Annotated in this window: 49 protein-coding genes and 4 tRNA genes (2 of these 53 only partly in view); 27 read left to right on the forward strand and 26 right to left on the reverse strand. The window is 56.6% G+C overall.

Going from position 1 to position 57,014, the window contains the following annotated elements:
• Positions 1-481, forward strand: partial view of a carboxypeptidase M32 gene (locus tag AC2FH0_RS02235; RefSeq protein ID WP_496788439.1) — the final stretch only. It extends 989 nt beyond the left edge of the window; the window shows 481 of its 1,470 coding nt (coding positions 990-1,470); its start codon lies beyond the left edge, outside the window; the stop codon is at positions 479-481.
• Complete coding sequence (locus tag AC2FH0_RS02240; RefSeq protein ID WP_496788441.1) at positions 478-1,395, forward strand: CE1 family esterase; 918 nt, start codon at positions 478-480, stop codon at positions 1,393-1,395. The genes AC2FH0_RS02235 and AC2FH0_RS02240 overlap by 4 nt, the downstream gene beginning before the upstream one ends.
• Positions 1,396-1,456: 61 nt before the next feature.
• On the opposite strand, the gene gyrA is transcribed toward AC2FH0_RS02240, so the two are convergent.
• On the reverse strand, positions 1,457-4,150 hold the full coding sequence (gyrA, locus tag AC2FH0_RS02245) for a DNA gyrase subunit A (RefSeq protein WP_496701510.1): 2,694 nt from the start codon (positions 4,148-4,150) through the stop codon (positions 1,457-1,459).
• Positions 4,151-4,374: 224 nt separating this feature from the next.
• Between gyrA and AC2FH0_RS02250 the strand changes: the two genes are divergently transcribed.
• Complete coding sequence (locus tag AC2FH0_RS02250; protein ID WP_142633572.1) at positions 4,375-4,644, forward strand: usg protein; 270 nt, start codon at positions 4,375-4,377, stop codon at positions 4,642-4,644.
• A gap of 103 nt (positions 4,645-4,747) precedes the next feature.
• Positions 4,748-5,443, forward strand: coding sequence for a lipid-binding SYLF domain-containing protein (locus tag AC2FH0_RS02255; protein ID WP_496788443.1), 696 nt, complete (start codon positions 4,748-4,750; stop codon positions 5,441-5,443).
• Here the strand turns inward: AC2FH0_RS02255 and AC2FH0_RS02260 are convergent, their stop codons facing one another.
• Positions 5,444-6,397 (reverse strand): radical SAM protein, encoded by a 954-nt coding sequence (locus AC2FH0_RS02260; protein WP_496788444.1) that lies wholly within the window; start codon positions 6,395-6,397, stop codon positions 5,444-5,446.
• A 163-nt stretch (positions 6,398-6,560) separates the two neighbouring features.
• Between AC2FH0_RS02260 and zwf the strand changes: the two genes are divergently transcribed.
• The 4 genes from zwf (at position 6,561) to AC2FH0_RS02280 (ending at position 12,066) form a co-directional block, all read left to right on the forward strand.
• Positions 6,561-8,009, forward strand: a complete 1,449-nt coding sequence (gene zwf, locus AC2FH0_RS02265; RefSeq protein WP_142633574.1) for a glucose-6-phosphate dehydrogenase — start codon at positions 6,561-6,563, stop codon at positions 8,007-8,009.
• Positions 8,006-8,677, forward strand: a complete 672-nt coding sequence (pgl, locus tag AC2FH0_RS02270) for a 6-phosphogluconolactonase (RefSeq protein ID WP_496788445.1) — start codon at positions 8,006-8,008, stop codon at positions 8,675-8,677. The genes zwf and pgl overlap by 4 nt, the downstream gene beginning before the upstream one ends.
• Positions 8,678-8,681: 4 nt before the next feature.
• Positions 8,682-10,295 (forward strand): glucose-6-phosphate isomerase, encoded by a 1,614-nt coding sequence (gene pgi, locus AC2FH0_RS02275; protein WP_496788447.1) that lies wholly within the window; start codon positions 8,682-8,684, stop codon positions 10,293-10,295.
• 151 nt (positions 10,296-10,446) lie between these two features.
• The gene (locus AC2FH0_RS02280; RefSeq protein WP_496708497.1) at positions 10,447-12,066 is read left to right on the forward strand and encodes a long-chain-fatty-acid--CoA ligase; all 1,620 of its coding nucleotides are present in this window, start codon (positions 10,447-10,449) and stop codon (positions 12,064-12,066) included.
• A gap of 83 nt (positions 12,067-12,149) precedes the next feature.
• Here AC2FH0_RS02280 and AC2FH0_RS02285 read toward each other — a convergent pair whose 3' ends face one another.
• From AC2FH0_RS02285 to AC2FH0_RS02300, 4 genes are all read right to left on the reverse strand, one after another.
• Positions 12,150-13,613 carry a flavin-containing monooxygenase gene (locus tag AC2FH0_RS02285; protein ID WP_496788449.1) on the reverse strand — a complete coding sequence of 488 codons (1,464 nt, stop codon included), beginning with the start codon at positions 13,611-13,613 and terminating at the stop codon, positions 12,150-12,152.
• Positions 13,614-13,930: 317 nt separating this feature from the next.
• A tRNA-Asn gene (locus tag AC2FH0_RS02290) sits at positions 13,931-14,005 on the reverse strand.
• Positions 14,006-14,132: 127 nt separating this feature from the next.
• Positions 14,133-14,207 (reverse strand) — tRNA-Asn (locus AC2FH0_RS02295).
• 80 nt (positions 14,208-14,287) lie between these two features.
• Complete coding sequence (locus AC2FH0_RS02300) at positions 14,288-15,202, reverse strand: MBL fold metallo-hydrolase (protein WP_496788452.1); 915 nt, start codon at positions 15,200-15,202, stop codon at positions 14,288-14,290.
• A gap of 44 nt (positions 15,203-15,246) precedes the next feature.
• Between AC2FH0_RS02300 and AC2FH0_RS02305 the strand changes: the two genes are divergently transcribed.
• On the forward strand, positions 15,247-16,566 hold the full coding sequence (locus AC2FH0_RS02305) for an ATP-binding protein (protein ID WP_142633580.1): 1,320 nt from the start codon (positions 15,247-15,249) through the stop codon (positions 16,564-16,566).
• Positions 16,567-16,811: 245 nt separating this feature from the next.
• Here the strand turns inward: AC2FH0_RS02305 and AC2FH0_RS02310 are convergent.
• Positions 16,812-16,888, reverse strand: a tRNA-Ile gene (locus tag AC2FH0_RS02310).
• A gap of 107 nt (positions 16,889-16,995) precedes the next feature.
• Between AC2FH0_RS02310 and purM the strand changes: the two genes are divergently transcribed.
• From purM to rnd, 3 genes are all read left to right on the forward strand, one after another.
• Positions 16,996-18,042 carry a phosphoribosylformylglycinamidine cyclo-ligase gene (purM, locus tag AC2FH0_RS02315; RefSeq protein WP_496788454.1) on the forward strand — a complete coding sequence of 349 codons (1,047 nt, stop codon included), beginning with the start codon at positions 16,996-16,998 and terminating at the stop codon, positions 18,040-18,042.
• Entirely contained in the window at positions 18,039-18,635 is a 597-nt protein-coding gene (purN, locus tag AC2FH0_RS02320; protein ID WP_496695576.1) for a phosphoribosylglycinamide formyltransferase, read from the forward strand. The genes purM and purN overlap by 4 nt, the downstream gene beginning before the upstream one ends.
• A gap of 113 nt (positions 18,636-18,748) precedes the next feature.
• The gene (gene rnd / locus AC2FH0_RS02325; protein ID WP_496688199.1) at positions 18,749-19,906 is read left to right on the forward strand and encodes a ribonuclease D; all 1,158 of its coding nucleotides are present in this window, start codon (positions 18,749-18,751) and stop codon (positions 19,904-19,906) included.
• A 6-nt stretch (positions 19,907-19,912) separates the two neighbouring features.
• Here rnd and AC2FH0_RS02330 read toward each other — a convergent pair whose 3' ends face one another.
• A complete protein-coding gene (locus AC2FH0_RS02330; RefSeq protein WP_271947285.1) occupies positions 19,913-20,437 on the reverse strand; it encodes a hypothetical protein in 525 nt (174 codons plus the stop codon).
• 139 nt (positions 20,438-20,576) lie between these two features.
• Here AC2FH0_RS02330 and AC2FH0_RS02335 point away from each other — a divergent pair, with 139 nt between their 5' ends.
• Positions 20,577-20,987 carry a SufE family protein gene (locus AC2FH0_RS02335; protein ID WP_142633588.1) on the forward strand — a complete coding sequence of 137 codons (411 nt, stop codon included), beginning with the start codon at positions 20,577-20,579 and terminating at the stop codon, positions 20,985-20,987.
• Here AC2FH0_RS02335 and AC2FH0_RS02340 read toward each other — a convergent pair.
• Together AC2FH0_RS02340 and AC2FH0_RS02345 are read right to left on the reverse strand one after the other, a co-directional pair.
• Positions 20,984-21,646 (reverse strand): DUF1638 domain-containing protein, encoded by a 663-nt coding sequence (locus tag AC2FH0_RS02340; protein ID WP_496788456.1) that lies wholly within the window; start codon positions 21,644-21,646, stop codon positions 20,984-20,986. The two genes, AC2FH0_RS02335 and AC2FH0_RS02340, sit on opposite strands and share 4 nt — an antisense overlap.
• 154 nt (positions 21,647-21,800) lie before the next feature.
• Positions 21,801-22,499, reverse strand: a complete 699-nt coding sequence (locus tag AC2FH0_RS02345; RefSeq protein WP_271947279.1) for a corrinoid protein — start codon at positions 22,497-22,499, stop codon at positions 21,801-21,803.
• Between the two features lie 280 nt (positions 22,500-22,779).
• Here AC2FH0_RS02345 and AC2FH0_RS02350 point away from each other — a divergent pair, with 280 nt between their 5' ends.
• A complete protein-coding gene (locus AC2FH0_RS02350; protein ID WP_496691186.1) occupies positions 22,780-23,865 on the forward strand; it encodes a PA0069 family radical SAM protein in 1,086 nt (361 codons plus the stop codon).
• A 53-nt stretch (positions 23,866-23,918) separates the two neighbouring features.
• Here the strand turns inward: AC2FH0_RS02350 and gltA are convergent, their stop codons facing one another.
• Together gltA and gltX are read right to left on the reverse strand one after the other, a co-directional pair.
• Positions 23,919-25,214: a citrate synthase gene (gene gltA / locus AC2FH0_RS02355; protein WP_142633596.1), complete on the reverse strand. Its 1,296-nt coding sequence runs from the start codon at positions 25,212-25,214 to the stop codon at positions 23,919-23,921.
• Positions 25,215-25,335: 121 nt separating this feature from the next.
• Entirely contained in the window at positions 25,336-26,736 is a 1,401-nt protein-coding gene (gene gltX / locus AC2FH0_RS02360) for a glutamate--tRNA ligase (RefSeq protein WP_496688195.1), read from the reverse strand.
• Between the two features lie 78 nt (positions 26,737-26,814).
• On the opposite strand from gltX, the gene AC2FH0_RS02365 reads away from it, so the two are divergent.
• Positions 26,815-28,830 carry a ComEC/Rec2 family competence protein gene (locus tag AC2FH0_RS02365; RefSeq protein ID WP_496788458.1) on the forward strand — a complete coding sequence of 672 codons (2,016 nt, stop codon included), beginning with the start codon at positions 26,815-26,817 and terminating at the stop codon, positions 28,828-28,830.
• A gap of 3 nt (positions 28,831-28,833) precedes the next feature.
• Here the strand turns inward: AC2FH0_RS02365 and lexA are convergent, their stop codons facing one another.
• The 6 genes from lexA to AC2FH0_RS02395 all read right to left on the reverse strand — a co-directional run bounded on the left by lexA (position 28,834) and on the right by AC2FH0_RS02395 (position 33,658).
• Complete coding sequence (lexA, locus tag AC2FH0_RS02370) at positions 28,834-29,532, reverse strand: transcriptional repressor LexA (protein ID WP_282021212.1); 699 nt, start codon at positions 29,530-29,532, stop codon at positions 28,834-28,836.
• 77 nt (positions 29,533-29,609) lie between these two features.
• Positions 29,610-30,782 carry a molybdopterin molybdotransferase MoeA gene (locus AC2FH0_RS02375; RefSeq protein WP_496788460.1) on the reverse strand — a complete coding sequence of 391 codons (1,173 nt, stop codon included), beginning with the start codon at positions 30,780-30,782 and terminating at the stop codon, positions 29,610-29,612.
• Positions 30,779-31,252, reverse strand: a complete 474-nt coding sequence (gene moaC / locus AC2FH0_RS02380) for a cyclic pyranopterin monophosphate synthase MoaC (protein ID WP_496708489.1) — start codon at positions 31,250-31,252, stop codon at positions 30,779-30,781. The genes AC2FH0_RS02375 and moaC overlap by 4 nt, the downstream gene beginning before the upstream one ends.
• Positions 31,252-32,064: an indole-3-glycerol phosphate synthase TrpC gene (gene trpC, locus AC2FH0_RS02385; RefSeq protein WP_282021215.1), complete on the reverse strand. Its 813-nt coding sequence runs from the start codon at positions 32,062-32,064 to the stop codon at positions 31,252-31,254. The genes moaC and trpC overlap by 1 nt, the downstream gene beginning before the upstream one ends.
• On the reverse strand, positions 32,061-33,080 hold the full coding sequence (gene trpD / locus AC2FH0_RS02390; RefSeq protein WP_496708488.1) for an anthranilate phosphoribosyltransferase: 1,020 nt from the start codon (positions 33,078-33,080) through the stop codon (positions 32,061-32,063). The genes trpC and trpD overlap by 4 nt, the downstream gene beginning before the upstream one ends.
• Positions 33,077-33,658 carry an anthranilate synthase component II gene (locus AC2FH0_RS02395; protein ID WP_142633613.1) on the reverse strand — a complete coding sequence of 194 codons (582 nt, stop codon included), beginning with the start codon at positions 33,656-33,658 and terminating at the stop codon, positions 33,077-33,079. Before AC2FH0_RS02395 ends, trpD begins: the two co-directional genes overlap by 4 nt.
• A gap of 193 nt (positions 33,659-33,851) precedes the next feature.
• Between AC2FH0_RS02395 and AC2FH0_RS02400 the strand changes: the two genes are divergently transcribed.
• Positions 33,852-35,243 carry a divergent polysaccharide deacetylase family protein gene (locus tag AC2FH0_RS02400; protein ID WP_496788462.1) on the forward strand — a complete coding sequence of 464 codons (1,392 nt, stop codon included), beginning with the start codon at positions 33,852-33,854 and terminating at the stop codon, positions 35,241-35,243.
• 50 nt (positions 35,244-35,293) lie between these two features.
• On the opposite strand, the gene trpE is transcribed toward AC2FH0_RS02400, so the two are convergent.
• The 5 genes from trpE to fabI all read right to left on the reverse strand — a co-directional run bounded on the left by trpE (position 35,294) and on the right by fabI (position 41,274).
• Positions 35,294-36,805: an anthranilate synthase component I gene (gene trpE / locus AC2FH0_RS02405; protein WP_142633617.1), complete on the reverse strand. Its 1,512-nt coding sequence runs from the start codon at positions 36,803-36,805 to the stop codon at positions 35,294-35,296.
• 14 nt (positions 36,806-36,819) lie between these two features.
• Positions 36,820-38,661 carry a peptidylprolyl isomerase gene (locus AC2FH0_RS02410; protein WP_496788464.1) on the reverse strand — a complete coding sequence of 614 codons (1,842 nt, stop codon included), beginning with the start codon at positions 38,659-38,661 and terminating at the stop codon, positions 36,820-36,822.
• A gap of 81 nt (positions 38,662-38,742) precedes the next feature.
• Positions 38,743-39,918, reverse strand: coding sequence for an aminotransferase (locus tag AC2FH0_RS02415; RefSeq protein WP_496788465.1), 1,176 nt, complete (start codon positions 39,916-39,918; stop codon positions 38,743-38,745).
• Between the two features lie 36 nt (positions 39,919-39,954).
• Complete coding sequence (gpt, locus tag AC2FH0_RS02420; protein ID WP_496688181.1) at positions 39,955-40,464, reverse strand: xanthine phosphoribosyltransferase; 510 nt, start codon at positions 40,462-40,464, stop codon at positions 39,955-39,957.
• A gap of 3 nt (positions 40,465-40,467) precedes the next feature.
• Entirely contained in the window at positions 40,468-41,274 is an 807-nt protein-coding gene (gene fabI, locus AC2FH0_RS02425) for an enoyl-ACP reductase FabI (RefSeq protein WP_142633624.1), read from the reverse strand.
• A gap of 135 nt (positions 41,275-41,409) precedes the next feature.
• Between fabI and pdxH the strand changes: the two genes are divergently transcribed.
• The 4 genes from pdxH to AC2FH0_RS02445 all read left to right on the forward strand — a co-directional run bounded on the left by pdxH (position 41,410) and on the right by AC2FH0_RS02445 (position 43,258).
• Positions 41,410-42,015 carry a pyridoxamine 5'-phosphate oxidase gene (pdxH, locus tag AC2FH0_RS02430; RefSeq protein WP_496691194.1) on the forward strand — a complete coding sequence of 202 codons (606 nt, stop codon included), beginning with the start codon at positions 41,410-41,412 and terminating at the stop codon, positions 42,013-42,015.
• Between the two features lie 142 nt (positions 42,016-42,157).
• Complete coding sequence (locus AC2FH0_RS02435) at positions 42,158-42,664, forward strand: cold-shock protein (RefSeq protein ID WP_282021219.1); 507 nt, start codon at positions 42,158-42,160, stop codon at positions 42,662-42,664.
• Between the two features lie 6 nt (positions 42,665-42,670).
• Positions 42,671-43,138, forward strand: coding sequence for a DUF192 domain-containing protein (locus AC2FH0_RS02440; protein ID WP_281972048.1), 468 nt, complete (start codon positions 42,671-42,673; stop codon positions 43,136-43,138).
• A 43-nt stretch (positions 43,139-43,181) separates the two neighbouring features.
• Positions 43,182-43,258 (forward strand) — tRNA-Pro (locus tag AC2FH0_RS02445).
• 12 nt (positions 43,259-43,270) lie between these two features.
• On the opposite strand, the gene AC2FH0_RS02450 is transcribed toward AC2FH0_RS02445, so the two are convergent.
• The gene (locus AC2FH0_RS02450; RefSeq protein ID WP_496675753.1) at positions 43,271-43,705 is read right to left on the reverse strand and encodes a hypothetical protein; all 435 of its coding nucleotides are present in this window, start codon (positions 43,703-43,705) and stop codon (positions 43,271-43,273) included.
• 533 nt (positions 43,706-44,238) lie between these two features.
• On the opposite strand from AC2FH0_RS02450, the gene AC2FH0_RS02455 reads away from it, so the two are divergent.
• A complete protein-coding gene (locus AC2FH0_RS02455; RefSeq protein ID WP_496691195.1) occupies positions 44,239-47,859 on the forward strand; it encodes a vitamin B12-dependent ribonucleotide reductase in 3,621 nt (1,206 codons plus the stop codon).
• A 539-nt stretch (positions 47,860-48,398) separates the two neighbouring features.
• Entirely contained in the window at positions 48,399-48,644 is a 246-nt protein-coding gene (locus AC2FH0_RS02460; RefSeq protein WP_271947247.1) for an EF-hand domain-containing protein, read from the forward strand.
• 53 nt (positions 48,645-48,697) lie between these two features.
• Here AC2FH0_RS02460 and AC2FH0_RS02465 read toward each other — a convergent pair whose 3' ends face one another.
• Positions 48,698-50,242, reverse strand: a complete 1,545-nt coding sequence (locus AC2FH0_RS02465; RefSeq protein ID WP_142633641.1) for a trimethylamine methyltransferase family protein — start codon at positions 50,240-50,242, stop codon at positions 48,698-48,700.
• A gap of 394 nt (positions 50,243-50,636) precedes the next feature.
• Here AC2FH0_RS02465 and AC2FH0_RS02470 point away from each other — a divergent pair, with 394 nt between their 5' ends.
• From AC2FH0_RS02470 to AC2FH0_RS02485, 4 genes are all read left to right on the forward strand, one after another.
• Entirely contained in the window at positions 50,637-51,164 is a 528-nt protein-coding gene (locus AC2FH0_RS02470) for an outer membrane protein (protein ID WP_496788467.1), read from the forward strand.
• A 318-nt stretch (positions 51,165-51,482) separates the two neighbouring features.
• Positions 51,483-52,880, forward strand: coding sequence for a cysteine--tRNA ligase (gene cysS / locus AC2FH0_RS02475; RefSeq protein ID WP_496788468.1), 1,398 nt, complete (start codon positions 51,483-51,485; stop codon positions 52,878-52,880).
• Positions 52,880-54,514 carry a citramalate synthase gene (cimA, locus tag AC2FH0_RS02480; RefSeq protein ID WP_496788469.1) on the forward strand — a complete coding sequence of 545 codons (1,635 nt, stop codon included), beginning with the start codon at positions 52,880-52,882 and terminating at the stop codon, positions 54,512-54,514. Before cysS ends, cimA begins: the two co-directional genes overlap by 1 nt.
• A gap of 2 nt (positions 54,515-54,516) precedes the next feature.
• Positions 54,517-55,293: a squalene/phytoene synthase family protein gene (locus AC2FH0_RS02485; RefSeq protein WP_496700439.1), complete on the forward strand. Its 777-nt coding sequence runs from the start codon at positions 54,517-54,519 to the stop codon at positions 55,291-55,293.
• Between the two features lie 3 nt (positions 55,294-55,296).
• Here the strand turns inward: AC2FH0_RS02485 and AC2FH0_RS02490 are convergent, their stop codons facing one another.
• Positions 55,297-56,523 (reverse strand): MFS transporter, encoded by a 1,227-nt coding sequence (locus AC2FH0_RS02490; protein ID WP_142633649.1) that lies wholly within the window; start codon positions 56,521-56,523, stop codon positions 55,297-55,299.
• A 96-nt stretch (positions 56,524-56,619) separates the two neighbouring features.
• Here AC2FH0_RS02490 and AC2FH0_RS02495 point away from each other — a divergent pair, with 96 nt between their 5' ends.
• On the forward strand, positions 56,620-57,014 hold the 5' portion of the coding sequence (locus AC2FH0_RS02495) for a DNA-3-methyladenine glycosylase family protein (RefSeq protein WP_496788471.1). 238 nt of this gene lie beyond the right edge of the window; the window shows 395 of its 633 coding nt (coding positions 1-395); its start codon is at positions 56,620-56,622; the stop codon falls past the right edge of the window.

A 57,014-nucleotide genomic window follows, 5' to 3' on the forward strand; every position in this document is an offset into this window, starting at 1 on the left:
CCATAATGGATATATCCGCACCGAGGCGGATGAGGTGCAGTACAACCTGCACATCATGCTGCGCTTTGACCTTGAGCGCGAGTTGATGAGCGGTGATCTGCAGGTCAGCGACCTTGAGGGCGCATGGAATGACCGGTTCAAGGCGGATTTCGGCTATGCGGTTGATAAGCCCTCGAACGGGTGTCTGCAGGATGTCCATTGGTCCGTCGGTCTGTTCGGGTATTTCCCGACCTACTCGCTGGGCAATGTCTATGCCGGATGCCTGAACCAGGCTCTGCGATCCGCGCTGCCCGATCTGGATACTCAACTGGCCGAGGGTGACACGTCGGGCGCCACCGGTTGGCTGCGCGAAAACCTCCAACGCCATGGCGGCCTTTACGCCCCCCGCGACATCATCCAACGCGCCAGTGGCATGGAACCTGGGCCGGAGCCTCTGCTGGACTATCTCGAGGCGAAGTTCCGGGCCTTGTACAAATTTTGATCGCAAAGAAACCTGCATTGGTCGTCAGGCTGGTTACGATCTGCATCGCAGCACTCGCTGGTTATTTGGCGTTGCGTGGCAATAGGCCAAACGCGTCCTTTTCCGAGTTGTATCAGGTGACCGATTGCGGCGGTGCCGACATGCCTTGTCAGGTTTCAGACCGGCACTATAACGCCCTGATCCCAATCGGGGATGGACCTTTTCCAGCCATCGTGTTCTTGCATGGCTCAAACGGAAGTGGTCAAAAAACGGTAGAAAACATTGATTTGGTTCAACCTTTTCTGAATCGTGGTTATGCGGTGATCGCACCAACAGCATTGGAGATCGAATATCGAAACGGCCCCGGTACTGGGTGGGTGTGGGATTCTACCCGATACAGCCGGGATGATTTCCGGTTTGTCGCGGATGTCGTCGAAGATGCAATTCAAAGGTTTTCCATCCAACCGGATGGCATTCTAGTCGCGGGACATTCTCGTGGCGGTTCATTCGCCTGGTATTTGGCTTGCTCCGAGGTTGATCCGCGCCTTAAGACCTTCGCGCCAATAGGCGGGACGCCGATGCGCCGTCAGCCTGGCCCCTGTGCCACGGCCAGTTTCGACTTTGATTTGCTTTATATGCATGGCTACGCAGACTCTGTCATTCCATTTGCCGGGACAGACTCATCCCTTCGGGCACATGACTATATGGGTGCTGTCGAAGCTGTAGACGGAATGGCCTATAAATTGGGGTGCGATACGGTCGATCTAACCCAAGGAAACGGCTTTGATCAAAGAACTTATCACGGATGCCGTTCGGTTGTAGAAAAAGAAAGGTCCTTGTCAGTGATTGGTTTTCAAGGCGGACACAGTGTTCCAACCGGGTGGGCGGATCTGATCCTGAACTGGTTTGAGAGCCTGGCTGACCACGGCCAATAGCCCCAAACATAAAACGGATCGCGGAAACAGGTTCCACGATCCGCAATTCTAGACGGCCGCGTTACTCTTCGGTTTCCTCGTCACCCTGATCGGCGATCCAGGCGACGCTGACAACCTCTTCGCCTTTGCCGGTGTTGAACACCTTCACGCCACCTGCTGACCGCGAGCGGAACGAGATGCCTTCGATCGGGACCCGGATCGACTGACCCTTGGACGTGGCCAGCATGATCTGATCTTCGATATCGACCGGGAACGACGCCACAAGTGCCCCGCCGCGCATCGCCTTATCCATCGCCGCGACACCCATGCCGCCGCGTCCGCGGACCGGGTAGTCGTGGCTGGAGCTCAGCTTGCCTGCACCGCCAGTGGTAATCGTCAGGATCATGTTTTCGGCCGCAGACATCTCGGCATAGCGTTCTTGCGTGATGGTGCCGGGGGTTGCTTCATCCTCATCCGTCTCACCGTCATCGGCGATGCCTGCCACTGCGCGGCGCATCTTGAGATAGGCGGCGCGTTCATCCGGATCAGCTTCAAAGTGGCGGATCACCGACATCGAGACGACACGGTCGCCACTGCTCAGCCTTATGCCCCGAACACCGGTGGATTCGCGTGAGTTGAACACGCGCACATCAGTGGTGCGGAATCGGATTGCGCGGCCCGAATTGGTGACCAGCATCACATCTTCGTCTTCTGAGCAGATGCGTGCATTCACCAGTTCGATGCCCTCGGGCAATTTCATCGCAATCTTGCCGTTGCGGCGGACATTGGTGAAATCCGACAGTCGGTTCCGGCGGACATCGCCTGCGCTGGTGGCAAAGATGATCTGCAGGTTTTCCCATTCTTCGTCCGGCACATCCACGGGCATGATCGCCGCGATGGACACCCCGGTCGGAATCGGCAGGATGTTGACAATGGCCTTGCCCTTGCCAGTGCGCCCCGACTGCGGCAGACGCCAGGTCTTGAGCTTGTAGACCATCCCGTCAGTGGTGAAGAACAACAACTGTGTATGCGTGTTCGCCACGAAAAGGTTGGTAACGACGTCCTCTTCCTTGGTCTGCATTCCCGACAGGCCCTTGCCACCACGTTTTTGCGCCCGGAAATCGGCCAGCGGAGTACGCTTGATGTAGCCGCCCGACGTGACGGTCACGACCATATCCTCACGCTCGATCAAGTCCTCGTCTTCCATGTCGCCGGACCAATCGACGATCTCGGTGCGACGGGGCACGGCAAACTGTTCACGAACGCTGCGCAGCTCATCCCCGATGATCGACATGATGCGCTCTCGCGAGGACAGAATATCCAGGTATTCCTGGATCTTACCCGCCAGTTCCTCCAGTTCGTCCGTAACCTCTTTGACACCGATCTGGGTCAATCGCTGCAGGCGCAGGTCGAGGATCGCGCGGGCCTGAACTTCGGTCAGGTTATAGGTGCCGTCGTCGTTCATCATGGACAGAGGGTCGTCGATCAGGCGCAGATAGCTTTCGATCTCAGCCGCGGGCCAGCGGCGGGTCATCAGCTTTTCACGCGCTTGCGCGGCGTCAGCGGATGAGCGGATGGTTGCAACCACCTCATCCACATTCGAAACTGCCACGGCCAAACCGCACAAGATGTGACTGCGTTCGCGGGCTTTGCGCAGGTCGTACGCAGTGCGACGGGCGACGACGTCCTCGCGGAAGTCAATGAAGGAGGTCAGGAACCGGCGCAGAGTCAGTTGCTCGGGTCGCCCGCCATTCAGCGCCAGCATGTTGCAGCCAAACGAGGTTTGCATCGGCGAAAAACGGAAAAGCTGGTTCAATACAACTTCGGGCGTGGCATCACGTTTCAGTTCGACCACCACGCGTACGCCGTTACGGTCGGATTCGTCCTGAACGTGGCTGACGCCTTCAATCCTCTTCTCACGCACGGCCTCGGCGATCTTTTCGATCATCGAAGCCTTGTTCACCTGATATGGAATCTCATCAACCACGATGGCATAGCGGTCTTTGCGGATTTCCTCGACGCGGGTCTTGGAGCGAATTATGACGCTGCCGCGCCCTTCCAAATAGGCTTTGCGCGCGCCGGACCGGCCCAGCATTACTCCGCCGGTCGGGAAGTCGGGGCCTGGAACATACTCGATCAGCTGCTCGGACGTCAGATCGGGATCGTCGATCAGGGCGAGGGTGGCGTCGACCACCTCACCAAGATTGTGCGGCGGGATATTGGTCGCCATGCCCACGGCAATGCCGCCAGCGCCGTTGACCAGCATGTTCGGGAACCGTGCGGGCAGGACTGTCGGCTCTCTGTCTTTGCCGTCATAGTTGTCCTGAAAATCGACGGTGTCTTTCTCGATATCCGCCAGCAGAGAGGCGGCGGGCTTGTCCATCCGCACTTCGGTATAGCGCATGGCCGCCGGGTTATCGCCGTCCATCGAGCCAAAGTTGCCCTGACCATCCAGCAGCGGCAGCGACATCGAGAAATCCTGAGCCATACGCACCAACGCGTCATAGATCGCGCTGTCGCCATGTGGGTGGTATTTACCCATTACGTCGCCGACCGGACGGGCCGATTTGCGATAGGATTTGTCATGGGTGTTTCCGGTCTCGTGCATCGCGTAAAGGATGCGCCGATGTACCGGTTTCAACCCATCGCGCAGATCAGGAATCGCACGGCTAACAATGACCGACATCGCATAGTCCAGATAGGACGTGCGCATTTCGGATTCGATGGAGACCGTCGGGCCACCGTAAACGGGGCGTTCTGGTGGGTTTTCATCCATATTTTCAGGAACTTCTGGCGTATCGTTCACGTAAACTGCCCGTTCTGTATGCAGACTCTATATCTTGTGGATACACCTTATCAGACCCGGCACATAAGGTGCAAGCAAGCAACCATTTTGCAAGTGAGAAACTCCGGTAACATCACGGTAACATATTGTTAACTAAGGATTAGGGTGTTTTCGTGATACAATAGGGGGACCTTGCAATTAAAATTGAGGTCGAAATGGAGCGCAGCGAAACGGAATTGATGCTTAAAGGTTATGGGCTGACAACGGCGGAATTATTCTACCACATGCCCGACTATATCCATGTTCTGAACACCTTCATCTGGCAGGAATACGATCTGGCGCCGGATCATCCGAAACTGTTCGAGTTCATTGATTTCTGGCAGCGAGAGATCGAAGGCCCCTTACATTCCGTGAAATTCACCCACCGTAAGATGATCGCGCCCGGAGAGTGGCGCAATCAAGTTGGCGAGTTTCGGGTGAATTAGCCGCACTGACAGATTATTGGCTGTGTAACGAAAGGGCGTGTTCCATTTGATTTTCTTAGGCTAGGGTCGTGCCCAAACCATTGATCAGCTAAGGAAATGTCCCATGCCCAGAATGTTGCTGTTTGTCGCCGCCGTTTTGCTTGGTGGGTCAGTCGCCGCTGAGGGAGTTTTGGACAAGATCAAAAAAGGCGCGTCAAACGCGGCTGACGTTGTAGGGCAAGGGGCCGAAACCGTTGGCGAGACAATCGATAAAGGCGCGAAAGCTGTTGAGGGTACAGTCGACTCGACCACCGAATTGCTAAGCAATGAGGCCACTCCGGAAGAGACGCGCGCCAAGCTGGACACATTGGCCACGCAGATTCTGGATCAGTTGCTGGCCGAAAATCACGAAGCGCATGCGCTGTACGAGGTCTGTGCCGGCTATGCCGTGTTCGACTCGCGCAAGGTTACGGTGTTTCCAGTCTCGGCTGGGTATGGGCGGGGTGTGGCGGTTTCAAAGGATACCGGCCAGCACACATATATGAACATGGGAACAGGCGGCGTGGGTGGCGCGATCGGCATCGGCGGCTTTGAATCCAAGTTTGTGATCATGTTCGAAACAGCTGCTGATCTGGATAAGTTCATCACTCAAGGCTATGACGCGACCGCCGAAACCGGCGCCATGTACGGCGACGAAAACACGACGGAAACCGTGCGATTCACCGACGGTCGTTCCTTTTTTGAACTGTCCAAGACAGGGTGGCGCGTGGCAGCGGGCGCGTCGGGTACAAAATTCTGGAAATCGCCGGAACTGAACTGATCAAGCCGAGCAGCTGGCCCCACCCAGGACGCAGAATTTGGCACAATGTGGATGGTTGAGGTGCACGTCCGCTTCCGCCTCGGCCAGCGTATGCCCCATCTCGAACTCCGGCTCATAAGGCAGCAACGTGCAGGCCAGAACGGCCGGTTTTTCAGCGCCCTTGCGTTTGACCACCATCCGGGCACTGGCGCACATCACAGTCGCGGGTGATTTGTCCAGGATACCCCAGCAGGCGGTGGTAATTTCCGGCACTTCGACGGTTTCGTCCATTTCAGGGAAAAGGACCGTTCGCGCAGGGTCATGCGCGTCGATGCCAAACCCGTGGTGGTTGAATAACGTAGCATATCCCTGACGGCTTTTTTCATCGTCCTCGCCCCATACGGTTCTGCCGGCAACAGCCATCCGGAATCCGCCATCGCGTAGCCACTTCATACCTTCCACGGTTTTGTCAAAACTGCCTTTGCCACGTTCCTTATCGTGCAGGTCGGCACGATAATGGTCGAGCGATATCCGCAGCGTCAGTTTCCCAGCGTAGTCGCGCTGAAGTTCAGTCAATCCCTCGCGCATCTTCTGGCGCATCATTGGCCGCATCGCGTTGGTCAGTATCAACACCTCATAGCCGCGTTCCAGCGCAGCGCGTGCCATCTCGATCATGTCGGGGTTCATGAACGGCTCACCACCGGTAAAGCCAATCTCACGCACGGGCCAGTTTCTGTCTTCGATCTGGTCCAGATAGTCCCGCACTTCACCCGCCGAGATATAGACCAACGCATCATTGGTCGGGCTGCTTTCGATATAGCAGTTCACACATTCGATGTTGCACAGAGTCCCGGTATTGAACCAGAGCGTCTCGGGGTTGGTCAACGCCACCGAGGCACGAGTCTGGCCATCCGCTGTCACCAATTTGTTTTGAAACTTGCCGATATTGACGATCTGAGGGGCGTTGTCTTTCATTCCGGTTTCCGGTTCTTTTCTGTTGTCACCTTGAATTAGAGGTTTCAGACCGTTTCGCAAAGTGAGACATGGGTGAGCTGACAGAGAATTGATGTCGCGGAAATCCGCAAAAATGGTTGCGCTAACATTGGACATTGAGCATAGGGCAAGGTAAGGAAAACACATGGTTTCTCGCGTCATACCTGTAGACCCCTTTGATCTGGTCATTTTTGGCGGAACCGGCGATCTGGCGCAGGGTAAAATCCTGCCCGCTCTGTTTCGCCGGTTTTGTGCTGGCCAGTGGGCTGAAGGCGCGCAAGTAATCGGGGCGGCCCGAACGGATTACGATCGTGACAAGTTCCGCAATTTGGTCCGCAACTCGCTTGAGTCACATGCCGGACGACACAGTCAGGACACCGCTGCACTGAACGCGTTTTTGCAGCGGGTTGATTATGTGACATTGGATGCTGTTGCGGATCATGGCTGGGCCGAGCTTGCGCAGAAACTTCAGCCGGATCGGGTTCGGGCGTTCTATTTTTCGGTGGGGCCGCGGTTGTTTGGCCCTCTGGCGGAACGGATCGAGGCGTATGATCTGACAACGCCGCAGACGAGGATCGTGGTTGAAAAACCCTTTGGCCATGATCTGGAAAGTGCGCGGGCTTTGAATGCCACGCTGGCCGCGCATTTCAGGGAAAGTCAAATCTATCGAATCGACCACTATCTGGGCAAGGAAACCGTCCAAAACCTGATGGCTGTTCGGTTCGGCAACATGTTGTTCGAACCACTTTGGAACAGCCAGTATGTCGACCATATCCAGATCACCGTAGCCGAATCCGTCGGAATTAACGGCCGTGAAGAGTATTACGAGCGCGCAGGCGCGATGCGCGACATGATGCAGAACCACTTGATGCAGCTTTTGTGCCTGATCGCCATGGAACCTCCGGCCAAGTTCGACCCGGATGCGGTGCGTGATGAAAAGCTCAAGGTCATTCGCGCTCTGGACCCGGTAAAGCCGCATCATATCGTGCGGGGGCAGTTTGAGGGCGAAAGTTCAAGTTACCGCAAAGCCGTTGGAAATCCGCGCTCGACCACGGAAAGCTATGTGGCGCTGCGGGCGCATATCAGCAACTGGCGATGGGCGGGAACACCGTTCTACTTGCGCACGGGCAAGCGCCTTGTGGCCCGGTCTTCGGTTATCAATGTGATGTTCAAAGACGCGCCGCATTCGATCTTTGGAGCGGATGCCGGGCGTCATGCGAATGCGCTGTCGATCCGCCTGCAGCCAAATGAGGGCATCACGCTGAAAGTGACGATCAAAGAGCCCGGGCAAGGAGGTATGCGTTTGGTCGACGTGCCCCTGGATATGAGCTTTGCCGAGGCATTGGGCGCCGAGAACCAGGACCCGCCAGACGCCTATGAACGTCTAGTGATGGATGTGATCCGAGGCAATCAGACGCTGTTCATGCGCGGTGATGAGGTCGAGGCCGCCTGGGCCTGGACAGACCCGATCATCGCAGGATGGCAGGCGCGTGGCGATGTGCCGAAACCTTATGAGAGCGGCAGCACTGGGCCAGGCGACGCCGAGCTGCTGATGAAACGGGACGGTCGCCGTTGGCAAGGGATAAACCCATGAAAATTCAGGAATACGCCGACCGGGATATGCTAGCCATCGACGTGGCCAATGCTATCGCCGGAGATCTAGAGGCGGCGCTGCTGCATCACGATCTGGTCTCTTTTGCTGTGCCGGGCGGTACCACACCCGGGCCGGTCTTTGACGGATTGTGTGCCGCTGATTTGGATTGGGACCGGGTCCGAATTCTGCCAACGGATGAACGGTGCGTGCCCAGCGACAGCGATCGCGCAAATGCGCGGCTGATCCAAGAGCGTTTGCTGACCAATCGCGCCTCGGTCGCGCAATATGTGCCGCTGTATCTGGATGGCAAAGATCCGGAATCGGTGCTGCCCGAAATTGAGAGCTTGATTGCGCCTGTGCTGCCTCTTTCGGTTCTCATGCTGGGTATGGGCGAAGATATGCACACCGCCTCGCTGTTTCCGGGGATGGACGGGTTGGCCGCCGCATTGAACGGGCATGCGCCACCTTTGGCCGTGGCCCGACCCGAAGTTCAGCCCGAGGCGCGGATTACATTAACGGCTCCGGTCTTGGACGGCGCATTGTCTAAGCATCTGGTGATTTTTGGGGAAACCAAACGCAAGGCGCTGGACCGGGCCATGTCCCTGCATCCCAAAGAGGCGCCGATTGCTGCTGTGTTGGGCGGCATGACGGTCCATTGGGCGGAGTAGAGTTATGAACCTGGATACTCTCAAGGCATTTGCGTCAGATGGCGGTCGTTCCATTTTGGACTTGTTCGAACAAGACGTGGATCGGGCACAGGTTTTCTCGACCTCAGCGGGCGATATGCTGTTTGACTATTCAAAGACGCAGATTGACGCAGATATTCGCGCAGCCCTGATCCGCCTATGCGACGAGGCGGGGCTTGCCGACAGGCGCGACGCGATGTTTGCGGGTGCCAAGATCAATGAAACCGAAGAACGCTCGGTTCTGCATACGGCATTGCGGAATCTGGATGGCGGTCCGGTCGACGTGGATGGTCTGGATGTCATGCCTGGCGTTCTGGATACGCTGCAGCGGATGCGTGTCTTTGCCGAAGAGGTCCGTGGGGGGGCCGTGTCCGGGGCAGGGGGCAGCTTTACCGATGTGGTGAATATCGGAATTGGTGGGTCTGATCTGGGACCGGTTATGGCCACGCATGCGCTGGCTCCGTATCACGACGGGCCGCGGCTGCACTATGTCTCGAATGTAGACGGGGCACATATTGCCGATGTTCTACGGCAGTTGGATCCGACGCGGACACTTGTGATTGTCGCGTCCAAGACGTTCACGACCATTGAAACCATGACCAATGCCCGCACCGCGCGCGCCTGGATGGTCGATGGCGGTGGGGAGCCGGCCCGACAGTTTGCTGCGGTTTCCAGCGCTTTGGACAAGACTCAAGCCTTTGGCATTCCCGAACAGCGCGTGTTTGGTTTCGCCGATTGGGTCGGGGGGCGTTATTCGGTTTGGGGGCCTGTGGGCCTGCCGGTGATGATTGCCGTAGGCTCGACGGCCTTTGACGCGTTTTTGCGTGGTGGACAGGCAATGGACGTGCATTTTTGCGCCGCCGATTGGTCCGAGAATATGCCGGTGATGTTGGCTTTGACTGGTGTCTGGCATCGGCAGGTTCTGGGATATGCCAGCCGGGCCGTGCTGCCATACGATCAGCGTCTCCTGCGCTTGCCCGCATATTTTCAGCAGCTCGAGATGGAGTCGAATGGCAAATCCGTTGCCATGGACGGCAGTGCGCTGACCATTCCTTCGGGTCCGGTGGTCTGGGGTGAGCCTGGTACCAATGGTCAGCATGCGTTTTATCAGCTGATCCATCAGGGCACAGACGTTATCCCTTGCGAATTCATGGTCGCTGCCGAGGGACATGAACCCGAGCTGACCCACCATCACCGTCTGCTGCTGGCCAACTGTCTGGCCCAGTCCGAGGCGCTGATGCGCGGCCGATCGCTGGACGAGGCGCGGCAGCGCATGGCCGACAAAGGGTTGACGGGTGAAGAATGCGAACGTCAGGCCCGACATCGGGTGTTTGCTGGCAATCGTCCCTCGACCACGCTGATGTACCCCAAGCTAACGCCTTTTGTTCTGGGGCAGATCATCGCCCTGTACGAGCATCGCGTATTCGTCGAAGGGGTCCTGTTGGGGATCAACTCTTTTGACCAGTGGGGCGTTGAACTGGGCAAGGAACTGGCGACTTCACTGGGGCCAATCGTGGACGGTGCAGAAGGTACCGAGACCAAAGACGGGTCAACCGCCGCCCTTGTTGCCTATGCCATGTTGCACCGGGAAACCGAATAAAAGCCAGCTTTGCAGCCCTTGCATGACGCATTCTTCTATTGTCAGACAATTAAATGCTTGGCAGGATTTCTTTTGACCGCGCCAACAGTCAAAGATGCGTGGCAAACAAGAAGGTGCTGCAAAAAGCGGCCCCGACACAGGGAGGATGTCCATGCTGGGACAAATGATGACGCAACCGTTGCTGATCTCGTCACTGATCGAGCATGCCGATCGCTATCATGGCCAAACCGAGATTTATTCTGTCGAAACTGACGGCAGTTTGACTGAAACAAACTGGTCGCAAGTCGCCGAGAACGCGCGAAAATTGGGCTCTGCACTGTTAGGTCTTGGGCTGGAACCGCACGCTCGGCTAGCGACATTGGCATGGAACAACCGCCGCCATCTGGAAATCTACTATGGCACTTCGGGTGCTGGATTCGTCTGCCACACCGTAAACCCCAGGCTGTTTCCAGAGCAGCTGACCTATATCATCAATCATGCGCAGGACCGGGTTCTGTTTTTCGACGCCACATTCATCCCGCTTGTCGCCGCTTTGAAGGACCAACTGACAGAGGTGCAGCATTTCGTGTTAATGGGTCCGCGGAATGATGACGCAATCGCGCAGGTTCCAGGGGTGCAGTTCTATGATGAGCTGATCGAAACCGGTGATTCCGGCTTTCAATGGCCGAGGCTGGACGAAAACACAGCCTCAAGCCTTTGTTACACTTCGGGCACAACCGGCAACCCCAAAGGGGTGCTCTATTCCCATCGCTCGACAGTTTTGCACAGTTTTGGGTCCAACACGCGTGACGTGATCGGATTTTCGGCGATGGATGTGGTACTGCCAGTTGTACCGATGTTCCATGTGAACGCTTGGGGATCGCCGTACGCTTGCGCGATGTCGGGGTCTCGGATGGTATTGCCGGGACCAGATTTGCATGGCGAGGCATTGGTCAATTTGATTGACAGCTATGGCGTGACACTGGCCATGGGTGTGCCGACGATCTGGCAGGGTCTGCTGGCCTCTGCCAAGAAGTCGGGCAGTCAACTGTCCAGTCTTGAGCGCACAGTTATTGGTGGGGCCGCATGTCCGCCGTCGATGATCGAGACGTTCCGCGAAACCTACGGTGTTGATACAGTCCACGCCTGGGGGATGAGCGAGATGAGCCCGCTGGGAACCGCGAACCAGCCCTTGGCGAAACATGGAAAACTGCCCAAAGAAGAGCAGTATGGGCTTCGGGAAAGTCAGGGCCGTCCTTGTTATGGGGTCGAATTGAAAATCGTTGATGATCTGGGCAATGAGCTTCCGCGCGACGGTGAAACACAGGGAGACCTGATGGTGCGCGGATACTGGGTATTGGACAGCTATTTCATGATGCAGGATCAGGGTCTGCTGCAAGACGGTTGGTTTGCCACTGGCGACGTGGCGACACTGGACCCGGACGGGTATATGACGATCCGAGATCGCTCAAAGGACATCATCAAGTCCGGCGGTGAATGGATCAGTTCGGTCGAGCTCGAAAATATCGCGGTGGCACATCCAAAGCTGGCAGGCGCAGCCGTTGTAGGTGTGCCGCATCCGAAATGGGACGAACGGCCCGTTCTTGTGGCGGTGAAAGCCGAGGGGGCAAACCCAAGCGAAGAAGAATTGCTGGCGTTTTTTGGTGGTAAGATAGCCAAGTGGCAGATCCCGGACAGGGTAGTCTTTGTGGACGCGCTGCCACTGAACGCGACTGGCAAGATCCTGAAACGCAACCTGCGGGAAGACTTCAAAGGTCTGCTGAGTACCTAGCGCAAGATCACTGGTCTGGCAGACACAAGCGAGATGGTTTGCCGGGTTTTCTGACTTCGCGGCGAACGTAGATCTATAGCCCCTCAGCCTTCTGAAGTTCCACGCCTGAAATCTGCCAGTTTGGGTTTCCTCGTGCGCCTGAAATACTCGAACGAACTGCCTGGCCAGTTGGTGGTTATCCGCTCGCCATCTTTGTAATAGCTGCGCTTGATCCGCGCCCACTGACTTTTGGCAAGACGCTGTTGCATCTCGTCATCGAAACGCAATGCCGCCTCAGGTTTTACTTCGATCGTGCCGTGATCGGCCGCCTTGATAAGTTGGATGACAAAACCGATTTGCGCTTCGATCATGGCCAGTACCGTCGTGTGGCCAAGGTTTGTGTTTGGTCCGTAAATAATGTGCAGATTGGGGAATTTGGGAACCGAAATACCAAGATAGGCCCGCGCACCACCCTTATCCCAAACATCGCGCAACAAGATACCATCACGTCCCTTGATATCAATAGCTTGCAGGAAGGGGTTGGATTGGAACCCGGTGCCAAGAATGACCACATCATGGTTGCGTTCGGTACCGTCTGTGGTCTTGATCCCATCTTTGGTGAAACAGTCGATTCCCTCCGTCACCAACTCAACCTTGTCCTGGTTCAGGGTCTGATAGTAGCTGTCCGAGACCAAAAGGCGACGCGCGCCGGGCGGGTATTTGGGCCGAAGCGCCTCGCGCAGTTTTGGGTCCGATATCGTCTTTTCCAGATGCCGGTTCAGTATGTTCTGCATCAGCATCTCGTGCAGTTTCGATCCTTTCATGACTGGAAAGATCTTGAATTCATTCTCGGCCCAAAGGCGGAAGCGATAAAGTTTTTGAAGGAAGGGCATCGAACGCATCAGCGACTTGAAGCTCTCGCCATAGGTCTTGTTGCCTTTGGGCATGACCCAATTTGCCGTGCGTTGATAAACTGTCAGAATGTCTGCCTGTTTGGCGATCTCTGGGATGAACTGCAGCGCGCTGGCTGCATTTCCAATCACAGCAACCGATTTGTCCTTCAGGTCGATATCATGGCGCCATTCGGCAGAATGGAATATGGTTCCCCCGAAGAGCTTCATCCCCGGTATCCCAATACGGTTGGGAAAGTGCAACTGACCAACCGAGCAAACCACGTGGCGGCAGAGATAGGTTTCATCTCCATTGCCCTTGGTCGTTACAGTCCACATTTCACTTGTCGGATCGAAGCTTGCTGAAGTGACGGCGCAGCCAAGGCGTAAATGCGCGATCACTCCGAATGTTTCCGCACAATCCCGGATGTAATCCAGAATCTCTTTCTGTCCCGACCATTTTCGGCTCCAGTCCGGCGTTTTGCTGAAAGAGTAAGAATACAAATGCGAGGGCACATCGCATTCCGCACCGGGATAGGTGTTATGCTGCCAAGTGCCCCCAAAATCAGTGGCCTTGTCGAGTATTGCGAAACTGTCGATTCCCGCTTGTCTGAGCTGGTAGCCCATACCAATGCCGCCAAAGCCAGCACCTATGATCAAACAGTTCACCTGCTTCATGATACTTCCTTATGCTCGTATGTCCGTTTCGCGACTTGTCAGTGGCGTTTCTGATCTGCCTGGTTTGGCTTTGGGACAAGCGTGACCGGCATAAAATCTTCTTTCAATTTATCTCAAGTTCACCTGAGCCTGCTAATAACTTGGGCCCAGACTAAGTCCTTCAATGCAAATGTAATTGGGAACTTATCCCTCAACTTTGGGTTGAAGGGAATGGAAAAATTAGAAGATGAACCTTTGAAACCGTTTATCATCTGCCCTGAGTTATGGCGAACGGCCTGAAGCAGGGTGTTTCTATAGTCGTAAAGATTTTGGAAGATTGGCTCCGGCGGTAGGGATCGAACCTACGACCAATTGATTAACAGTCAACTGCTCTACCGCTGAGCTACGCCGGAACGGTTCGCGCCGTATAGCAACCCGACTCTTCGGCGTCCAGTGGGGGGCGTGAGTTTTTTCGTCGAAAAAACGTGCACACAGCGAAGGCGGGCATCCATGATAATTTGCGGTGTGTTTTGGGGGTATTGGCTCCGGCGGTAGGGATCGAACCTACGACCAATTGATTAACAGTCAACTGCTCTACCGCTGAGCTACGCCGGAACGGTTCGCGCCATATAGCAACCCGAAATTTCGCCGTCCAGAGGGGAAGCGCGGTTTTGGAAAAAAAATTACCTCGGCATCTATGGGGTTCTGGCGAAGATCGCGCCGACGGATAATTTTGACTGCGGTGCAATCAGAAATCGGCATGTAAGATCAACGAGATGGGCGAATACATTCCGTTCGGCAGCGGGCAACAGGGCAGCGGGGGTTTCGGTATAGATTCGCTCGGCCAATTCCCGGGCGGTTCCTGGCCTGGTTTCCAATGCGGACAGAATCTGTTTTTCCCGGGCGCGCCGGTGGGTGATCAACCAATCGAGCCTTTTGGCAGGGTCGTTAATCGGTGCGCCATGCCCTGCGTGGAATACTGACCAGTTATGTTGTCCTAGCTTTTCGCAAGCCGCCATGAAATCGGTCAGATCACCATCAGGTGGTGACACCAATGAACTGGCCCAACCCATCACATGATCGGCGGTAAAGCAGACATCCCCCCAACCCAGCGCAATATGGTTACCAAGATGACCAGGCGTATGGATCACATTCAACTGCCACCCTTCGGCGGCGACTACATCTCCATCTTCGACTTCGATATGCGGGCGGAACGCCGTGTCGATCCCTTCACCTCCGCCTGCGAGCCCCTGATTGGCCAATTCGGCCATCACCTCACTGCGGCCTGCTTCGGGGCCTCCAAAAGCAATGATCTTTGCTTGCGTTCGTTCGGCCAGCGGTGCAGCAAGCGGAGAGTGGTCCAGATGAGAATGTGTGACAATGATGTGGCTGATCCGTTGTCCGGGTTTAACCGCGTTCAGGATTGCATCCAGATGGTCCGCATTGGCAGGGCCGGGGTCAATCACCGCAAGATCGGTTTGGCCAAGCAAGTATGTATTGGTGCCGCGATATGTCATCGGAGACGGGTTGGGGGCGAGAATCCGCCTTAGGCCCGGTTGTAACTCGTCATCTCGACCTGGCATTGGATTGAAATCGTCCGGTGCTTGCATTCTGCACTCTTTCTCTCGTCTGAACAGCCCGTTAGGTTTAACCCATGACGACGCAATGGCTCAAACTTTATATGCCGCGCAGCCTGTACGCACGGGCGGCTTTGATTCTCATTTTGCCGGTGGTGGTGATGCTGCTGGTGATTAGTGTCGCCTTTTTGCAAAAGCACCTGGAAGATGTCACCGCGCAAATGACTCGTGCCGCATCGCGTGAGGTTACGCTGGTTACGGATGTGATAGAACATTCTGAAACGCAGCATCAGGCGGTGGCCGAACTTCGGCCCGATCTGGCCGCGCTTGATATGAAACTGCGGTTTCTCGGGATAAACGAAACGCCAGTCATCGGGAATCGCCGCTGGTATGATTTCATTGCACCTCAAGTCGAATCCGAGTTGCGCGCTTTGCTTCCCGATCTTGTAGCGGTCGCCTTGCCAAGCGGGCAGGAGGCTCGATTGTATCTGCAGACGGATTTGGGTGTATTGCAGCTAACTTTCGACCGTCGGCGATTGTCCCCAACCGCGCCGCATCAGTTGATTGTGACCGTCTTGTTCTTTGCGATCATCATGACAACCATTTCGTTTTTGTACATGCGCAACCAGCTACGACCGATCACCCGTCTGGCTGAGGCTGCACAGGCGTTCGGACGCGGGCGGGTTGTTCCTTATTCGCCAGGCGGCGCGATCGAGGTGCGGGCCGCTGGCAGTGCGTTTCTGGATATGCGCGCCCGGATTGAGCGTCAGATGGAGCAGCGCACCATGATGCTGTCCGGTGTCAGCCACGATTTGCGAACGCCTTTGACGCGTCTCAAGCTTGGGCTGTCTTTGTTGCCCGAAGGTGAGGCAGCGCCATTGCAACAGGACGTGGATGAAATGCAGCTATTGCTGGACGCGTTTTTGGACTTTTCCAAAGGAGCGGCAGAGGTGGCGCCGGAATCCGTAGACCCTGAGAGGTTCCTTCGGCAGATCGTCAAGGATGCGTGCAGGGCAGGGCATAAGGTCGAATTGGTAAAGGTTGATGGCGCAGGAACCGCGATGTTGCGCCCGACGGCTATTCGTCGCGCGGTAGAGAACTTGATCGGGAATGCGGTCAGGTACGGAAATCGCGCTGAGATCAGCCTGTCGGTCTCCTCCAAATCGCTGCGTATCCGCGTCGAAGATGATGGTCCGGGTATTCCGCCCGAGCAGCGCACCGAAGCGGTCAAACCTTTCTCGCGATTGGATCCTGCGCGCAACCAGAATCGGGGCAGCGGTGTTGGTCTGGGGTTGGCCATTGTGGCAGATGTCGCCCGAGCCCATGGCGGCGTGCTTCGATTGGGCAAAAGCGAACATCTGGGCGGTCTGTGTGCCGATATTATCATCGGTCGCTAGAGCATCGTGCACCGGACCTCTGCTCTGCCAAATCTGGTGTGAGTTCATCTTGGATTGTCGGATGTTCAGTGACCGATAAACTGATTCAAGCGCCTGAAAAGTTACCGGGATATCCCGGGCGGGAATCGAAGATATGTCCTGAAATCGTGGGGCACTTGCCTCGCAACCTATTGTTAGGTCGTGGAGCATCTCTCTCTATTTTCGGGCCGATCGAGCGTTGTTTTTAAAGGTAAATTTGCGGATTTTGGTAGGCCCGGAGGGACTCGAACCCCCAACCAAAGCGTTATGAGCGCTCTGCTCTAACCAATTGAGCTACAGGCCCGCCTAGGCGCTTTGCCTATCATGGTGAACGCCCGCGTCAAGCCTGACCGTTGCAACATCTCCAACAATCGACTAACCCGCGCGGGAACCATTCAAAAGAGGTTGGCCATGACAGCAGGCAAAAACGGAATCACCTACGCGGATGCGGGCGTTGATATTGATGCGGGGAATGCTCTGGTCGACCGGATAAAACCTGCTGCCAAGCGGACCAATAGATCCGGTGTGATGAGCGGGCTGGGCGGGTTCGGCGCATTGTTCGACCTGAAGGATGCAGGTTATCGGGATCCGATTCTTGTCGGCGCCACCGACGGTGTTGGCACCAAGTTGCGGATCGCGATTGATACAGGCCTGGTCGATGGCGTCGGTATCGATCTTGTGGCCATGTGCGTCAACGATCTGATCTGTCAGGGGGCCGAGCCACTTTTCTTCCTCGACTATTTCGCCACAGGCAAACTGGATACCGAGACCGCCGCACGGATCATTGAGGGCATTGCCGAAGGCTGCGTTCAATCGGATTGCGCATTGATTGGCGGCGAAACTGCCGAGATGCCGGGCATGTATCCCGATGGTGATTTCGATTTGGCCGGGTTTTCAGTCGGTGCGATGGAGCGCGGCGCACACCTTCCTGCAGATGTTCAACAGGGTGACGTGTTGCTTGGGCTGGCCTCAAACGGGGTGCATTCCAATGGCTATTCGCTAGTGCGCAAGCTGGTCGAGATCTCGGGCTTGGGTTGGGATGCGGCATCGCCCTTTGGGGATGGATCGCTGGGCGAGGCACTGCTGACCCCGACGCGCCTTTACGTGAAACCTGCGCTACAGGCGATCCGGACAGGCGGGGTGCATGCGCTCGCCCATATCACCGGCGGTGGCCTGACCGAAAACCTGCCACGGGTGCTGCCCGAAGGGCTGGGTGCCCAGATCGACTTGAACTCCTGGGATTTGCCACCCGTATTCCGCTGGATGGCAGAAACCGGCGGTATTGCTGAATCCGAGATGCTCAAGACTTTCAACTGCGGCATCGGCATGATCGTGGTTTGCGACGCAGAGCAGGCCGACGACCTGTCCGCACTGCTGGCCCAAGCTGGTGAGACGGTTTCGCGGATTGGCACCGTAACCGACACCGCAGGAGTGGCCTATTCGGGCAAATTGCAGTGAGCCATAAGCGCGTCGCCATTCTGCTCTCAGGCGGGGGGTCGAATATGGTCTCTCTGGTCGACAGCATGACCGGTGACCATCCGGCCAGACCTTGTTTGGTCTTGTCGAACGATGCTGAGGCTGGGGGACTGAAAAAGGCAGCTGATCGGGGAATTGCAACGGCAGCCGTAGATCACCGGCCATTCAAGGGCGACCGCGCAGCTTTTGAGGCCGAGCTGCTGAAACCGTTAGAGCAAGCACAACCGGACATCGTGTGTTTGGCTGGGTTCATGCGGGTGCTGACCGGTGATTTCGTCTCGCGCTTTCAGGGTCGGATGCTGAACATCCACCCGTCACTGTTGCCAAAATACAAGGGTCTGAACACCCATGCCCGTGCGATTGCAGCAGGTGATATTGAGCATGGATGCTCGGTTCACGAAGTGACCGCAGCGCTGGACGATGGCCCAATCTTGGGGCAAGCCCGCCTGAATATTGAGGCTGGAGACACTCCTGAGACTTTGGCGGCGCGCGTTCTGACCTACGAACACAGGCTTTATCCGGCCGTATTGCGCCGCTTTGCCGGAAATGACCGCACGCCGGTGCTTTTGCCGTGAATCCCGCGGGGTGATTTACACGCGGTTGCCATTCGGCCTATGGTTCGCCCGACGGCCCGGAAACGTGTAGGACTGACGGGTGATTAAAAACAAAAGCAAGAATAGCACCACGAATGAAAACCCTCACGACGACGCAAGAGCTGGCCGATTTCTGCAAAGCGGCTGCGGCCTTTGATTACGTAACCGTAGATACCGAGTTCCTGCGCGAACGGACCTACTATTCAAAACTTTGCCTGCTTCAACTGGCGGTCCCGTCGCCCGACGAAGACAGCGCCGTTTTGGTCGACCCGTTGGCCGAAGGGATGACTCTGGAGCCTTTGTACGAGCTCTTCGCCGATGAAAGCGTGGTCAAAGTATTTCACGCAGCCCGTCAGGATCTTGAGATTTTCTGGGTTGAGGCGGGTGTGTTCCCCAACCCTCTGTTCGACACGCAGGTCGCTGCTATGGTCTGCGGATTTGGCGAGCAGGTTGGCTATGAAACCCTGGTGCGCAAGATTTGTAAGGAAGGCGTGGACAAGACCTCTCGATTCACCGACTGGTCACGCCGCCCGCTGTCCGAGGCGCAAAAGACCTATGCGCTGGCGGATGTAACGCATCTGCGGAAAATCTATGAATATCTGGCGGCCGAGCTGACGAAAACCAAGCGCAGCCATTGGGTCGCCGAAGAGCTGCGCACGCTGACGCAATCCGGCACCTATGAGATCCAGCCCGAAAACGCGTGGAAGCGTATCAAAACCCGGACGAACTCGGCCAAGTTTCTGGCCGTTGTTCGCGAGTTGGCCGAGTTCCGCGAAGCCTATGCGCAGGAAAACAACGTACCGCGCAGCCGTGTGTTCAAAGATGACGCGCTGATCGAACTGGCATCGACCAAGCCGAAATCTTTCTCAGATTTGGGTGGATCGCGCCTGCTGCTGCGCGAGGCCCGCAAAGGGGTCATTGCGGATGGGATTCTGGCCGCCGTCAAAAAGGGTGTTAATTGCCCACCAGAAAAATTGCCCAAGATTGATACCAGCCGTGACAAGTTGAAGGTAAATCCTGCGCTTGCCGACCTATTGCGGGTGCTGCTGAAATCAAAAACGGAAAGCTCGGGCGTGGCCGCCAAACTGATTGCTACCAGTTCCGAACTGGATCAGATCGCAGCCGGTGAACGGGAATTACCTGCAATGTCCGGTTGGCGGTTCGAGGTATTCGGCGAAGATGCCCTGAAACTGTGCGATGGCAAAATCGCCCTGGCAGCTAAAGGGCAGACCGTCACGGTCGTAGAGCTTTAGCAGGAATTATCTGCGGCGGGATTCCAGGGCATTTTGTTCCCCTTTGACACGGACCAGCCGAATGTTTGCAAGCTCGTCTCGGCTGATATTGATTGCATTGGATACCCTTCGGGACCGTTCGGTCCCCTGGCTTGTCGCATATGACGGGTAGTCGACACGGAACGTGAATTCGAGAATGCCGTTTTTTGCATTCTCTTCGCTTTCAACACGAACAAGCCGCGCATTATATGCACCCTGCCTTGCAGCAATCCCAGTCGTGTAAACGATAGCTCCATTCGGAATTGGATCGATCCGCAATTCTTCGATCTTGGCGATCGGGAAGCTCTTATCCTCGGGTGGCTTCTTGGAAAACAGGCCAACACCATCGTCTGTCTGGGGAACCAGCGCATTTGCATCGTTCACCGAGACTTCAGAGGGTGCCGGAGTACTGGACCCAAACCAGTTTGTCGGGTTGACCCGAGAATCACGCCAAGCGCTGCAAGCCGACAGGGTCAAGGCAGCAGCCAAAAGAACAGACAGTGATTTCTTCATCGTCACAACACCCAGAGCAGTCTATATGGCAATGAGTTATCGCACTTTTCCGGGTTTGAAAAGCCACGTGGGGGGCTGGACAGATGCTGGTCAGGATCATAGTTCAAAAATGTGAACCCAATGAGAGGACAGCCCCGAGATGGCGACACCTGCTTTTGAAGAAATCGTCGAAGATTTCGAATTCCTGGAGGACTGGGAAGACCGGTACCGCCATGTCATCGAGCAGGGGAAAGCGATGGCGCCATTGGATGATGCGTTGAAGGTGCCTGCAACCAAAGTCCATGGTTGCGCCAGCCAGGTCTGGCTGCATCCCAGTGTCGAGGGAGGGACCTTTCATTTTGACGGCGACAGTGATGCTCTGATCGTGAGGGGGCTGATTGCGGTTCTGCGATCCCTATATAACGGCCTGCCGGTTCAAGAAGTCCCGCAGGTTGACGCAGGAGGCGAACTGGCGCGGCTGGGGTTAAACGATCATCTTTCCGCGCAACGATCTAACGGTTTGAGGGCGATGATCGACCGTATCCGCGAGGTCGCGATAGAGGCCGCCTAAAGCGGGCGGCTGGCCCAGTCGCTCAGCGTGGATTGCAGATCACCATAACCGGTGAAACGGCGCTCGAAAGCCAGGCCCATTCGGTCTGCGCACTCCTTGGCCCGTTCGGTCAGAACCGCATCATCAGTCTGTGCCTGATAAACCAGTTTCGTGTAGTTGCCGAAATACATTTCCCTAAGCTCGGGGTGGCGATCCAGCCCCAGCGGCTTCCAGACGAAGGCATCGAATTGACGTGCCAGAAAATCTGTTAGGTAGAACGCTGTAGTTTCATCCTCGCCGCGATTTTCAAAGACCTGGTTCCCCTCGAAGAAAGAATAGCAGTGGGGCCCTTTAATCATCTCCACGCCCATCTCCTCGCAGGCCTTCTGCAACAGGCCACCGGTGCCGCAATCTGCGTAGACGACATAAACTTTATCGTATTGGTCGCGGTGTTTGGCAACGGCCTCTTCCACCGTCTGCGTGATCCGTTCCGGGTGGACGTGCAAGATGGCGGGCAGGCAGGTCAGTTCCATATGATCCCAGCCATTGCGGCGCTTGAGATCCAGGATTTCCCGCGCCAGAGCACCACAGGCCAGCAACAGAATGCGCCCTGCGCCGTGATGGTCTGAATAGCCCTGCGTTGTCAGGCTGGCGTCGTCGGGAAGTTGGTCCTGAGTCATTTCGCGCCTCTTTCTCGTTATCTAGAAAATCGGCTTATTCGGTGGCTGGCAAGCCCGTATTCGACACATAATGTCGGCTTCGGATCAGGGTAGGGTGAATAAATGAAAAAGACCGCCCGAAAACCGGACGGCCTTGTAATGGCTTAGATGTCGATCAACCCGCCAGCTGATTGTGCTTGCGCGAGACAAAATCCTTTGCCGTCTCAACAGCTACGGCCGCGTCACGGCAATAGGCATCAGCGCCGATCGCCTTGCCGAACTCTTCGTTCAAAGGCGCACCGCCAACCAGCACGATATAGTCGTCGCGACGACCCTGTTCGATCAGGGTGTCGATCACGACTTTCATATACGGCATGGTCGTGGTCAGCAGGGCCGACATGCCCAGGATATCGGGCTGTTCAGTATCAAGCGCTTCGAGGTAGTTTTCGACAGGGTTGTTGATGCCGATATCAACAACCTCGAATCCGGCGCCTTCCATCATCATTGACACCAGGTTTTTGCCAATGTCGTGAATGTCGCCTTTAACAGTGCCGATCACCATTTTACCAACGCGCGGTGCGCCGGTTTCGGCCAGCAGCGGCTTGAGGATAAACATGCCGCCCTTCATTGCGTTTGCGGCCAGCAAGACCTCGGGTACGAACAGAATGCCGTCACGGAAGTCGTGGCCCACAACCGTCATGCCGCCGACCAGTGCCTTGGTCAGGATGTCATAAGGTGTCCATCCGCGCTCCAGCAGGATGTTCACACCTTCTTCGATTTCTTCTTTCAGACCGTCGTAAAGGTCATCGAACATCTGTTCGACCAGTTCGTCGTCGTTCAGTTCGGACAGGACGATGTCTTCTTCATCGGACATGGGGCGTTTCCCTGAGCTGTTCGGGCCTTGCGCCCGTGGTGGCATTTTTTCCGTTTTGGCCATTTCGCCGTAATACTACTGTGACGATTGCGACCTTGGCAGTTCCGAGACCGACCTATAGGCCAAATTTGTCGTTATCTCGACGTCATTTTACACATGAACATCCTGCAATTCGTTCAAATGCACCAATTGTTCAGGGCCTGATTGGGGTTCTGATGATGCCTCAGCAAGGTAAATGTGCCGCTTGCCGGACCGGTCGATATTCCATATACCAAATAGCATGAACAAAAGTAGAACAAACCTTCCTTCGGCCATTGCCAAGGGGCGAGCAGCCACGGAAAATACGGCAGGCAGATTCGAACGGTTTGACACAATCCCCTGCGATGACGGCTGGGGGTATGATGACGATCTTCCTCCGTTGCGGACTGAAGTCAGGCACGAGACGGCACGCAGCATAATCACTTATAACCGCTCCCCCGACTTGCCATTTGATCGTTCGATCAACCCCTACCGGGGGTGCGAGCACGGCTGCATCTATTGCTTTGCACGGCCCAGCCACGCCTATCTGGGTCTGTCGCCGGGGCTGGATTTTGAGACGCGCTTGATTGCCCGACCCAATGCGGCCGAGCTTCTTCGCAAAGAGCTTTCTGCGAAAGGTTACAGTGTTGCGCCGATTGCGATTGGAACCAATACCGACCCTTATCAGCCAGTTGAAAAAAACCTGGGAATCACAAGGTCTTGTTTGTCGGTGCTTACAGAGTTTCGCCATCCGGTTGCGATTGTGACCAAGGGGGCACTGATCGAACGTGACCTCGATCTGCTCGCACAGATGGCGGAACAGGGTTTGGTTCGGGTCGGGATATCTCTGACCACGTTGGATGCGGATTTATCGCGCCGAATGGAGCCACGGGCGCCCGCGCCAAATCGGCGCCTGAAAATCATTCGCAGGCTGACCGAAGCGGGGGTTCCGGTGCGGGTCATGACCTCTCCTTCAATTCCCGGTTTGACAGATCATGAGATGGAAAGCCTGTTAGAGGCGGGCAGGGATGCCGGGGCGGATGCAGCAAGCTGGATTATGCTGCGGTTGCCGCGCGAAGTTTCGGAACTTTGGCAAACCTGGCTGCAAGAGCAAGAGCCAACGCGCGCCGAAAAAGTCATGTCCAAGCTTCGGCAAATGCACGGGGGCAGGGACTATGATCCGCGTTGGGGCCACCGAATGCGCGGTGAGGGCGAATATGCCGAGATGGTGGCTAAACGGTTTTCACTGGCTGTAAAGCGACTGGGCCTTGCAACGCGCACCCCGAAGCTGCGGTGCGATTTGTTCGATATCCCGCCCCAAGCCGGGGACCAGTTGACGCTGTTCTAACAAATCAGCCCCGGATTCTGGTCCGGGGCTGTTTGGTTTGTTGGGGATCGAAATCAGCGTTTTTCGATGTCCACGTAATCGCGACTGGTTTCGCCCAGATAGAGCTGGCGCGGGCGGCCGATTTTGTTCTGTGGATCTGCGATCATCTCTTTCCACTGACTGACCCAGCCAACGGTGCGCGACAGTGCGAAAATCGGGGTGAACATCGATGTCGGGAAACCCATCGCCTCGAGGATGATCCCTGAATAGAAGTCCACGTTCGGGAACAGTTTCTTTTCGGAGAAATACGGATCTTCCAGTGCCTGTTTTTCCAGCGCCTTGGCGACTTGCAGCTTGGGATTGTCCTCAATCCCCAGCAGATCCAACACTTCGTCGGCGGATTGCTTCATAACCTTGGCGCGCGGGTCAAAGTTCTTATAGACGCGGTGACCAAAGCCCATCAGGCGGAACGGATCAGCCTTGTCTTTGGCGCGGGCGATAAATTCCGGGATACGGTCAACCGTGCCAATTTCTTCCAGCATTTCAAGGCAGGCCTGGTTTGCGCCGCCATGGGCAGGGCCCCAAAGACACGCGATACCAGCGGCAATACACGCAAACGGGTTCGCCCCCGAGGACGAGGCCAAACGCACAGTCGAAGTCGAGGCATTCTGTTCGTGATCCGCGTGCAGAGTAAAGATGCGGTCCATCGCGCGGCTGAGGATTGGGTTCACCTCATATTCCTCGGCAGGGACGCTGAAGCACATGCGCAGGAAGTTTGACGCATAATCCAGATCGTTGCGCGGGTACACGAAAGGCTGACCGGTGTGATACTTGTAAGCCCAGGCAGCTATGGTCGGCATCTTGGCGATCAGACGATGGGATGCGACCTCACGCTGATGCGGGTCGGAAACATCGGTCGAATCGTGATAGAACGCAGACATCGCGCCCACGACACCAACCATGATCGCCATCGGATGCGCATCACGGCGGAAGCCACGATAGAAATATTGCATCTGTTCGTGCAGCATGGTGTGGCGGGTGATCGTGGTTTCAAACTTTTCCAGTTCCTTGGCCGCCGGCAGCTCTCCATAAAGCAACAGGTAGCACACTTCGAGGAAATGCGATTTCTCGGCCAACTGGTCGATCGGATAGCCACGGTGCAGCAGTTCACCTTTTTCGCCGTCGATATAGGTGATGGTGCTGTCGCAGCTGGCGGTCGATGTGAAGCCGGGGTCATAGGTGAACACATCCGCTTCGCTGTACAGCTTGCGGATGTCGATGACATCAGGTCCCACGGTAGGCGAATGAACCGGCAACTCGTATGTTTTACCATGTACGGTCAAAGTGGCTGATTTATTGCTGTCGGTCATAATGTCCCTTCCTCATTCATACGTGAAACGGATCGTCGTCCGTTTCGGCGGGCAACGGTTGCGCACTGGGGCGCAGCCCGGGTGTTAGCGGAGCAGCGTTACCCAAATGTGAAACCTTTGGTTATGTCGCTGCGTCGGAGAGCCGTGCCAGGGTTTCATCCCGCCCAAGCACAAGCATCATATCAAAAACCGAAGGCGTTACAGCCCGACCAGCCAATGCAGCGCGCAACGGCCCTGCCAGCTTGCCAAACTTTAGCCCTTTCGCTTCTGCAAACGAGTTCAGGGCACTCTCCAGTTCGTTCCGGGTCCAGCTAGCATTTTGCACGTGCGGCGTCAATTCACTCAGTATACCGTCGGATACAGAGGACAGCGCCTTTGCAGCCTTCTCATCAGGTTTAATCGGGCGTGACGTCAGCACAAAATGCGCTTTTTCAAGGAGTTCCGGGAATGTGCGTGCCCGATCCTTGAGGCAATACATCGCACGTTCCAGATCACCTGATTGTGCATTGGTGAGAGCGGGCAGTCCCGCCGCCGCCAAGTATCCCTGAATTTCCTGCCGCAACGCGGCATCGCCAGTGATTGGAATATGCTGACCACATAGATTCTCGAGCTTTTTCAGATCGAACCGTGCAGGGCTTTTACCGATTCCAGCCAGATCGAACCACTCTTTCGCCTGCTCATCTGTAAAGAATTCGTCATCCCCATGGCTCCAGCCGAGACGGGCTAGATAGTTGCGCATACCCGCGGCCGGGTACCCCATCGCCTGATATTCTTGGGCACCCAAAGCTCCGTGACGTTTGGATAGTTTCTTGCCGTCCGGGCCATGAATCAGCGGAATATGTGCCCAGACCGGAACATCCCAACCCATGGCTTCATAGATCATCATCTGGCGTGCGGCATTATTCAGGTGATCGTCGCCCCGGATAACATGGGTCACACCCATGTCGTGATCATCCACAACAACCGCCAGCATATAAACCGGTGTTCCGTCCGAGCGCAGCAGGATCATGTCGTCCAACTGATCGTTGCGGATTGTCACGTCGCCCTGAACCTGATCGCGGATCACGGTGACCCCGTCCCGCGGTGCCTTTATGCGGATCGCATATGGGGCGTCAGGTTGGGTCGAAGGGTCAGCGTCGCGCCAGGGGCTCTGGAACAGTGTCGATTTTCCCTCTGCACGCGCCTGTTCGCGAAAGGCTGTGATCTCGTCCTGGGTCGAAAAACATTTGTAGGCTTTGCCGTCCGCCAGCAGCTGATGTGCCACTTCAGCATGACGCGGGGCGCCTTCGAATTGGCTGATCACATCGCCATCATGGTCCAGGCCCAACCAGGACATCCCCTGAAGAATTGCTGCAGTAGCCTCTGGGGTTGAGCGTTCGCGGTCCGTGTCTTCAATCCGCAATAAGAACTTGCCACCACGTCCCCGAGCAAAGAGCCAGTTGAACAATGCAGTGCGCGCGCCGCCGATGTGAAGAAAACCAGTGGGTGAAGGTGCAAAACGGGTGACGACCTGATCGGACATAGTGTGGATTAACCTTTTGGTAACCGTGTCGGGCTTAACTTGGCGCCTGTCTAACGAGCCCGAAGGACGGGGGCAACCATGCGTGTTCTGGCACGGGTCGAGACCGCATTGCTGAGCCAGACAGGCTATTTGTTTCAGTGGTCACCAGTGTGCTTGGCCATTGGCATCGGCCTGTATTTCGCGCTCCGGTTCGAGCCGGGGTGGCAGATTTACATTTGTTTCAGCGCGGTGATTGTTGCGGCTATGGGGATGGCCCGCAAATCGCGGTCTGGCTGGGCTTCGTTGGCAATCGGGGGGACGCTGATCGCTGCCGGGTTTATCCTGGCCGGCGCACGTGCCCATACGGTGGCAGAGCCGGTTCTGTCTTGGCGGTACTATGGCCCGGTCGAGGGACGTGTTGTCGCCATAGACCGCTCTGCGTCGGATGCGCTGCGGGTGACGCTCGATCGGGTGCGATTAGGGGACGTGCCCTTGGATCGACGACCGCGGCGCGTCCGACTTTCCCTGCATGGTGGGGATGTCGCGCTGGTTCCTGGGCAAAGGATCATGACAACAGGTCATCTGTCGCCGCCTCAGGGGCCGGTAGAGCCCGGCGGTTTCGATTTCCGTCGCCACGCATGGTTTCAGCGTTTAGGGGCGGTCGGATACACGCGCGTACCGGTGTTGTCGGTTGCCCCGCCGGACAGGACCAATCTCCGCATCACGGCGTGGAGGATGGCGATTTCTGAACATGTGCGCGCATTGCTGCCTGGAGAGGTCGGAGGTTTCGCCGCGGCTGTCACGACGGGTGATCGCAGCGGAATGGGGCAGGAAACGCTGAACAATCTACGGGCATCTAATCTGGCTCATCTGTTGGCGATATCCGGATTGCATATGGGGTTGCTGACAGGTTTTGTTTATCTGATCTGCAGGGTCACGCTGTCTGCTGTCCCGGTGCTCGCTCTTAGACTTCCGGTCCGCAAGATTGCAGCGGTTTGCGCCTTGGTCGCGGCGGTTGTTTATCTATTGCTGTCTGGCGGGAATGTCGCAACAGAGCGGGCCTTTATCATGGTCAGCGTAATGCTGGGGGCCATTTTGATCGACAGAAGGTCAATTTCGCTACGCGCGGTGGCCGTCGCTGCCCTTATCGTGCTGTCGTTGCGACCAGAATCTCTGTTAAGTCCCGGTTTTCAGATGTCCTTTGCTGCAACAACGGCACTGGTGGCCGTTTTCGGAGCCTTACGCGGTTTCGGTTCTGCTTTCGGGCCAAAATGGCTACGGCCCATTATCGGGGTGTTGATGTCATCTGCCATAGCGGGGCTTGCCACCGCACCGATTGGGGCGGCGCATTTCAATTCACTGTCTCACTATGGGCTGGTTGCGAATATGCTGTCGGTCCCGGTGATGGGAACCGTCGTGGTTCCTGCGGCCGTTATTGCCGCAATCCTGGCGCCATTCGGGCTTGAGTGGATTGGGCTGGCGGTCATGGGGGCAGGGTTGGAATGGATTCTGGCGGTTTCAGACTGGATCTCGAGACTGGAAGGTGCGCAAGGTTACGTGGTCAGTCCACCGTCCTACGTCTTGCCCATATTTGCATTGGGCGCGCTCTGGATCGCCTTGTGGCGCGGTGGGGCAAGGTGGGTCGGCGTCGCACCTTGCATGGTGGCGATTGCGCTTTGGGGGCAGGGTAACCGTCCGGAAGTTTTGGTCGCAGACTCCGGTGGGTTAGTTGGTGTGATGACTGATCAGGGGCGCGCGCTGAGCAAGGAAAAGGGCAGCAAATTTATTGCAACCGTATGGCTTGAAAACGACGGAGACGGCGCGAGCCAGAAAACTGCCGCAAATCGCTGGCCCGATGGGAAAGATTTGTCGCAAAGATATTTCTGGCAGGGCAAAGAGCTGATTCACCTCACTGGCAAACGATCTGCGCGCGAATTCAGCGAATGTGGAGATGACCAAATCGTCATCTCTGCTGTTCCGGTCCAGCTGTCCGGCACCTGTATGGTGATTGATCCCGAGTTGTTGAACAAGACAGGAAGTATTGCACTGTCCGGCGGAAACGTAATGACCAGTGCCGAAGTCATAGGCAAAAGGCTGTGGTCGCCAGACAACTAAAGATCAATAGCTTCGGATCAGCCCAACCAAACGGCCCTGAACCTTGACCTTATCTTCGGGCAGTACACGCGTTTCATAGGCCGGGTTGGCAGCCTCAAGCGCTATCGCCTGACCTCTCCGATAGAACCGTTTGAGCGTTGCTTCCTGATCTTCGACCAGCGCGACAACGATATCGCCATTATCAGCCGCGGAGGTTTCGCGGATGACGACCACATCGCCGTCGTTGATGCCAGCGTCAATCATCGAATCGCCGCGTACTTCAAGTGCGTAGTGCTCGCCTCTGCCGGAAACCATGCTTCCGGGGACGGCAACGCGGTGCGAGACATGGCTGATCGCCTCGATCGGAACACCTGCTGCGATGCGTCCCATGACCGGCAATTCCATTGCGTCTACGGTCACTGGTTCGAAATTCGCGGGGCGTTTGCCTTCGGGCTTGTCACCTTCGATAACACGGGGTTTGAAAGCGACTGTTGGCTCTCCTCCCAGGCTTTCAGGAAGTTTGACGATTTCGATGGCACGGGCACGATGGGCCAGACGACGGATAAAGCCGCGTTCTTCAAGCGCTGTGATCAACCGATGGATGCCGGATTTGGACCGCAGGTCCAGCGCAGCTTTCATTTCATCGAAACTTGGGGGGACGCCATCCGCCTGAACGCGTTTATGGATGAACTCCAACAAATCCAACTGCTTCTTGGTCAGCATTGCTCACACCTCGTCGCTCATGCGTTTTCTTTTGTTCTACGCATGTTCACGTTTTGTGTCAATGATCTTGTAGGGACTCAGATCGGAAGGAACATCACTTCGTCTCCGGCCAGGCGTGCCGGGTCATTGGGTTGCCGAACCAAAAGCGCGTTTGCTTCGGCAAGCACGCTGAGCAGCGAACTGTCCTGGTTTTGGCAGGCTTTAATTCCATCACCAGTCACGATAGCGCGCATGTAATGCTCGCGCGGCCCATTCGCTGGGATAGCCTCAGTTAAATTGGCGCTTTGAAGCGGGGTCAGAACCTGTTCCAGGCCCAGCATCTTACGGATCATCGGGGCAAGAAACAGATAGCTGCAAACCATTGCGCTGACCGGATTACCCGGAAGTCCAACCATCACGCTATCGCCCAAGCGACCGGCCATCAGCGGTTTGCCGGGGCGCATGCGGATTTTGTAAAAACTCCGCTCCAACCCCAGTGCGGTGGTGACCTGAGAGACAAGATCATAATCCCCAACCGAGGCACCGCCGATCGTAACCACCAAATCAACGTCGGCTGCTAGGGCAAAGGCGGTCTCGAGGGACGAAACCGTGTCAGAGGCGATGGGCAGAACCCGCACATGCGCTCCAACATCCTCTAGCAAGGCTTTGATACCAAAGGTGTTTGAGGCGATTATCTGATCCGGTCCCGGTGTTTCGCCGGGCATGATCAATTCATCCCCGGTTGCGATCAGCGCGACCACGGGTTTACGTGCAACCGGCACCATGGGGATATTCATCGCCGCCAAAAGCGCCAGATCCTCGGGGCGCAAACGGCGTGGGGCCGACATCTTGGCGCCAATTTCGAAATCGACGCCTTTTGGACGAATGTTGGATTTAGGGCCCGGCAGATCAGAAATGGTGATTAGGTCACCTCGGCGATCAACATCCTCTTGAATGACAACAAAATCTGCACCTTCAGGAATAGGGGCGCCAGTGAAGATCCGAACCGCCTGTCCGGGTCCAACCTGACCGTCAAATCGCCGACCGGCCGCAGCCTCGCCAATGACTTTGAACATGGCGTGCAGCTCGACCTCGGTCGACTTTACCGCGTAGCCATCCATAGAAGACGAAGCGAATGGCGGCTGATCGCGTGTGGCTGCTACATTCTCGGCCAGTACTCTACCCGCCGCATCCATCAAGGGAGCCGTCTCCGAGGGGAGGGTGTTTACAAGATCGAATAGCTGCGCCCGGGCGCTTTCAACGGTTATCATTTCGCCTCGTAACGGCCTGACTTACCACCATCTTTTAGCAAGACGCGAATGCCGCTAATTTCCATTGCCTTATCGACGGCTTTGGCCATGTCGTATATGGTCAGTGCGGCAGTTGAGGCCGCAGTCAGCGCCTCCATTTCCACGCCGGTTTGACCAGATGTCTTGACGGTTGCTTGTACCTGTATGCCGGGTAATTCTGGGTCCAGTGTCAGGTCTACGGTAACTTTGGTCACTGGCAGTGGGTGACATAGCGGGATCAGATCGGGTGTCTTCTTTGCCCCCATGATTCCGGCCAGACGTGCCACCCCCAAGACGTCACCTTTTTTAGCGCGACCTTCTGCGATCAAGTCGAACGTATCTTGTGCCATCGTGATACGAGCCGCTGCGACGGCGACACGATCCGTGATGGGCTTGTTCGACACATCGACCATATGAGCCTGTCCCTGGGCATCGAAGTGAGTCAGCGGCATCACATCACACCCGGGCTGAGCGGACGCGACAGCAGATCGTGTGTCGCTGCTGCGACGTCTTCCTGACGCATCAGGCTCTCGCCAATTAGAAAACAACGCGCACCGTAACGGGCGATATCGGCCAAGTCTGCTGGTGTGCTCAACCCGCTTTCGCAAACGATGGTCCGGTCAGCGGGAACTAGTTTTGACAGGCGGCGTGTCGTATCAAGAGTGGTCTCGAAGGTCTTGAGATTACGGTTGTTTATCCCAATCAACGGGCTTTTGAGCTGCGTTGCTCGTTCCAGCTCGGCTTCATCATGAACTTCAATCAGAACGTCCATGCCCCAGTCAAAGGCGGTCTGTTCCAACTCAGCCGCCTGGCTGTCATCAACCGATGCCATGATGATCAAAATACAATCCGCCCCAAGAGCGCGGGCTTCGGCCACCTGATAGGGATCGTACATGAAATCTTTGCGTAGAACCGGCAAAGAACAGGCTGCGCGTGCCTGAACCAGAAACTCTTTGGCACCCTGAAAGCTGGGCGTGTCGGTCAACACGGAAAGGCAGGCAGCGCCGCCTTCTTCGTAAGCTTGTGCAAGTGCTGGTGGATCAAAGTCAGCGCGGATCAGACCTTTGGAGGGGCTGGCTTTTTTGACTTCTGCAATCAGCCCGTACCCGCTACGTACAGCCATTTGCAACGCCGATGCGAATCCGCGCGGTTCAGAGGCTGATCTTGCTTCGTTTTCAACAGCTTCCAGAGACTTATTGGCCTTGTCCGAAGCGACCTCTTCGAGCTTGTAAGCTTTGATTTTGTCCAGAACCGTTTCGGTCATGCGGCCTCCTGAGTAATGCGGGCCAGGGCCGCGATCTTGTCTTTGGCTTTTCCGCTGTCGATACTTTCAGCGGCTTTTGCGACACCTTCGCGCAGATCAGCAGCGGCCTCTGCGACGACCAGGGCTGCTGCGGCATTCAACAATACTGCATCGCGATAGGCGGAGGCCTCACCGTCTAGAAGAGCTCGGAAGGCTACTGCGTTTTCCTCGGGGGTTCCGCCGAGAATGTCCTCGAAGGGATGTACCGGCAGCCCTGCATCTTCTGGGTGAAGCTCGACCTCTTTAATTGTGCCGTCTTCGAGGGCCGCAATCCAACTGATACCCGTGATGGTCAATTCGTCTGTGCCGTCCGATCCGTGCACCAGCCATGCGCGTTCGGACCCAAGCAGGCCCAACGTTTCGGCCATCGGGCGGATCAACTCTCGGCTAAAGGCTCCGGTCAACTGCCGCTTGACGCCTGCCGGATTGGTCAGCGGACCGAGAATGTTAAAGATCGTCCGTGTCCCGAGCTCTTGCCGGGTGGGCATGACATGCGCAATCGCCGGGTGATGCATGGGGGCCATCATGAATCCGATGCCGACATCTTGCAGTGCATTTTCAACGGTTTGCGGGCCGACCATAACGTTGATACCCAGCTGACCTAGCGCATCTGCGGCTCCGGATTTAGAACTCAGGTTCCGGTTGCCGTGTTTGGCCACGGTGACACCGGCACCCGCAACCACAAAGGCGGTCGCTGTCGAGATATTCAGCGTTCCCTTGCCGTCACCGCCGGTGCCTACGATATCCATCGCGCCAGCTGGTGCCTGAACTGCATTGCATTTTGCACGCATCACGGCAGCGGCGGCGGCATATTCATCGACGGTCTCACCGCGTGTGCGCATAGCCATCAAAAGCCCGCCGATCTGGCTGGGTGTTGCGGCGCCGTCAAACAGGATCCCAAAGGCTTCTTCCGCTTCGGCGCGTGTCAGGGGGCGGTCGGCGGCAACTCCGATCAGCGGTTTCAGGGCGTCGCTCATGCGGGAACTTTCATCTCGGACAGGAAATTCTTGAGCAACGCGTGGCCGTGCTCGGAAGCGATGGATTCCGGGTGGAACTGTACGCCATGAATGGGCAGTTCGCGGTGCTGGAGGCCCATTATGGTGCCATCTTCCAATTCCGCCGTAATCTCCAGGCAATCGGGCAGGGTATCGCGATCCACAATCAGCGAATGATAGCGCGTCGCCTCAAACGGCGTGGGCAGGCCCGCGAACACACCTTTACCGGTGTGGTGCATTGTTCCCATTTTTCCATGCACAATCTCATGGCAACGCGTGACTTTCCCACCGAAAACCTGACCTATGGTCTGATGGCCAAGGCAGACACCCAACAAAGGCGTCCGTGTTTCGGCGGCTGCCTCGGTCAGGGCAAGGCAAATGCCTGCCCGGTCAGGGTCGCAAGGGCCAGGGCTGAGCAGGATGCCAGCGGGGTTCATGGCCATCGCTTCTTGCACGTCCAGCGCGTCATTCCTTCGAATGACCATTTCCGAGCCAAGTTCGCCTAAATAATGTACCAGGTTGTAGGTAAATGAGTCGTAGTTGTCGATCAGCAGCAGCATTTGGCTCTTGTCTCGTGTTGGGCATTTCGGGCTGGCGATGCAACCCAAGGCCACGGTATAGTGTTGGCACATACATGCTCAGGCTTGTGGGGCAGCGTCAAGGGTGCATCCCGAACTTGGCGGTCCAGCAGGCAGGTGCCACAACAGATGGTGCAAGGGCAAGGCAGCAGGACTAAGGCGAGAGGCAAATATTATGGGCGGATTTGTCGGCGGAATGATCGCAGGCGCAGTTGTCGTTGTGGTGCTGGGGGCAGTCTTATCGCTCAACGCGCCGCTGTCGAAAAAGCCGTCCATAGCGACAGTCGCACCAGAACCTGCACCAGTGCAGACGTCGGAGAGCTCCGAGGTTGTCGCTGAGGCGGGTGCAGATGCCAATCTGCTCAAACTCCCTGCGCAGACGCCCGAGAATGAAGTCGAAGAAGAGGATTCTCTGGCCGGTTTATCCGAAGCTGAGAACGCCCCGGACAGCCAGCCGGTAGTGAATGACGTAAGCGTTCCGGTCGAAGCGCCAACACCGAGCGAGGCGGATTCCGTAAGCATCTCGAGTGAGGCCCCTGTCGTTCCGCGAATGCCTGTCCCCGTTCAGCCTGCGCCGCTTGCCGACCTCAGCCCAGATGCCGCAGAAGATGCCCCTGAGCCACCGGCTGATCAGGTTGCTCTTGCCGAGCCCTTGCCCGAAGTCTCGCCTTCGGAATCAATCGAGCTGGAGGTGAATCCGGAGGATAACCCAATCGCAGTGGAAGGGGACGAGGACACGCTGCCCAGTCAGCCGCTACCGCGTATCGCCTCAGTTCCGCAGATCGGCGCAGAGGACAACTCGTCGGGAAATACCACTATCGGGCGTCGTGTAGTGCCTTTGACTGAACGAGATGATGAAACAGCCCAAGATCCGCAGGAAGAGGTTCCTGTAGGTAAACCGATCGAGGCCTTCGCAGAGAAGTTTGACAATCCGGATTCCAAACCCCTCATGTCGATCATTCTGATTGACGATGAAGGTGCATATGGCGCCGAGGCGCTTCAGGATTTCCCATATCCGCTTACGTTTGCGGTGCGCCCATCAGACCCCGATGCAGCTGAGAAAATGGCTCGACATCGGGCGGCCGGGTTCGAAGTGATGGTCACTGCTGACCTGCCCAAGGCGGCCAGCGCACAGGATGCTGAAGTATCGCTTTCGGTGTGGCTTGAAGCGTTGCCCGAAACGGTAGGAATTCTTGAAGGTGATGGATCCGGCATCCAGGGTAACCGGAAACTGGCGGATCAGGTCGCCGCCATCGCCGGTGGAACGGGTCGAGGACTGATCACTCAGGATAACGGGCTCAACACGGTACAGAAGTTGGCCTCCCGTAATGGAATTCCGTCTGCGGTAATCTTCAGAGATATCGACGGCGCGCGGCAGGATGCAAAAATCATGCGACGTTTCCTGGACCAGGCTGCGTTCCGGGCCGGGCAGGAGGGCACTGTTGTCATGTTGGGCCGGTTGCGCCCGGATACCATATCCGCCTTGCTGCTTTGGGGTCTGGAAGATCGCGGAGGCCGCGTAGCAATGGCGCCTATTTCGGCGGTGATGATGCAAGGGGCACAATAAGCCCGATCACATCCTTCCCCGAAACAGGCAGCCCAGACGGGCTGCCTTTATCAATTCTTGCCGGACAGCGTAAATCGGGCCGCGTCAGCCGCAGCGCGTCTGATCGCGTTGGACTTGTGGACGGTTTCCATGAATTCAGCCTCTGGATCGCTATCATACACAACGCCACCACCGGCCTGAATATATAGCTTTTGATCCTGAACGATGGCCGTTCGCAGGGCGATACACATGTCCATGTCTCCGCCGGCGCTGAAATAGCCGACGCCGCCGCCGTAGACACCGCGTTTTTCCGGCTCAAGCTCATCAATGATTTCCATGGCTCGTACCTTGGGCGCGCCCGAGACCGTCCCCGCAGGCATTCCCGCAAAAAAGGCGTCCAGCGCATCCTTACCCTCGGCCAGCTCACCCACAACGTTTGAAACGATGTGCATAACATGGCTGTACCGTTCAATGATGAACTCTTCGGTCGGGCGCACCGTTCCGATCTTTGAAACCCGCCCGGTGTCATTGCGGCCTAGATCCAACAGCATCAGATGTTCGGCCAGTTCTTTCTTGTCGGCCAGCAATTCTATTTCGTAAGCCTTGTCCTCTTCCGGGGTCGCTCCACGTGGACGCGTCCCGGCGATGGGTCGTATGGTGACTTCATTGCCAAACACGCGCACCAGGATTTCCGGGCTGGCGCCGATCACCTGAAACCCGCCAAAGTTAAAATAGAACATGAAGGGCGACGGGTTTGTTCGCCGCAGCGACCGGTACAGCGCAAATGGAGGCAGCGGGAAATCCTGCGTCCAGCGCTGCGCTGGCACTACCTGAAAGATATCACCAGCGCGGATGTATTCCTTGGCCTTCTCGACCGCTTCCAGATAGCCGGATTTGGTAAAATTCGAGACGGGCGGGGCGACTTCGTACGCATCGCCAAGGTCGCGTGTTTCAGCAGGCATCGCCCGCTCCAGATCGCGCACTGCGTCCATAACGCGCTCGGCTGCCTGGGCATATGCAGCCTTGGCCGACTGGCCATCGCTGACCCAGGCGGGGGAAACGACCGTGACTTCGCCCTTCACACCATCCAGAACCGCGACGACAGAAGGGCGCAGCATGACGGCATCCGGCAGGCCTAGAGGGTCGGGGTTGATGTTCGGCAGATGCTCGACCAAGCGCACCATGTCATAACCGAGATAGCCAAATAGTCCCGCCGCAGCTTGTGGAAGGTCGTCAGGCAGCTCGATCCGGCTTTCGGCCAGAAGCGTCCGAAGGTTGTCCATCGGATCGCCATCCTGCGCCGTGAAAGCGTCCGGGTCGAACCGGGCCGAGCGGTTCAGTTCCGAGGTCTCAGCGCGACAGCGCCAGATCAGGTCGGGTTTCATACCGATGATCGAATACCGTCCGCGGACCTCGCCACCAGTCACCGACTCGAGCATAAAGGCGTCTTTTTGCGCTCCGGTCAGTTTCAGCATCAAGGAGACAGGCGTATCAAGATCGGCTGCCAGACGGGTGTAAACGACCTGGTTTTCGCCGGCCTCATAGGCGCGGGCGAAGCTGTCAAACTCTGGGGTCAGGGCCATATTCGGTCTCTTAATTAATAGCTCGCCTGAACGGCGTTCAGTGCTTGCTGATCCACCACAGGACGGGCGCGGGCCTGGGCGTCGCGAACATAGGCATCGAAAATGTTCTGTGCCAGAGCCTGATTCAGCTGAGCGGCAAGCGCTTGTTGAACCTGACGGCGTTCATCGGTCTCGGCAGGGGGCAACAATTCGTCAAGTCGAACGATCAACGCGACCCCGGCACCGGGAACGACACGATAGCTTCCTAGTTCCATGTCGAACACTTCCGGCATGAAACCTGCGGGTACATCTTCTAGAAATGCAGTTCGTGTCAGAGCGTTTTCCACGCGGTGAGGTAGGCCGGTCGTGCTGAAATCCCCGTTCTCCTGCAACTGCTCCAACACGGCATTCGCGTGGTCTTCCAACGCTTTGTCAGTTTGAACCTGTGTCCAGGCCGCCGCAACGCGATCACGCGCTGATTCCAGCGGTTCAGGCCGACGAGGCAGCGTTTCGTTCAGGCGCAGCGCAAAGATCGAACCGTCCTCAAGGAATGCAATCTCGGGAAAATCTCCGTCTTGCACGGCTTCGGCTGCACTGCGGAAACCGTCATATGCGGCCACGCCATCCTGACTGGCGCGAGTCCAGTCGATCTGTCCCAGCTCCATCCCAGTCTCGGCTGCCAACTCCTCAAGTGTTGCCCCGCCTGCAAGCAGGTCATTGATGTCTTCGGACTGAGCCTCGATCTGGCGGCGCGCACGGTCTGCGGCCAACTCTTCGCGCAGAGCTGGGGCGGCGTCTTCGAAGGGCGTGTTGTTCTCAGCCAGCGAGCCGTTGATACGGAAAAGGGCAGGGCCGAATACCGAGGGCAGAGGTCCTACAACAGTGTCCAGTTCAGCCGCGAAAATGGCCTCGGCCGCATCGCCTAGGTCGTCGCGGGTAACGTCGCCCAGATCCACGTCGCTCAGCTCAAGCTCACGGTCACGGACAAGTTGTTCGAAGGTTGTCCCGCCAACTTCAATCTGTGCCATGGCATCTTGCGCAGCGGCGTCATCAGAAAAAGAAAGGCGTTCAACAAGGCGGCGCTCGGATTGCTGAAACTCGTCTGCGCGCTGTTCGAAAAGCCGGAGAACTGAATCTTCGTCCACCTCGACACTATCCAGCAGCATATTGGGCGACAGAATCGTATAGGTCAGCTTTTTGGTGCGGGGCAGGGAAAACTGGTCCTGGTTCTCGTCGTAATAGGCCTGGATTTGTTCATCGGTTGGGGTTGCAACCGGCTCTGCCAAAGCTTCGGGTGAAACGGTTGCAACAGTAAAGCTGCGGCGGGCACCGACAAAGTCTGTCAGAACTTCAGTCAGGATCGAGGGCATTTCTACTCCGCTGACCACGGCATCCTGCACGATGGTCCGTGCGGATTCTTTCCTCAGATCGGTTTCAAACTCGGTGTCGGTCATGCCAACCTGTTCAAGCTGAAAGCGATATGCCTCACGGTCGAAAGAACCATCAGGCCCCTGAAACGCAGGGATCGAGACGATTTCTTCCTGCAAATTTTCATCGCCGATCGAAATACCCAGCAGACCAACTTCGTTATCCAGAGCCGCCAGCGCGGTGAGGCGCGACAGAGCCAGCTGGTCCAAGCCAAAATCGCGGGCCTGTGACATTTGCAGGGGCTGGCCGGTCTGGCTTTCGACCGCGCGGATTTCTCGCTGAAGTTCGCGGACGTAATCGTCAATCGAGATATCTTCGTTGCCCACCTGCGCCACAGTGTGCACAGTTCCAGTCAGGCTGGTCGCGCCAAATCCTGCAAGGCCCAGCATCAAAAGACCCATGAGGATCCAGACAAAGGTCTTTGATAGATTTTTCATGCCTGCGGCCATGGTGCCCTCTTGTTTTATTCGGCAAGTATTTGCCCTGTCGGTTGCGGCCCTGAATACGACGCGCACCGCCGGGGGGCAAGCTTAGAAGGAGAGAGCGTGCAGGCGGTCAAACAATTCCGTAATTCCGTTGCGATCAAGATTGGCAAATGCGATGCGGACTTGTCGTTTCCCGGCCGGGTCGTGATCGGGCATGAACATCGTGCCTGGCAGCAACAGAATGCTGGCATCCGTAACCAGCCGACGGGCCAAATCATCCGAAGAGATGTCAAACGGGTGTTCGAAATAGGCAAAATAGGCGCCCAACCCAAGCAACCGCCATCCTTTACTGGTCAGTTTGGGAAGTTGTCTTGTAATGACAGCGCGACGGTCGAGGATTTCCCTTCGTTCATCGGCCAGCCATTGCGACAGGTTTTGCATCCCCCAAAACGCACCAAACTGACCGATTTGGTTTGGACAGATCGCGACGGTATCCAGAAATTTCTCAATCTCAGACAGCAGCGACGGACTGGTCGCAACAGCACCTACTCGGTGACCGGTCAGACGGTAGGCCTTTGAAAACGAATATAGATGAATCAGAGTGTCATCCCAGCCCGGCTGAGCGAACAGATCGTGGGGCGGGCCGCTGCGGCTGTCGAAATCGCGGTAGGTCTCATCAACCAAAAGCTTAATTCCGGTTTCGCGCGACAGTTCGAAAAACGCGCGCAGCAGCTCAGCCGGGTATTCGACACCGCCGGGATTGTTCGGGGTGACCAGAGCAATGGCGCGGGTCTTATCCGTTATCAAATCCCGCGCCGCGTTCACCTCTGGCAACAGTCCATCATCAGTTCTCAGATCAATGGCGTTAACACCTGTCATATCCAGCCACATTTTATGGTTGAAATACCACGGCGTGGGCAGAATGACCTCATCCCCTTGGTCTGTGATGGAGGAAATCGCAGCGGCGAAGGCCTGATTGCAGCCAGAAGTAATGGCAACCTGTTCCTGTGCGACAGGTGCGCCGTAATGACCCGAAATCTGGCTGGCAAGCTCAGACCTGAGGGCGCTGTTGCCCAGAACCGGGCCATAGAGATGAGCGGAATCCTCGGTCGACGCATAAGCCGCCATCGCCTGACGCATCTCAAGTGGAGGCGGATCGACGGGGGCCGCCTGACTTACGTTTATCAAGGGCCGCTCTTCAGGGAAGGTCACGCCTTCGATCCACCGGCGCGCCTCCATGACTGGGGGCGGAAAGGTGGCGGCAGTGCGTGTCCGGGTCATCTCAGCGCCCCAGTCAGTTGCTGCGCTTGGGCCGGATCAATCCGTGCCCCGGTAGGGTTCGACATATTGCAAAGCCATATCCCACGGGAAGAAAATCCAGGTGTCCTGGCTGACTTCGGTGATGAAAGTGTCAACCATCGGGCGGCCTTTCGGCTTGGCATAAACCGTCGCGAAATGCGCCTTGGGATACATCGCCCGTACCAGTTCCAGAGTTTTGCCACTGTCGACCAGATCGTCGACGATCAGGATTCCGGTGCCGTCGCCCATGAGGTCAGCGTCGGGCGCTTTGAGCACTTCGGCTTCGCCTTGATCCTGATGATGGTAGGAGCGCACGCTGATCGTGTCGACTGTGCGAATGTCCAGCTCGCGGCTGACAATCATCGCCGGTGCCATGCCGCCACGGGTAATGGCAACGACGCCACGCCAGGCTCCATCATCCGGACCTTGCCCATCCAGCCGCCAAGCGAGCGCTCGGGAATCGCGGTGAATCTGATCCCAGCTGATGTGAAAGCCTTTTTCGTGGGGCAGGCGGTCCTTGGCACTCATGATTCAACCCTTCTCAACGTCTGGAGCATCAACGGCTTTCATACCGACGATGTGGTATCCCGAATCCACATGCAAGTTCTCACCAGTGACACCGCCGCTTAGATCGGAAAGCAGATAAAGCGCCGAGTTGCCAACATCGTCGATGGTCACATTGCGGCGCAGGGGTGAGTTATACTCGTTCCACTTCATGATATAGCGGAAGTCGCCGATACCGCTGGCGGCCAGCGTCTTGATCGGCCCGGCCGAGATTGCATTCACACGAATGCCGTCCTTGCCTAAATCCTCGGCCAGATATTTGACCGATGCTTCCAGCGCGGCTTTGGCAACGCCCATGACATTATAATGCGGCATCACCTGTTCGGCGCCGTAATAGGTCAGGGTGATGGCGCTACCGCCTTCGGTCATCATCTTTTCGGCACGCTGCATCACGGCGGTAAAGGAATAAACCGACACGTCCATCGTGAGGTTGAAATTCGCCCGCGACGTATCAACGTAGCGCCCGCGTAGCTCATTCTTGTCTGAAAAACCGATTGCGTGGACAACAAAGTCCAGCTTTCCCCATTTCTCGGACAGCGCATCGAACAAACCGTCGATCGAGGCTTCATCGCTGACATCGCAAGGCAGGACGATCTCACTGCCCAGCTGTGCCGCCAGAGGGTCAACGCGCTTTTTCAAGGCATCCCCTTGATATGAGAATGCTAACTCGGCCCCGGCCTCGGACAAGGCGCGGGCGATTCCCCATGCGATTGATTTGTCATTGGCCAGTCCCATGATGAGGCCGCGCTTTCCGGCCATCAACTGATTTGACATGTTCGGTTCTCCGCCTGTCTTCGCGTTATGTTGCGTTGGTTTATGCCATTGGCTGGTCTGCTTCAAGGCCGTGCACTCTTGCCCGTGGCGGGAACTCGCCCTAGGGTATCCCTCAATAGTTTCCAGGGGATGGAAATGAGCGAACGTGATGGCATCTTCGCAGGAACCGACCCATTTGCAATAGCAGGGCGGTGGCTGGGCGAAGCTGTGAAAAGTGAACCCAACGATCCTAACGCGATTGCACTGGCAACCGTGGGCGAAGATGGTATGCCCAATGTACGAATGGTGCTGTTGAAAGAGATCGAAGCCGACGCCTTCGTCTTCTACACAAATTACGAAAGTGCCAAGGCAGGCGAGTTGGACAATGCTGGCAAGGCGGCCTTCGTGATGCATTGGAAATCTTTGCGGCGTCAAGTCCGCGTTCGTGGTACAATCACGCGCGAGGATGGACCAAAGGCTGATGAATATTATGCCTCCAGGTCATTGAAAAGTCGGCTTGGTGCATGGGCGTCCAAGCAATCTCAGCCGCTTAGCAGCCGTTCCGCGCTGATGGCGGATGTGGCGAAAGTGACCGCAAGGCTTGGCCCAAATCCTCCGCGCCCTAAATTTTGGGGTGGCTACCGGCTTGTGCCGACGGAAATCGAATTCTGGGCAGACGGCGCATTTCGTCTGCATGACAGGTTCAGGTGGTGCCGGGATGACGCTGCTTCCGAATGGCAGATTCAGAGGTTGAATCCATGACGTTCACGTGTCGCGAATTGCAATGCGCAGATAACAAAGGGATTTTTCACCTTGAATTTGCGCGTCAATCCCATACACATCGGACCCTTAATAAAGTGAAAAAAAACGCAGTGGGACCACAGTGCCAGAAGATCTGAACAACATGTACCGCGTCCGAGGACACGTTAAATGGTTCGACCCTGCCAAAGGATACGGCTTTGTCGTATCGGATGAAGGTGGGCCGGATATTCTGCTGCACGTAAACGTTTTGCGTAATTTCGGTCAAAGCTCGGTTGCAGACGGGGCGGGCATCGAAATTATGACGCATCGCACTGATCGCGGTGTGCAAGCTGTCGAAGTCATCAGCGTCGATCCGCCAGCGCGCGCCGATACGATGATGCTCGCGGATTTTGCTGAACTTGATCCAGTTGAGATTGCAGCGGCCCCTTTGGTGGCTGCGCGGGTTAAGTGGTTCGACAAGGGCAAAGGGTTTGGCTTCGCTAATGTATTCGGGCGTGGCGAGGATGTGTTCCTGCATATTGAGGTTCTACGCCGTTCGGGGCTTGCGGATCTACAACCCGGTGAAGCATTGGCCATGCGGGTCATAGACGGACAGCGTGGTCGGATGGCGGCCCAGGTTATGGCCTGGGAAGCAGCTATGGATGACTGATCTGTCATGGCAGGGCTTTTCAAGGTTCTGACTGTTGTCTTGTTACTTTGGGCCGGTGGCGCAGACGCCGCCTGTCGTACAGATCGTGTTAGCCTGAAAAATGATAAGTCCCAAATCGGCTTTGATATTGAACTCGCCGTGTCGCCGCAGGAGCGATCGCGCGGACTCATGTTTCGAGAATCGCTTCCGGTACGTTCAGGGATGCTGTTTGTATTCGACCCGCCGCAACCTGTTGCGTTCTGGATGAAGAACACGCTGATTCCTCTGGACCTGATCTTCATAGATAAGACGGGTATGGTAACGAAAGTTCATCACAACGCGATTCCCGGTGATTTGACCCCCATCGGAGGGGGCGATTCGGTATTCGCGGTGTTGGAAATCAACGCTGGTCTCGCAGATCGTTATCTGATCACGCCTGGAACACAGATCCAGCACAAAGTTTTTTCACATGGTCCGGCAATTTGGCCCTGTTAGGGCTTTTCAAATCAGAACGGCACGGTTAGGAAGGCGCACGGTTCGGGGCGTGGCGCAGTCTGGTAGCGCACCTGTTTTGGGTACAGGGGGTCGTAGGTTCGAATCCTGCCGCCCCGACCACTTCTTCAAAAATTAAAATGGCGACCCACCCATCGTTCGATAGATGGCGCTAAGGGTTTTATCCAATTCTTTGCTTTCTACAGGGACTTTTGCAGCAGGCCCTGTTTCGCGCGGCACATTAAAAAAAAGATCCGCTTCAACCAGATAGCCACCTGCATTTTTTTCGGCGGTCAGCCGAGTCACACTTTTGGGTAGGTTCTGTGGATAGCCGTCATAATTGAGAATCAGGTAGGCTGTGGTCTTCGGAGGCAGAAGTTCCTGACACTCGAACTGACGATTTCCGATTTTCCTAAATTCCTCACCCGGGCCGTTGCATGATGTCTCGAACGTAGCAAACAACTTGTCGGGAAAGGCCGAGAACTGCGCGCTGCGCGATGTGGCGGGCGTTTCTTGTGGTGTGCAGGCCACGATCAGGGCAAACAGGGAAATTATTCGAAACGCGGTCATTGATCGGTCTGCCCTTTGTTGGATGTGCTTTTACGCGCACCTCTGAGTAATGTCGAAATCGGCCGGATGCTGATTCTATTTCAACCTAGACATCTTAAGGCTGGTTTATCAAATCGCGATAAGTAAGCCGGAAAGAACGGTTAATCGTATTACGGACTTGGCTAGGTGATGGCGAACCATGGCGGATAACTCTGTGGAGGAATCGGAAACTGTCCTTCACCAGTTTGTCTATGCGGATCGGTCAACATAAAAGATTCCAAAAATGGCGGAAAAAGGCCGTTGACGATCTATGTGTGAATACGCCAGATTGTATAGGCCGAAAGTGCTGCCACTAAATCTGGTAGAAAATCCAGAACGTGGCATAGGGCGAGGGCTGGAGAGCACATCATACTTACGTGCGTCCGTCGGAACGGGGTCACGTTGCTTCGGGCAGCGGCCGGTTTCCTGCGCCCAAGATTTTCGGTTAGGGCAGATGGTCCGTTTATTGGGATCAAAAGCCAAGGGACAAGTTGATTGAATCTAGGGCGGCGGACATGAAGATTGACAGAAAATTTACCAAATCGGGACAGGATGCTTATGCAGAGCTTAAGTTCGCTTCTGCGACGTCAGAAATCCGAAACCCGGATGGGACCATCGTTTTCCGCCTGGACGATATCGAGGTTCCTACCAGCTGGAGCCAGGTCGCAAGCGACGTCATCGCGCAGAAGTATTTCCGCAAGGCAGGCGTTCCGACCAAGCTGAAGAAGGTCAAGGAAAAGGATGTCCCTGAATTCCTGTGGCGTTCTGTTCCGGCTGAGGACGCTGAATTTGGGGGCGAAATCTCGTCCAAGCAGGTGTTTGACCGTCTTGCCGGCGCCTGGGCCTATTGGGGCTGGAAAGGTGGCTATTTCTCGACCGAGGATGACGCGAGCGCCTATTTCGACGAGATGCGTTATATGCTGGCGACTCAGCGCGCTGCGCCGAACAGCCCGCAATGGTTCAATACCGGCCTGCACTGGGCTTACGGAATCGATGGCCCGGCCCAGGGGCACCACTATGTCGATTATAAGACAGGCAAGCTGACCAAATCGAAATCCGCCTATGAGCATCCGCAGCCGCATGCGTGTTTCATCCAGTCCGTAGATGATGATCTGGTGAACGAGGGTGGCATTATGGACCTGTGGGTCCGCGAGGCGCGCCTATTCAAATACGGAAGCGGAACCGGGACCAACTTTAGCCACCTGCGTGGCGAGGGCGAGGCACTGTCGGGTGGCGGTAAATCCTCGGGTTTGATGGGCTTTCTCAAGATCGGCGACCGCGCCGCTGGCGCGATTAAATCAGGCGGCACGACCCGTCGAGCAGCAAAGATGGTCATCGTCGATGCAGATCACCCAGACATCGAGAAATTCATCGAATGGAAGGTGATCGAAGAGCAGAAGGTGGCCTCGATCGTTGCCGGATCGAAGATGCACGAGAAGATGCTGAACGGCATTTTCGAGGCCATCCGCAGCTGGGACGGCGCGCAGGAAGACGCGTATGATCCCAAGACGAATGACAGCCTGAAAAAGGCGGTTCGCCAGGCGAAAAATGTTGCGATCCCCGAGACTTACATCAAACGCGTTCTGGATTACGCCAAGCAGGGTCACGATAGCATCGAATTCCCGACCTACGATACGGATTGGGATTCGGAAGCCTACAGCTCGGTTTCGGGCCAGAACTCGAACAACTCGATTCGCGTAACCAACGCCTTCCTGACCGCTGTCGAGAAGGACGCGGACTGGGAACTGGTCAACCGCACAAACGGGAAAGTCGCCAAGACCGTCAAGGCGCGCGACCTGTGGGAAAAGGTTGGCCACGCGGCCTGGGCCTGCGCCGATCCTGGCATCCAGTTTCACGACACAGTCAACGAGTGGCATACATGCCCCAAAGATGGGGAGATTCGCGGATCGAACCCGTGTTCGGAATATATGTTCCTTGACGACACGGCCTGTAACCTGGCGTCGATGAACTTGCTGACTTTCCTCAAGGATGATGAGTTCCAGGCAGTGGACTATATGCATGCCTCGCGCTTGTGGACCCTTACGCTGGAGATCTCGGTGACCATGGCGCAGTTCCCGTCCAAGGAAATCGCGCAGCTGTCCTATGACTTCCGCACTTTGGGTTTGGGCTATGCCAATATCGGCGGTCTGCTGATGAACATGGGCTATAGCTATGACTCGGATGAAGGCCGCGCGATCTGTGGCGCGCTGACCGCGATCATGACCGGTGTAGCCTATGCAACCTCGGCCGAGATCGCCGGCGAATTGGGTCCGTTCAATGGCTATGAGCGCAACGCCGATAACATGCTTCGGGTCATCCGCAACCACCGACGCGCATCTCAGGGTGTGACTGAAGGGTATGAGAAACTGGCAGTGAAGCCTGTACCTCTGGACCATGGCAACTGCCCGGATAAACGTTTGGTTGATTTGGCGATGTCAGCTTGGGACGAAGCGCTGAGCCTGGGTGAGCAGAACGGTTACCGCAACGCGCAGGCCACTGTGATTGCGCCAACCGGAACCATCGGTCTGGTAATGGATTGCGACACCACTGGGATCGAGCCGGATTTTGCTTTGGTGAAGTTCAAGAAACTGGCCGGTGGCGGGTATTTCAAAATCATCAACCGCTCGGTGCCTGCAGCGCTGGAAAAGCAGGGGTATTCCTCGGCTCAGATTGAAGAGATCGTCAGCTACGCGGTTGGTCATGGCACCATTGGCAACGCTCCGGGGATCAACCACACCTCGCTGACGGGTCATGGCTTTGGCCCCAATGAACTGGCCAAAGTGGATGCCGCGCTGGAAAGCGCCTTCGACATCCGGTTCGTGTTCAACCAGTGGACTCTAGGCGAAGATTTCTGCACCGGTGTTCTCGGCATTCCTGCGACCAAGCTGAATGACCCGACCTTCGATCTGCTGCGCCATCTGGGCTTTACCAAAGCGGATATCGACGCGGCCAACGACCACGTTTGCGGAACCATGACGCTGGAAGGTGCACCGCATCTTAAGGAAGAGCATTATTCGATCTTCGACTGCGCCAATCCGTGCGGCAAGAAAGGCAAGCGTTTCCTGGGTGTTGATAGCCACATCACGATGATGGCCGCCGCGCAGAGCTTTATTTCAGGCGCGATCAGCAAGACGATCAACATGCCGAATGACGCCACCATCGAGGATTGCCAGAAGGCCTATGAGCTGTCCTGGTCGCTGGGTGTGAAGGCCAACGCGCTGTATCGCGACGGCTCTAAACTGTCGCAGCCATTGGCAGCCGCGCTGGTCGAGGATGACGAAGAGGCAGCCGAGGTGCTGGAAACCGGGACGCCGCAGGAAAAAGCCGTCGTTCTGGCCGAGAAGGTGATCGAGAAGGTTGTGGTCAAGGAAATGATCCGCAGCCATCGCGAAAAACTGCCCCATCGCCGCAAGGGCTATACGCAAAAAGCGATTGTCGGCGGCCACAAGGTCTATCTGCGCACCGGTGAGTTCGAAGACGGCCAACTGGGCGAGATCTTCATCGACATGCACAAGGAAGGCGCGGGCTTCCGGGCGATGATGAACAACTTTGCCATCGCCGTGTCGGTTGGCCTGCAATATGGCGTGCCGCTGGAAGAGTTTGTGGATGCCTTTACCTTTACCAAGTTCGAACCCGCTGGGATGGTGCAAGGCAACGACTCGATCAAGAACGCGACGTCGATCCTGGACTACATCTTCCGCGAATTGGCCGTGTCCTATCTGGACCGCACCGATCTGGCCCATGTGAAACCAGAAGGCGCAAGCTTTGATGATCTGGGCCGGGGCGAGGAAGAAGGTGTCTCGAACGTGTCCGAGATCAGCGAAAGCGCGGCGTCCAAGTCATTGGAAGTGCTGAAACAAATCAGTTCGACCGGGTATCTGCGCAAGCGGATGCCTCAGGAGCTGATGGTTCTGAACGGCGGACAGAACGTGGTGAACGGCATGGCCGAAACCGCAGCCACATTCGAAGCGCCGGTGGCCGAAACCGCCGTAGCAACCGGGATGGACGCCCGCACCAAAGCCAAGATGCAAGGCTATGAGGGCGATCCCTGCGGTGAATGCGGAAACTACACGCTGGTGCGCAACGGCACCTGCATGAAATGCAACACCTGCGGCTCAACAAGCGGGTGTAGCTGAGTTAAGCGCCCCGGCAACCCGGGGCGCAGGGGTCGGAAGCTGCCACAGTTGCCGGCCCCGACGAATACGGAGCAAGGCGCAGAGACTTACCTTCGATGCCTTGGTCCACTCGGCCGACATGCCCGTGTTGGCCGGGAACAGGGTGGGGCGGAATATTTGCTCTTTCCCACTCTTTCACGGAACGGGTGCGCTCGTTCCATGCGACGTCCAGGCCGCAGGCAAACAAAACACCGGGCGGTCAACGAATGGAGCCTGGATGGCGAAACTGACAGGGGGCTTCGGCCCCCTTTCTTTTTGCCTAAAAACGGCGAATTCGGCAGAGCCTCGCCGGATTACCCGTTTCCCGTCGGGCAAGAACCGCCGAGCGGGTTTGAGGGAATTTTGCCGAGCGACTGACCGCGGATGCGACTCTGGCAAACACGCGGAGTTTGGCGCGAAATCAAAGCGATTGAAGTGAGCGGCTGACAACCGGTGGTGATTGCGTGTTCTTGATGCTTGTCCGGACACAAAACACACAAACTCTATCAGGAGGCATCACAATGAAACTGAATACTCTGGTCACATTTTCGGCACTTGCTTTTGCTCTGCCGACTTTGGCTGTCGCGCAGTCTGCGGCGGATACCAATGGGGACGGCGTTCTGACAATCGAAGAAGTTCAGGCCGTCGTGCCGGACGTTGACGCAAACGGATTTGCAGCAATGGATGCAAATGGCGACGGCGCGCTGGATCAGGATGAAATTGCAATCGCGCAGGAAGCCGGGTTGCTGCCGTCCACAAACGGCTGATCAACAAATTATCAAGGCGGCCGGACGAGAATTCTGGCCGCCTTTCTACGTGTTTATCGGGGTAGGTGAATGTTGAATTTACTGCGAATCTGCGCATCCAATGCCGGATCGAACTGTGCCGGCGAAGAGGTCGACAGGATTTCCAGTTTTCGCGCGGTCGCTTTTTCGATCAAGTCAGGTTTGCCAAGCTCGACCCATTCTTTCGGAGACGTTCGATCTCCATGTGCGGGGTACACATAATCGGCCTGCATGCGCCCAAGTGTGGCATCGGTTCCCAAATAGTGACCGGGCCCACCAAGGCAAACCTCGGCCATCTGATCCAATGCCAGTGTTTCGTCAGATACTTCGATCCCGCGGACGCAGCGCATCGCCTGTCCGATAAGATCATCCCCTAAGATCAGGCTTTCAAAGCAAAAACCCAACAGAGACGAGTGCATTCCAGCGGATTCATAAACCATGTTCAGGCCCGACAGGCCGGCCATGACGTTCGAGCACATCTGCTCCCATCCCGCTTGCATATCAGGCAATTTGGAATCCGATGCGCCTGCGGCGGCTCCGCCTGGCAGATCATAAAACTTGTGCATTTGGGCACAGCCTGCGCTGAGCAGAGCCTGTTCACCTGATCCTACGGACATTGCGCCTGTCCGAAGGTCCAACCCAAAGGGCCAGGTTCCAAAAATCGCCGGTGCACCTGGCTTTACGGCATTTACATAAACCAAACCGGCAAGACATTCTGCTGTCGCCTGGGCAATGGCGCCTGCGATTGTGGACGGAGCAGTTGCACCTGCCATTCCGGCCGAAAGAAGAAGAACAGGCATTCCTGCCTTGATGCATTCCTCCATCACCTGACAGCTTTCAGTGGCAAACTTCATGGGCGGTACGACAAAGCAGTTCGAGTTCGAGATGAATGGCCGCTCGCGCCACTTGTCTTCACCGCCTGCGATCATGTGGATTAACTCCATCGCTGGCGCGACATAACTAGGATCGGTGAATGATGTGCCGATATGCTTGTAAGTACCAGAACTACAAGCGTAAATCGTGTTCAGGTCCATCTCGAGATTGTCGGAAATATCGCGACAAACCATCGGGCGTTGGACAAAATGGATGTTGTCCAGCTGTTGGCAAATCCGCGCGGCATCGTGCAGATCCTGCACAGTCGAATCGCGGTATTCGCGGCCGTTGACTTCAACCATACTGACAGCGGCACCGGCGGTCCCGTAGTGAACCTTTGCCCCCGACAATTCCAGGTCAGTTTGACCATCCCGGCTGAACAAAGTGACCGAGCGGTTGGCTTTGGCAATAGTGTCTTCAACCAGCGCGCGCGGAAACCGGATGCGTCCGTCGTCGCCAAGTGTGCAGCCCGCGCCAACCAGATAGTCGATCCCGCTTTGCGGAGCATCCGCCAGACCTATGGTTTCAAGCGCTTGCAGCGCGGCCTCGTGAATGCGTTCGACTTGTGGCTGAGTCAGTGGCTTGTAGCGTCCGCCCTCCATTCCCGGGCGGATAGGGCGCAGATGATCAGGCAGAGCAGATGCGCGGGCAGCACGACGCGCAGCACGTCCGCCACTGCGGGAAGAGTTACGGGGTTGGTCGTTCATGTTTAGGATCCAATAGTGAGAAACGTATTTTGAGAGGCCTTACAAAAAGCCTGACGGCCGCCCCCTGGCAGCACGTCCCCGATCCGCGCCGATTGTGCGGCTGATCAGGTGGATTTTCCAAAATTCGTTCTGCATTTGGTTCCTCATCCAGTGGCCGCAGTGTTCCAATTCAGAACGGCATTATCTGTTCTATTTGCGACCTTGATGCCGAAAAGCGAAGCAAATTCTCAAGTGATTGTTGCCCAAAGATATTTTTCCCCGAGGCGGTCGAAATCTGCTATAATTCCTGTGCTTACTTGAATTGGGCCTCTAGGCTAAACGCTTTTTTAACGAATGCGGCCCAGTTTGTAGCAAATTGATCTGAATACTCGAAAGCATTGCTGAAAGGTTTTTGGTGAATCGTAGGAAGGCGCATATCGCATTAATTGTTGCTCTGGCGACATCCGGCTTCTCACCGGCTTTGGCCGAGGATTGGAGCGGTGCCTATGCGGGATTCAGCTTTGGCTATGCTGATGCAGACGGGCCGAATGGTTCAAGCGGCAGCGACACCACCTTTGGTCCTCATCTCGGGTATGACTTTGATTTCGGCAAGTTCGTGTTGGGTGGTGAGCTTGAGTATAACCGGCTGTCGCTGAATCTTGGTCAGGGCGAAGGCAGTCTGGATAGCATGACCCGGCTGAAACTGCGCGGCGGATACGATTTCGGTAATGCGTTGGGATATGTAGTTATCGGTGCGGCGCGCGTGGATTCCACGGTCGAAAACGATACCGCAGCGGTTTATGGCATTGGTGTCGCTTATCCGATTGGCAATAATTTCGTCATCAGCGGTGAGGCGCTGCGCCAGAATTTCAATGACGTTACCCGATCGAATGGGGGGCTGGATTCGAATGTGTTCAACCTGCGTACGACATTCCGGTTCTAGCAAGATTTCCAGATTGAATCTGATCTGAGCTGCCGAATTCACGACCATGAAGGTCAGGTGTTTGCGGAACATGGCGTCAATTTCCTATTCCAATTCAAGGCGTTCGCCAATCACTCCCTGGTCATGATAGAACGTAAGGCTTGGCGCGGCGGGATAGCCGTGCTAGAGGATGATCCATGAACCGGATGACCTGCATCATTATCTGCTGCATTACCTGCTGATTTATCAAGCGGGCCGGTTTCTTTCGTTTTCTTCCCTGAGACAAGTTGCTAAGCCCGCGCCAACGCGAGACGCTATGCCGTTCTTAGGAGCCGACAGATGAAGACGATCAAACTGCACAACACACGGACACGGACAAAAGAGGATTTCGTTCCGATCAGCGCCGACAATGTGCGGATGTATGTCTGTGGACCTACCGTCTATGACCGTGCCCATCTGGGTAACGCGCGGCCCGTGGTCGTGTTTGATGTGCTCTATCGTTTGCTGCGGCATGTTTATGGCGCAGATCATGTGACCTATGTGCGCAATTTCACCGACGTCGATGACAAGATCAACGCAACCGCATTGGAGCGCCAAAAGGCGGGGGCCGCGGGGACGTTGGAAGAGTTGGTGAAGGAACGGTCAGATGAGACCATCGGCTGGTATCTGCGCGACATGGGCGAGCTTGGTGCGCTCAAACCCGACCATATGCCGCGCGCCACTGAATTCATCGCGCAGATGATCGCAATGATCGAAGACCTGATCGACAAGGAACACGCCTATGCCCGCGAGGGGCATGTTCTGTTCGCCGTGGACAGTTGGAAAGAGAAATACGGAGCCCTGTCCGGTCGGTCCGTGGATGACATGATCGCGGGTGCCCGGGTCGAAGTTGCGCCGTATAAGAAGAACCCGATGGATTTCGTTCTGTGGAAGCCGTCTACCGACGAGTTGCCCGGGTGGGAGTCTCCTTGGGGCCGAGGGCGTCCGGGTTGGCATATCGAATGCTCGGCCATGAGCTATGAGCTGTTGGGTGAGAGCTTTGACATTCACGGCGGTGGCAACGATTTGATGTTCCCGCACCATGAAAACGAGATCGCCCAGAGCAAATGCGCCCACCCGCATGGCGAGTTTGCGCGCGTTTGGCTGCACAATGAGATGCTGCAAGTCGAAGGCAAGAAGATGTCCAAATCGCTGGGCAATTTCTTCACCGTGCGTGATCTGTTGGAACAGGGCGTGCCGGGTGAGGTGATCCGCTTTGTGTTCTTGCAGACCCATTATCGCAAGCCGATGGACTGGACTGAGAAAAAGGCACGCGAAGCCGAAGCAACGCTGCGCAAGTGGCGGGCGCTGACAGCGGGCATCGAGCCCGCCGCCAGCGCGGCACCCGCAGTCATCGCTGCGCTCAGTGATGACCTGAACACGGCGGGTGCCCTCGCTGAACTCCACCGTCTTGCGGCGGATGGGGACGTTGCCGGTTTGTTGGCTAGCGGGCGGTTGCTGGGTCTGTTGACCCCTGAGATGGGGGCGTGGGCAGACACGGCATCGGTGGACCTGTCCGCACATGCGGACCGGTTGGCGGACGCACGGGCAGGGGCGATGCAGAGCAAGGACTTCTCGGAAGTGGATCGCTTGAAGGCCGCATATGTGGCCGCTGGTCTGGAAGTGCGGATGAGCAAAGATGGCGTTGAACTGGTGCCCGGCGCTGGTTTCGATGCTGCGAAGCTGGAGGAGGTGTGATGCCCAAGGAACGCCTTTACCTCTACGACACCACGCTGCGCGATGGGCAGCAGACGCAGGGCGTGCAGTTCTCGACCGCTGAGAAGGTGCAGATCGCGCAGGCTCTGGACGAGTTGGGTGTGGATTACATCGAAGGCGGTTGGCCTGGGGCGAACCCAACTGACAGTGCGTTTTTTGATGCCGCGCCGAAGACTGAAGCGCGGTTGACCGCTTTTGGGATGACCAAACGCGCGGGCCGGTCGGCTGAGAATGACGATGTTCTTGCGGCGGTGATGAACGCAGGCACAAAGGCAGTGTGTCTTGTGGGCAAGTCGCATGATTACCACGTGACCCAGGCGCTGGGGATCACTCTGGAGGAGAATGTCGAGAACGTGCGCGCCTCGGTTGCGCATATCGTGGCGCAGGGGCGTGAGGCGCTTTTTGACGCCGAGCATTTCTTTGACGGCTACAGGGACAATCCCGGATATGCGGTCCAGGTTTGCAAGGCCGCTTTAGAGGCCGGAGCTCGCTGGGTTGTTCTGTGTGACACCAATGGGGGTGCATTGCCCGGTGAAGTGTCGCGGGTTGTATCCGAGGTGATTGCCGCAGGCTTGTCAGGTGAACGTTTGGGCATTCATACCCATAATGACACGGAAAACGCAGTTGCGTGCTCGCTCGCTGCTGTGGATGCGGGCGTGCGTCAGGTTCAGGGAACCCTGAACGGGTTGGGCGAACGCTGCGGGAATGCAAACCTGACTGCTTTGATCCCCACTTTGCTGCTGAAAGAACCTTATGTGTCGCAGTTTGATATTGGGGTCAGCGTCGAGGCCTTGGCGGGTCTGACACGGGTCAGCCGTATGTTGGACGAAATCCTGAACCGGGTTCCCAGCAAGCAGGCGGCCTATGTGGGGGCGTCTGCTTTTGCGCATAAGGCAGGGCTGCATGCCAGCGCGATCCTGAAGGATCCGTCGACGTACGAACATGTAGATCCGGCGACTGTCGGCAATGCACGGATCATCCCGATGTCGAACCAGGCGGGGCAGTCGAATCTGCGTAAACGCCTGACTGAGGCCAGCCTGAGCGTGGAAAGTGGTGATCCGGCGCTGGGGCGCATTCTTGACCGGATCAAGCAGCGCGAGGCCGAAGGCTATTCTTATGACACCGCCCAGGCCAGTTTTGAGCTGTTGGCGCGCGATGAGCTGGGTCAGTTGCCCGCCTTTTTCGAGGTCAAACGCTATAAGGTCACGGTTGAGCGGCGGAAGAACAAGTATGACAAGATGGTCAGCCTGTCCGAGGCGGTTGTCGTGGTGAAGGTCGACGGGGAAAAGAAGCTGTCGGTCAGTGAATCTCTGGACGAAGATGGCAGCGACCGAGGACCAGTGAACGCTTTGGCCAAGGCTCTGGCCAAGGATCTGGGGCAATATTCGCGGATATTGGACGACATGCATCTGGTCGATTTCAAGGTGCGGATCACCCAAGGTGGAACCGAGGCCGTGACGCGGGTCATCATCGACAGCGAAGACGGGCAGGGGCGGCGCTGGTCAACTGTCGGGGTCAGCGCGAACATAGTGGATGCGTCGTTTGAGGCCCTATTGGATGCGATCCAGTGGAAGCTTGTACGGGATTGCCGTCCTCGGGCGGTGGTGGCCGAGTGACAGTGCAGTTCAATGACGATCTGAAGGCCTGTGCTGCATTGGTGCATCGCGCCGATCCGGACCGGTTCATGGCGGCGATGGCCGCGCCGGTTGCCGCACGTTCGGTTCTGTTTCCGATCTATGCGCTGAATGTCGAGGTCGCCCGAGCGCCCTGGGTCACGCAAGAGGCGATGATTGCCGAAATGCGCCTGCAATGGTGGCGCGATGCATTGCAGGAAATTGCTGAAGGTCCGACTGTGCGTCGACATGAGGTCGTGACGGCGTTATCGCAGGTTCTTTCTCCACATCTGGCGGTGATGCTGGATGAATACGTGGCCGTAAGGCGCTGGGATATCTATCGCGATCCTTTTGAGGACGAGACCCATTTTGAGGCCTACCTAAATCACAGCTCGGCCAGTTTGATGGTGGCGTCGGCGCAATCTTTGGGTGAGGCCGACGAGCCTGTGTTACGAGATTTCGGCTATGCCGTTGGCGTGGCGAACTGGTTGCGCGCAATCCCGGATCTTGAAGTGCGCGGGCGTATTCCTTTGTTGGATGGAACACCCGATGCAGTGCGCGATCTGGCGCAAAAGGCTCTGAACCGGTTACGGCGCGCACAGGGACAGCGTCTGGCGATTTCACCAGAGGCGCGCCCGGCGCTTTTGGCGGGTTGGCAATCTGAATGGGTGTTGCGCAAGGCGATTGCTCAGCCAGATCGCGTGGCCGCAGGGAATTTGATGCAGGGTGAGGTTCGGCGCCGGGTTTCCCTGATGTGGAAGGTGGTCCGGGGTCGCTGGTAGACCTCAGACCGTTTCGGGATCGGACGGGCGCAGAACCAACCAAAGCAATGCGCCCCCGGCCAGAGTCAACAATGGAACCATGGCAAGGTTTACCGCGGTCCAGCCTTCAACCGGTGAGCCGCCAGAGCAGTTCATCAATCCACCCGAAGCAAGCGAAGCCAGTGTTACACCACCGAATACCAGCAGGTCGTTCAGACCCTGCATACGGCCACGCTCGTTGATGTCATGCGATGCCGCCAACATGGTGGTCGCGCCAATAAAGCCAAAATTCCAACCGACGCCCAGCAAGATCAGAGCGATGAAGAAGTTCTCAAGCTCAACCCCTTGCAAGGCGACAACGCCAGCACCGGCAAGGATTGCGAGACCAAGAGCTACGATCTTTTCGACGCCGAAACGGGCAATCAACTGGCCGGTGAAGAAACTGGGGATGTACATGGCGAGAACGTGAAAAGAGACCACATCTGCCGCGTCATTGGCTGTGTAGCCACAACCAACCACTGCCAGCGGAGTGGATGTCATGACCAGATTCATCAACGCATAAGAAACCATTGCGCAGATGATGGCCACGGCGATGCGCGGCGTCTTTAGCATCTCAAGCCGGGTGCGTCCGGTCGGGGCCCCCTCAGCGGCTTTTGCAGGCGTGGGGATGTCCAGAAAGAAAAACAAGACCGAGCCCAGAATGTTGAGCACAATCACCGCCAGATAGGTGCCCAGGAATGGGATCACATAGGCGGTAGAGGTCAGCTTAACGATTTGGGGGCCAATGAGCGCGGCGGCCAGACCGCCGGCCATGACGTATGAGATTGCCTTAGGGCGAAAGGCGTCCGAGGCTGTGTCCGCGGCGGCAAAGCGATAGAATCCGTGCGCGCTCATATAGATGCCGGTCAGCAGACTGCCCGCCAGGAAGACCGGGAACGAGGCCAGATACAAACCGTAGGCACCAACCAGACCCCCGCAGGCACCTGCCGTTGCCCCAACCAGAAACCCTGCGCGCCGTCCCCAGCGTTGCATTATGGCGGAAATCGGCGTTGCCGCCAGCATTGACCCCAGCACGATCAGCGAGATGGGCAGGGTTGCGAGACAGGCATTGGTGGCCAGCGACTGCCCGGCCAGACCGCCAACAATAAAGATCATCGGCATCTGCGATCCCAGAATGGCCTGAGCTGCGACCAGAACAGCGACATTACGCTTGGCCTGACTGTTATCCGGGATCGTGGGTGTCATTGTCATGCGCCAATGCGTAGCGATGAAAGCAGGGTCATACAAGACGGTTGCATCTGCGACAAAGCACCCTAACGTGCTGCTGACCAATTTGCCGGAGCGCGCATGTCCGTCGGACGTATCATTGAAACCCCCGATTGCGTGGCCGACGGGGCCAAGTGGCTGGCCGAGACCTGTCCGCGCATGGCCTATGCGATGGACCAGACCGGGCCTTTGCCGCTGCGCCGGCGCCCTGACGGGTTTGCCCAGCTGCTCAGCGCGATCGTCAGCCAACAGGTCAGCGTGGCCTCGGCCAATGCCATATGGAAACGCCTGCAAGATGCAAAACTGACGGGCCCACGCAAAATCATGTGGGCCACCGATGAGGATTTGCGTGCGGTGGGCCTGAGCCGCCAAAAGATCAGATATGCCCGAGCGCTTGCGGAGGCTCGTATTGATTACAAGGCGTTACGCGACGCACCTGATGAGGATGTTGTGGCGATCCTGACCGAAGTTTCAGG

This window comes from Ruegeria sp. CDSC051 (assembly GCF_059610665.1).

What these genes read in the sequence shown, in the direction of transcription:
- gyrA (WP_496701510.1), bottom strand. Translation starts at nt 4,150, where the DNA reads ATGGATGAAAACCCACCAGAACGCCCCGTTTACGGTGGCCCGACGGTC.
- AC2FH0_RS02250 (WP_142633572.1), top strand. Translation starts at nt 4,375, where the DNA reads ATGGAGCGCAGCGAAACGGAATTGATGCTTAAAGGTTATGGGCTGACA.
- AC2FH0_RS02255 (WP_496788443.1), top strand. Translation starts at nt 4,748, where the DNA reads ATGCCCAGAATGTTGCTGTTTGTCGCCGCCGTTTTGCTTGGTGGGTCA.
- AC2FH0_RS02260 (WP_496788444.1), bottom strand. Translation starts at nt 6,397, where the DNA reads ATGAAAGACAACGCCCCTCAGATCGTCAATATCGGCAAGTTTCAAAAC.
- zwf (WP_142633574.1), top strand. Translation starts at nt 6,561, where the DNA reads ATGGTTTCTCGCGTCATACCTGTAGACCCCTTTGATCTGGTCATTTTT.
- pgl (WP_496788445.1), top strand. Translation starts at nt 8,006, where the DNA reads ATGAAAATTCAGGAATACGCCGACCGGGATATGCTAGCCATCGACGTG.
- pgi (WP_496788447.1), top strand. Translation starts at nt 8,682, where the DNA reads ATGAACCTGGATACTCTCAAGGCATTTGCGTCAGATGGCGGTCGTTCC.
- AC2FH0_RS02280 (WP_496708497.1), top strand. Translation starts at nt 10,447, where the DNA reads ATGCTGGGACAAATGATGACGCAACCGTTGCTGATCTCGTCACTGATC.
- AC2FH0_RS02285 (WP_496788449.1), bottom strand. Translation starts at nt 13,613, where the DNA reads ATGAAGCAGGTGAACTGTTTGATCATAGGTGCTGGCTTTGGCGGCATT.
- AC2FH0_RS02300 (WP_496788452.1), bottom strand. Translation starts at nt 15,202, where the DNA reads ATGCAAGCACCGGACGATTTCAATCCAATGCCAGGTCGAGATGACGAG.
- AC2FH0_RS02305 (WP_142633580.1), top strand. Translation starts at nt 15,247, where the DNA reads ATGACGACGCAATGGCTCAAACTTTATATGCCGCGCAGCCTGTACGCA.
- purM (WP_496788454.1), top strand. Translation starts at nt 16,996, where the DNA reads ATGACAGCAGGCAAAAACGGAATCACCTACGCGGATGCGGGCGTTGAT.
- rnd (WP_496688199.1), top strand. Translation starts at nt 18,749, where the DNA reads ATGAAAACCCTCACGACGACGCAAGAGCTGGCCGATTTCTGCAAAGCG.
- AC2FH0_RS02330 (WP_271947285.1), bottom strand. Translation starts at nt 20,437, where the DNA reads ATGAAGAAATCACTGTCTGTTCTTTTGGCTGCTGCCTTGACCCTGTCG.
- AC2FH0_RS02335 (WP_142633588.1), top strand. Translation starts at nt 20,577, where the DNA reads ATGGCGACACCTGCTTTTGAAGAAATCGTCGAAGATTTCGAATTCCTG.
- AC2FH0_RS02340 (WP_496788456.1), bottom strand. Translation starts at nt 21,646, where the DNA reads ATGACTCAGGACCAACTTCCCGACGACGCCAGCCTGACAACGCAGGGC.
- AC2FH0_RS02345 (WP_271947279.1), bottom strand. Translation starts at nt 22,499, where the DNA reads ATGTCCGATGAAGAAGACATCGTCCTGTCCGAACTGAACGACGACGAA.
- AC2FH0_RS02350 (WP_496691186.1), top strand. Translation starts at nt 22,780, where the DNA reads ATGAACAAAAGTAGAACAAACCTTCCTTCGGCCATTGCCAAGGGGCGA.
- gltA (WP_142633596.1), bottom strand. Translation starts at nt 25,214, where the DNA reads ATGACCGACAGCAATAAATCAGCCACTTTGACCGTACATGGTAAAACA.
- gltX (WP_496688195.1), bottom strand. Translation starts at nt 26,736, where the DNA reads ATGTCCGATCAGGTCGTCACCCGTTTTGCACCTTCACCCACTGGTTTT.
- AC2FH0_RS02365 (WP_496788458.1), top strand. Translation starts at nt 26,815, where the DNA reads ATGCGTGTTCTGGCACGGGTCGAGACCGCATTGCTGAGCCAGACAGGC.
- lexA (WP_282021212.1), bottom strand. Translation starts at nt 29,532, where the DNA reads ATGCTGACCAAGAAGCAGTTGGATTTGTTGGAGTTCATCCATAAACGC.
- AC2FH0_RS02375 (WP_496788460.1), bottom strand. Translation starts at nt 30,782, where the DNA reads ATGATAACCGTTGAAAGCGCCCGGGCGCAGCTATTCGATCTTGTAAAC.
- moaC (WP_496708489.1), bottom strand. Translation starts at nt 31,252, where the DNA reads ATGCCGCTGACTCACTTCGATGCCCAGGGACAGGCTCATATGGTCGAT.
- trpC (WP_282021215.1), bottom strand. Translation starts at nt 32,064, where the DNA reads ATGACCGAAACGGTTCTGGACAAAATCAAAGCTTACAAGCTCGAAGAG.
- trpD (WP_496708488.1), bottom strand. Translation starts at nt 33,080, where the DNA reads ATGAGCGACGCCCTGAAACCGCTGATCGGAGTTGCCGCCGACCGCCCC.
- AC2FH0_RS02395 (WP_142633613.1), bottom strand. Translation starts at nt 33,658, where the DNA reads ATGCTGCTGCTGATCGACAACTACGACTCATTTACCTACAACCTGGTA.
- AC2FH0_RS02400 (WP_496788462.1), top strand. Translation starts at nt 33,852, where the DNA reads ATGGGCGGATTTGTCGGCGGAATGATCGCAGGCGCAGTTGTCGTTGTG.
- trpE (WP_142633617.1), bottom strand. Translation starts at nt 36,805, where the DNA reads ATGGCCCTGACCCCAGAGTTTGACAGCTTCGCCCGCGCCTATGAGGCC.
- AC2FH0_RS02410 (WP_496788464.1), bottom strand. Translation starts at nt 38,661, where the DNA reads ATGGCCGCAGGCATGAAAAATCTATCAAAGACCTTTGTCTGGATCCTC.
- AC2FH0_RS02415 (WP_496788465.1), bottom strand. Translation starts at nt 39,918, where the DNA reads ATGACCCGGACACGCACTGCCGCCACCTTTCCGCCCCCAGTCATGGAG.
- gpt (WP_496688181.1), bottom strand. Translation starts at nt 40,464, where the DNA reads ATGAGTGCCAAGGACCGCCTGCCCCACGAAAAAGGCTTTCACATCAGC.
- fabI (WP_142633624.1), bottom strand. Translation starts at nt 41,274, where the DNA reads ATGTCAAATCAGTTGATGGCCGGAAAGCGCGGCCTCATCATGGGACTG.
- pdxH (WP_496691194.1), top strand. Translation starts at nt 41,410, where the DNA reads ATGAGCGAACGTGATGGCATCTTCGCAGGAACCGACCCATTTGCAATA.
- AC2FH0_RS02435 (WP_282021219.1), top strand. Translation starts at nt 42,158, where the DNA reads ATGTACCGCGTCCGAGGACACGTTAAATGGTTCGACCCTGCCAAAGGA.
- AC2FH0_RS02440 (WP_281972048.1), top strand. Translation starts at nt 42,671, where the DNA reads ATGGCAGGGCTTTTCAAGGTTCTGACTGTTGTCTTGTTACTTTGGGCC.
- AC2FH0_RS02450 (WP_496675753.1), bottom strand. Translation starts at nt 43,705, where the DNA reads ATGACCGCGTTTCGAATAATTTCCCTGTTTGCCCTGATCGTGGCCTGC.
- AC2FH0_RS02455 (WP_496691195.1), top strand. Translation starts at nt 44,239, where the DNA reads ATGAAGATTGACAGAAAATTTACCAAATCGGGACAGGATGCTTATGCA.
- AC2FH0_RS02460 (WP_271947247.1), top strand. Translation starts at nt 48,399, where the DNA reads ATGAAACTGAATACTCTGGTCACATTTTCGGCACTTGCTTTTGCTCTG.
- AC2FH0_RS02465 (WP_142633641.1), bottom strand. Translation starts at nt 50,242, where the DNA reads ATGAACGACCAACCCCGTAACTCTTCCCGCAGTGGCGGACGTGCTGCG.
- cysS (WP_496788468.1), top strand. Translation starts at nt 51,483, where the DNA reads ATGAAGACGATCAAACTGCACAACACACGGACACGGACAAAAGAGGAT.
- cimA (WP_496788469.1), top strand. Translation starts at nt 52,880, where the DNA reads ATGCCCAAGGAACGCCTTTACCTCTACGACACCACGCTGCGCGATGGG.
- AC2FH0_RS02490 (WP_142633649.1), bottom strand. Translation starts at nt 56,523, where the DNA reads ATGACAATGACACCCACGATCCCGGATAACAGTCAGGCCAAGCGTAAT.